Origin of the sequence: Calidifontibacillus erzurumensis (assembly GCF_013303125.1) — a bacterium.
GTDB lineage: Bacteria > Bacillota > Bacilli > Bacillales > Bacillaceae_J > Calidifontibacillus > Calidifontibacillus erzurumensis.
On sequence record NZ_JABTTE010000005.1, the window covers coordinates 57,672 to 115,342 of the forward strand.

Genomic DNA, 57,671 nt, shown 5'->3' on the forward strand with positions numbered 1-57,671 from the left:
GCGCAACAAGCGGTTTATTGCCTTCAGATCTTTGTAAACGAGCTGGTCTCGTCCAAACAGATCTTTTCATTGCTAAATATGCACCGAAAGAAGTAGATAATAGTCTTATTGAGGGAGCTTATCTCGCAAACGGAGATAAATATTTTAAAGTTCCTGATGATTTCGGTTCTGAATTTGTAATGAAAGGAATTATGCTAAATCCTGATTTTCTTAAAAATGAAGGCTTAGAAGGAATAAAAAATATAGAATATTTGCTGCCGAAAAATGGTAATTGGAAAAATATAATTATACCTGAACAAAATAATATATCTGATAACGGAAAGGCACCAAGTCCTCCGGAAAACGTCCAATTAAACGGAAATCAGCTAACATGGAACAGCACAACCGAACCAGATATAATCGGCTATAGAATTTATAAATTAGATAAACCAGAAGCACCACCTAAAAAAATAGCAAGTATTCCAAAATCATCACAACCGGCTTATCAAATTACATCAGACAGTGGTATTTACTATGTCACTGCAGTAGACATACGCGGCAACGAATCAAATAAATCAAAACAAATTACCATTCAACCTAAAGAAAATGAGGAAGACATCATTGATGATGACATTCTTCCAATCATTGACCCAACACAACATTAAAACAACTGATAAAAAACCTCCGGATCATCAATTATCCCCGGAGGTTTTTTACTATCAAATATGAAAAAGAGCTGTGCTGAAATCGATTTCCATCGACTTTACAGACAGCCCCTTCTTTATATTAGTCTTCCATTGTAGACAAGTCGCCAGTTGGTAAATCTAATTCCCAAGCTTTTAAAACTCGTCTCATGATTTTACCGCTTCGTGTTTTTGGTAACTTATCACGGAACTCAATTTCACGTGGCGCGGCATGAGCTGCTAAACCAGTTTTAACAAATTGACGGATTTCTTCTTTTAATTCTTCACTAGGTTGATAACCAGCTCGTAAAGCAATGAACGCTTTAATAATTTCACCACGAACAGGATCTGGTTTACCAATTACCCCCGCTTCGGCAACAGCTGGATGTTCAACAAGCTTACTTTCAACTTCAAATGGACCAACGCGCTCGCCTGATGTCATAATTACATCATCTACGCGGCCTTGGAACCAGAAGTATCCATCTTCATCCATATAAGCTGAGTCGCCAGATACATACCAATCACCAATGAAATAAGACTCATATTTTTCTGGGTTTCTCCAAATTTGTCTCATCATTGATGGCCAACCCTTTTTGATCGCCAAGTTACCCATACGAAGTGGTGGCAACTCATTACCTTGATCATCAACAATGGCTGCTTTAACCCCCGGTATTGGCTTACCCATGGAACCTGGTCTAATGTCCATGCAAGGGTAGTTAGAAATTAATTGTGCACCTGTTTCAGTCATCCACCAGTTATCGTGGATCCGCAATCCAAATACTTTATGGCCCCAACGAATAACTTCTGGATTTAACGGCTCTCCAACACTTAAAATATGGCGAAGTGATGATAAATCATATTTCTTAATAATTTCATCGCCGGCACCCATTAGCATACGGAATGCAGTTGGTGCGCTATACCAAACAGTTACTTTTAAATCTTGAATAGTTTGATACCAAGTTTCCGGTTTAAAACGGCCACCAACGATAACGTTCGTTACACCGTTCAACCATGGACCGAAAATTCCGTAAGAAGTTCCTGTTACCCAGCCTGGGTCTGCTGTGCACCAATAAATATCATCATCTTTTAAATCCAATACCCATTTTGCAGTTTGATATTGTTGAATCATTGCATTGTGTACATGAAGTACACCTTTAGGTTTACCAGTTGAGCCGGAAGTATAGTGTAATAAGCTGCCATCTTCACGGTCAACCCATTCTATGTCAAGCTCTGAGCTAGCTTCTGCCATTCGTTTTTTGAAATCAATAATTTGACCTTCTTCTTTTACGTTGTCCCCCACAACAATAACTGTTTCAAGAAGAGGTAGTTCTTTCACAGGAACGCGTTCAAGTAATTGTGGAGTAGTAACAATAACTTTAGCTCCACTATCTTCTAAACGATCGCGAACAGCACCTTCCATAAATGCTTCAAATAATGGCCCCACAATAGCACCTAATTTTAATGCGCCTAATACTACAAAATAAAGCTCAGGTGAACGCGGCATAAATACGAAGACGCGGTCCCCTTTGACTACATTTGCTGCATTTCGCAACACATTTCCAGCTTTGTTTGTGAACTCCATCATTTGCCGGAATGTATATGTTTCTTGACGGTCAGCATCGCGATAATAAAGTGCAATCTTGTCCGCTTTTCCGCCAAGCGCATGACGATCGATTGCTTCATAAGCAATATTAACTCGTCCAGTTTCATACCATGAAAATTCTTTTTCTACGTCCTTCCAATCAAAAGTAGCATAAGTTTCTTCATAATTTTTTAAATTATAGTCCCCTTTTACCGCAGAAAGCGTTTCCACTTTCATAAAATCTCCCCCTTTGATTCAATCATTATCTATAGAATGATTTCATTATAATATAAATTTTCTGACTGTTCAATTAGATAGATAAAATTTTTGAAAATGACTTACAATAAAATGTACAAAATCCGACTTTTTTTTCCAATAATCTTCTCTCAACACCTCCTAATTCATGTATAATAGTTCTTATAAGAAATTATTCAAAAATTTTTCTTTTTACAAAAATAGAATTGATGAATTTTTAAGAGGTGTCCCAATGGAGCATAAAAAAACATACCATTCTATGAAAATGGTTACAAAAAACGGTATCCTTATAATTGAAGGACCAGTAGAGGCTGATCTATTAGAAAATTATGAATTCCATCAGGATTTAACTGCTTTCCGCCAGCCGGAAGAGCAGCACAAAGCCATTGTTGAAATTGCTAGATTACCGGAAGGAAGAATAATTATAGCAAGACAGAATAATATGATAGTAGGTTATGTAACCTATGTTTACCCTGATCCTTTAGAACGATGGTCCGAAGGTAATATGGAAGATTTGATTGAACTTGGTGCAATTGAAGTGATCCCTGAATTTAGAGGCTTTGGGGTAGGGAAAAATTTACTTAGGGTTTCAATGATGGATGATGCAATGGAAGATTACATAATCATAACAACGGAATATTATTGGCATTGGGACTTAAAAGGAACTGGCCTAAATGTTTGGGAATATCGAAAAGTAATGGAAAAGATGATGAATGCTGGCGGCCTTGTTTGGTATGCAACCGACGATCCAGAAATTAGTTCTCATCCTGCCAACTGTTTAATGGCTAGAATTGGGGCTAGAGTCCCTAAAGAATCAATAGAAAAGTTCGACCAGCTTCGATTCATGAACCGCTTTATGTATTAATACTTGAAACGGCTAGCTCGCATACCTTTAAGGTTAATATATCATAAGGGGGCAAACATATGATTATCGAAGAAATTATGAATCGCAAAGTATTCACAATGAAGCCGCATGAAACAATTGAAAAAGCAATTGAACTCATGCATAAAAACCGCATTCGCCACATCCCGATTGTTGATGAAAATGATCATGTCATCGGAATTGTCACTGACCGAGACATTAGAGATGCAAGTCCATCAATTTTCCATTATGAAGAACATCTTGAAGATTTACAAAAACCAATTGCTTCAATTATGACAGAAAATGTAATTACTGGTCATCCACTAGATTTCGTTGAAGAAGTTTGTACGATGTTTTACGAACATAATATTGGCTGTCTTCCTATTACTAGTGAAGGAAAACTAGTTGGCATCGTCACAGAGACAGATATGCTGCATACTCTTGTAAAATTGATGGGAGCCGATCAGCCAAGCTCTTTAATTGAAGTAAGAGTAGATAATAAACTTGGACAGCTGTCTGAGGTCTCTAAAATTTTCAGTGAAAATAAAATTAATATTATTAGCGTTCTTGTTTACCCGGACAAAAATGATAATAGTAGTAAAATTTTGCTATTTAGAATCCAAACGATGAATCCTACGAAAGTTATCGGAAAACTTAAGGAACGCGGATATACTGTTTTATGGCCAAACTTGCCGGGTGTGACATCATGATGAAACGAATTTTCTATGTTTATTCAAATGAGTTTCAAAGCTACAAGTTTAATGAAAGTCATCCATTCAATCAACGTAGAGTGGAGCTTACAACAGATTTGTTGCGAATGTCTGGTGTATTAGACGATTCACATATTGTCCCACCAAGATTGGCATCTGATGAAGAAATTGCTTTAATCCATGATCCAAATTATATAGAAGCAGTTAAAAAAGCCGGCAAAGGCGAACTTTCTGCTGATGTTGCTGAAAACTACGGTTTAGGTACTGAAGACGTGCCAATTTTTTCAAATATGCACGAAGCAAGCGCTTTATTAGTAGGCGGAACGCTGACAGCTGTTGATTTAGTAATGGAAGGACAAGCAGAGCATGCGTTAAGTTTAGGCGGCGGATTGCACCATGGTTTCCGTGGAAAAGCTTCTGGATTTTGTATTTATAATGACAGTGCCATCGCCATCAAATATATGCAGCGGAAATATGGTGTTAGAATTTTGTATATTGATACGGACGCCCACCATGGAGATGGGGTTCAATGGGCTTTTTATGATGATCCAACCGTTTGCACTTACTCAATACATGAGACTGGCCGCTATCTTTTCCCAGGCACCGGCAATGTAAACGAAAAAGGACAAGGCGAAGGATACGGAACAGCATTTAATATTCCTATAGATGCTTTTACTGAAGATGAATCATTTTTAGAATGTTTTACAACTTCTATTCGGGAAGTAGCAGAATTTTTCAAGCCTGATGTGATTATAACCCAAAACGGTTGTGATTCCCATGTTTTAGATCCATTAACCCATTTATCTGTAACAATGAAAGTTTACAAAGAAATTCCTAAAATTGCCCATGAAATTGCCCATGAATATTGTGATGGGAGATGGATTGCAGTTGGCGGAGGAGGTTATGACCACTGGCGTGTTGTTCCACGGGCTTGGTCTCGTATTTGGCTAGAAATGCTTGAAATTCAAGATGAAATCGCGCAAGGCCCTCTGCCGCAAGAATGGGTTGATAAATGGCAGCCAAAAGCTCCTGTTAAATTAATTACAACATGGGATGATCCTGAAAATCTTTATCCACCGATACCAAGAAAACAAGAAATTACAGAAAAAAATAGACAAACATTACAAAAAGCACTGCAACACATACGAAACACAAAGAAAAAACAAAATTGCTTTTAGCAATTAAAGATGCCGAACAATATTTTACATATTATTGTTCGGCACCCTTATTTTTTCCGTATTTTACTTAGTAGATTGACGGAATTCAATGCGATGCGGAAGCACAACAATATGATCCTCTACTTTTTCTTTATTCATATATTTCGTTAGTAAACGCATCGCAACTGCTCCAATATCATAAGTTGGCTGGACAACTGTCGTTAATTGCGGACGAACCATAACAGCAAGCCTTGTATTATCAAAGCCAATAACCTCAATATCATCAGGAACAACTAATCCATTGTCTTGTGCACCATGAATGACTCCTAAAGCCATTTCATCAGTTGCTGCAAAAATAGCAGTCTGCTTTAAGCCTTTTTCTTTAAACTCTTGAATGGCCTCCAAACCTGAATCATATGTAAAATCTCCATAATAAATGTTATTTTCATCAAATACAATGTTTGCTTCTTCTAACGCTTTTTTATAGCCTGCTAATTTCAAATCTAGGTTTGAAGTTCCCTCTAGAGATGGCCCAGTTACAAAACCGATGTCACGATGCCCTTTTTCAATCAAGTAATGAACAGCATCATAGGCTGCTTGCTCATAATCAATATTAACAGATGGAATCTCGTTATTTTTCTCAACTGTAGCTGCTAGGACGATTGGAACAGGTGATTTTTTAAACTCCTCGACGTGCTCATCAGTAATAATTCCACCCATAAATACAATTCCATCTACTTGCTTTCCAAGCATCGTATTTAATAGATGCAATTCTTTTTCCTTATTTTGGTCAGAGTTACTTAGAATAATATTGTAGTTATACATTGTCGCAATATCTTCAATGCCTCGCGCTAATTCTGCAAAAAAGACGCTTGAAATATCAGGTATAATTACTCCAACTGTTGTTGTCTTTTTGCTGGCTAGCCCACGGGCAACAGCATTTGGTCGATAACCTAACCGTTCAATTGCTTCAGCAACTTTTTTCCTTGTAGAGGGTTTAACATTCGGATTTCCATTTACAACACGGGACACCGTTGCCATTGATACACCAGCTTCTCTAGCAACATCATATATCGTAATGTTATTCAATAGTAATACCTCCTAATCCGTTCTTAAAGACGCACTTTCTTATAAGTTTTCACTATTTTGATTGTATCTTAAACTATAATCTAGTACAAACGCAAAGCAATAATCAATAGCATGATTCACAAATTATTAAAAATTTGCTTCAAAAATTTGCTATATTATAAAACCTGTATCAAATAAATGACACAGGTTTCCTTCAACTATATTTTCACTTTCATATTGGCCGTGATTTCTTTCATAAAATGATCAAACATTGGAATATCCATTTGTTGAGCTGAATCAGATAGGGCAACAGCTGGATCTGGGTGTACTTCTGCCATAATGCCGTCAGCGCCAATTGCAATTGCCGCCTTCGCAGCTGGAAGAAGTAAGTCTCTGCGGCCAGTTGAATGAGTAACATCAACCATGACAGGCAGATGTGTTTCTTGTTTTAGAATTGGCACAGCTGTAATATCTAATGTGTTTCTAGTTGCTCTTTCATACGTACGAATACCACGTTCACATAAAATAATATTGCCGTTTCCTCGTGAGTAAATATATTCAGCAGCGTTTATAAATTCGGAAATCGTTGCTGATAGGCCGCGTTTTAAAAGAATCGGTTTGTTAATTTCACCTGCAGCTTTTAATAGCTCAAAGTTTTGCATATTGCGTGCCCCGATTTGGATCACATCAAGATATTCGACAGCTGTTTCTAAATCAGCAGGTGTTACAATCTCACTTATAACAGCTAAATCATATTCATCGGCAATACGCTTCAATATTTTTAATCCCTCAAGTCCAAGTCCTTGGAAATCATAAGGTGATGTTCTCGGCTTATATGCACCGCCGCGCAATAGTTTTAAGCCGTGTCTTTTAAGAGCCTCTGCAACAGCTGCTGTTTGCTCATAGGATTCAACAGAGCAAGGCCCCATGACGAAATGAACATTGCCATCGCCAATCTTCTCGCCTTTCACTTCAACGATCGTATCTTCTGGTTTTTTCTTGCGTGAAACAAGCAGAGCTTTGCGATGGTCATCCTCTTGCAATTCTAAAGCAGCTTTAAAAATTTCTTTAAAGATATGTTGGATCGTTGAGTTTTCAAACGGGCCGTTATTGTTGGCTAAAATTAAGTTCAACATCTCTCTTTCACGTACAGGGTCAAAGCGGTTTACACCTTGCCTTTCTTTTACTTTCCCTATTTCTTTAACAATTTCGCCGCGTTTATTAATCAACTCCAGAAGCTTTAGATTTACTTCATCTAATTGAGCTCGTAATGCCTCCAACTCGACATTGCTCATAAATAATCCCCCTTTTTAAATTGTTTATAAGATTAAAAATTTATGGTACATTTCTAATGATTAGAGTTTATTATAAACAATATATTTTTAATTGTCACGATATATTTCTTTAATACTTGAACGCTTTTAAGCTTTCAAGTATTAAAGTTCGTGAATAAAGACACTTTAGAGGGAGAAGGTGTTTCACACTTGAATGAACAATCTTCCATTTTTGCATTAGATATTGGAACGAGATCCGTTGTCGGTATTATTTTGAAAAAAAATGAAAATGGCTATGAGGTCATTGATATTGAAGCTAAAGAACATGAAAAACGTGCCATGCTAGATGGGCAAATTCACGATATTCCCTCTGTTTCTATGCTAATTCAAGAAATAAAGGCAATATTAGAAGATCGCCACGGCCCTTTAAAAAAAGTATTTGCCGCAGCTGCTGGCCGTGCATTAAAAACAAAACGAGCCACCGCGACCATTCAAATTTCCGGAAAACCGATCATCAATTATCAAGATATCTATCATCTTGAGCTAAGCGCTGTACAGGAAGCGCAAAAACAGCTAGCAAAAGAAAATTTGGGAAGTGAAAGTTTCCATTACTATTGTGTCGGCTATTCCGTGATGCGGTACTTTTTAGACAATGAAGAGATTGGTAGTTTGCTAGAACAACAGGGAGAAATAGCGTCTGTTGAAGTGATTGCTACATTTTTGCCAAAAGTTGTAGTTGAATCATTAATATCCGCCCTCCACCGTGCAGGACTTGAACTAGAAGCATTAACGCTAGAACCGATTGCTGCTATCAATGTACTTATTCCTCCATCAATGAGAAGATTAAACGTTGCTTTAGTTGATATAGGTGCCGGGACTTCAGATATTGCAATCACAAACGAAGGTACGGTTGTTGCTTATGGAATGGTACCAATTGCCGGTGATGAAATTACAGAAGCGATTAGCGATCAATATTTGCTAGATTTTCCACTGGCAGAGAAAGCAAAGCGGGATTTATTGAATAATTCTTCTATTAAAATAACTGATATTTTAGGGTTTGAAACAGAAGTCCCGAGAGAGGAAGTCATCAAAGCAATATGGAAAAGCTTGGACAAGCTGGCAACAGCAATTTGCGATGAAATATTAATGCTGAACAATCAAAAACCTCCAAAAGCTGTTATGCTTGTTGGCGGTGGAAGCCTGACACCTGAATTGCCAAAGCTCCTTGCAGAAAAATTAAATTTGCCTGAAAACCGTGTTGCTATTCGAGGAATTGAAGCGATTCAAAATCTTAAATTGTCTGAGCAATTTCAAACTGGGCCTGAATGGATAACACCAATAGGCATCGCAATTTCTGCCAAGCAACATCCGATTCAATATATTACTGTATATGTCAATGAACGACCTGTTCGCCTTTTCAATGTTAAAAAATTAACAATTGGGGATTGCCTGTTGGCTGCAGGCATTGAATTGAATAAATTATATGGAAAACCTGGAATGGCTATGATCGTTACATTGAATAATCGAGATATTACAATTCCCGGCAATCATGGGAATCCACCAACGATCTTGAAAAATGGACAACCAACAAACTTAGACGACACGATCATAGACGGAGATTCCATTATCGTTGAAAAAGGGGAAGATGGGAAAGCGGCAGAAATAAAAATAAAAGAGTTAGTTGAAGAAACAACTGCCATCCAAGTTTGGATAAATGAACAGCCTTACAAAGTCGAAATGGAAATTTTCATAAACGGACATAAGGTAGATGCTGAAGAATATTTGTGCGATCATGATAGGATCGAAACAAAATTCCCAAAAACAATTGGAGAATTGCTACATCATTTGAACATGACAACCTACACCGAATTGCTCGACCCTTTTTACGTATATTATAATCGCACGAAAGTGACCTTGCCGAAATTTGCTGCAAAAATTTTTAAAAACGGTATTGAGACAAAAGCAACAGCAAATATTTATGATCAAGATAAAATAATGATCAAACAGGAAGAGAATCCGAAACTAATAGATTTATTAAATGAAAAAGGTCTATCTTTATATTATCAAATACCCATTACTTTTAACGGTGAACCATTAGTATTAAGAAAAAGCTCTCTTGATGTATTTCGTAATGGCAAACTTCTAAAAGAAGACAGCGAAATCTATAAGGGAGATGAATTACAAGCGGTGCATAAACAATGTGACCCGTTTATTTTTCAAGATATCTTCCGCTATGTAAAAATTCAGTTTCCAAAAGTTCATTCCGGGAATTTTACGCTTCTTAAAAATGGACAAAATGCAACGTTTCATGATCAACTAGCACCGGGTGACGACCTTGCCATCCAGTGGCCTACCCAAACGAGCGAATTCATAATATTGAATCGAGATAAAAAATAAAAACAGCCCCAAAGGTAATGACCCCCAAAAGTTAGGTTTTTTACACTAACTTTTGGGGTGCCGTACCAAAAAAGGCTGTTTTTTTATTTTTCAACTGCTTCCTTCAAGCTAGCTTCTGTTATTTTCCAGTGAGAAGCATGCCATTTTACAGCTTGATTTTCAAATAATATTGCTTGCGGCGATTCATGTTTAACTCCAAAAGTTTCAGCAATATAGTTGGAAAGAGGACGATCATCCTGTACATATAAAAAATAAGTCGGCAAATCTGTTGATTCCGTAAATTTCTCATATTCATTAAATGCATTGCTGCTAATCGGACATGTTAAACTATGCTTGATTAGCAAAAATTTATCATTGTTTTTTAAAATCTCCGTAAATTCCTCGATCGTTGAAATTTTTTGTTTACCCATCTTATACACCTTACCTATTTATTGATTTATTTTATCATCTTCTATGCTAGCTTCTTCCTGTTCACTAGTGGCAGCTGTTTCATCTTGAACAACGTCACTTTGGAAATTGCCACCTTGTCCGTTTAAAGGAATATATTGGACTTCATTCTCAATATCTTCTATAATTTCATCCGTTTGAGGAAAACCCGCCTTTTTCACTTTATCAATTAAAACAATTGTTTTTTGTTTCGCACTTTCTGCCAGCTTTTCGCCTTTTTCTTTCGCTATTTGTGCTTGATCATTAATATTTGAACGTAGTTCTCTGCCTGATTTTGGCGCCCATAATAAAGCTGCTGCAGCTCCGACAAGTCCACCAATCATAACACCAATAAAAAACTCTTTCCCACCCGTCGTCTTTTGCTCATGGCGATTTTCCATTTACACTCCTCCTATTTTTTTAGATTTATTTTCTTTTATGCGCTTCCAAATATCGATGACTGCGGTGCTCCATTTAACCGTTTCAATCACTGCATCGTTTTTTTGTTTAGCGCATTTGTCAACTTGATCAACAATTTTACGGAATGAACCATTTAATCGGTTCACAGTTTCTCCTACTTCAACAAACGATTTAACGACGGTATTGATAGATTCTGATTTTTTTTGTAAGTCATCCATAAGTATATTCGTCTTATGTAATAGCTCTTCTGTTTCTGAAGCAACCCCTTGTAACTGTTTTTCAAGACCAGTTAATGTTTGAGATACACTGTCTAACGTTCGTTTTACAGAATTAAGCATTTTATTCACATATATTACTAAAAATGTAAATGCAACTGCGATTAACGCAACACTAAAATATAAAACTTCAATCATTACGGGTTCTCCTCCTCCATTTCAGCCTACCCTAACTCTCTATACAGTAAACATTCTCTTTTCAGGAAAACTTTCCTGCCATTAACAAAAAAATTCAAGAAAAAGAAAACAGGGCGTTCTCCTTGCTGCCCTGTTCTTATTTTACTGCTCTTGCAGTTGTTTCTCGTATGCTTCTTGAAACTTTTGAATATCACCAGCACCCATAAAAATTAACACACAATTGTCATACTTTTTTAACATGAACGTTGTTTCTTCTGTAAGCAGTTTTGCATTCTCAATTTTTTCTTGCAAATCCTTAATCGTTAACTGGCCATTGTTTTCACGTGCTGAGCCAAAAATATCGCATAGATATACATAATCTGCATCTTTCAAGCTTTCTGCAAATTCATTCAAAAAAGTTTGCGTTCGTGTAAATGTATGCGGTTGAAAAATCGCAACAATATGACGGTTAGGATATTTTTGCCGGGCAGCTGCAATTGTTGCTTTAATTTCTGTTGGATGATGGGCATAATCATCAATAAGCACTTGGTTCCCAAGTTTTTTTTCGCTAAACCTACGTTTAACTCCTTGGTAACTTTGAAGTTGATTTTTAATAATTTCAACATCGATGTCTTCATAATGGCATAATGCAATGACCGCTAATGCATTTAATACATTATGGTCACCGTAAGTAGGAATATTGAACGATGCATAAAACGTATTGCGGATAAATACATCAAAGGATGTACCTTCTGGTGTTTTATTCACATTTCTCGCCTGAAAATCATTTTCCTGATTAAATCCGTAAAATAAAACCGGGACATTGGCGTGGATTTTCTGAAGGTGTTCATCATCTCCACAAGCAATTATCCCCTTTTTTACTTGCAAAGCCATTTCTTGAAAAGCATCGAATACGTCATCAATATCAGAAAAATAATCAGGATGATCAAAATCGATATTCGTCATAATCGCATAATCAGGATGATACTCTAAAAAATGACGCCGGTATTCACAAGCTTCGAAAACGAAATATTTGCTGTTTTCCACACCTTCACCTGTTCCGTCGCCAATTAAATAAGAAGTTGGTTTGGCAGCTTTCAGAACATGGGCTAAAAGGCCGGTTGTCGTTGTTTTTCCATGGGCGCCACTTATAGCAATACTTACAAATTTTTCAATAAACTTTCCGAGGAAACGATGATAACGATAAACTGGCAATCCTTGTTTTACAGCTTCTTGTATTTCCTCATGGTCATCCGGAAAAGCATTACCGGCAATAATGATTTGATTACTTTTTATATTTTCCTTTGAAAACGGCAATATTTTTATATTTTTATCTTCCAATGCTTTCTCTGTAAAAAAACGTTTAGTAACATCGGAACCTTGCACTTCGTTTTTCATGCCATGGAGCACTTGTGCCAGTGCACTCATACCCGTCCCTTTAATTCCAACAAAGTGGTAAACTGTCATAAAATGAACCTCCACAATCTAAAACTAGCTGTTAAATTTAGTATATGATATTCGCCTGATCTCGAGCCTGTTTCTCTATTTGCTTGCGTTTATCTCTCTCTTTTACTGTGGATCATATCGCTTCATCATGGGATCAACTGTATCTTTTCAATATATGTTCCATTATACATATCTTTTGTCTTTAGTTGTAGTTTAAATCATAAATGTGGCAAAAATAGCAGGAAACGGACCATCTTTTGTAAGTGCCTTCTGCAGAGCTTATCTTTGATCGAATTGGTCTAATGAAATTAGAACTTCGCGTGGTTTCGATCCTTTTGCTTCGGAAACGAATCCCCTTGCTTCCATCATTTCTATTAATCTAGCAGCACGATTATAGCCAATTCTAAACCGCCGCTGCAAGCTTGATGCAGATGCTCCGCCTTGTTCAATGACAAATCGACACGCCTCATCAAATAGTCCGTCCTCATCATCAAACTCTTGAACTTGTTTGACTAAATCTTCCTGAACGAATAAATAATTTGGCTTCATTTGTTTTTTAACAAACTGAGTCACTCGTTCAATTTCTTCATCTTTAACAAAATTTCCTTGAATCCGCACTGGTTTATTAGACCCGTTTTCAACAAAAAGCATATCTCCTCTTCCAAGCAGTTTTTCAGCTCCTGCCATATCAATGATCGTTCGTGAATCTACTTGAGAAGAAACTGAAAACGCAATTCTAGTCGGAATATTTGACTTTATTAAACCTGTAATGACGTCGACAGAAGGACGTTGGGTTGCTAGTAATAGATGTATGCCACAAGCCCGTGCTTTTTGCGCAATTCGGCAAATTGCATCTTCAACATCACCTGGTGCAACCATCATCAAATCTGCTAACTCATCAATAATAATTACGATGTAAGGCATAATCTCTGCTTTGACATTCCCAGAACGAACTTTTTCATTAAAACGATTGATGTCACGAACACCTTCATGGGCAAACAATTCATATCGCCGATCCATTTCTTCAACTGCCCATTTTAGAGCAGCAGTTGCTGCTTTGACATCTGTTATGACAGGGCTGACTAGATGAGGAATGCCGTTATAAGGTGCAAGTTCAACCATTTTTGGATCAATAAGCATAAGCTTCACTTCATGCGGGGATGCTTTATACAATAAACTAATAATAATAGAATTTATACAAACACTTTTTCCTGATCCTGTTGCTCCTGCGATTAAGCCATGCGGCATTTTCCCAATATCTGTAACTATTGGCTGCCCAGCTATATCTAAGCCTAGTGCTACAACTAGTGGTGAAAGACTTTTTTGGAAGACGGGTGTTCGCAAGATTTCCCGAATAAGCACTGGACGGCACTTACGGTTTGGCACCTCAATACCTACAGTACTCTTACCTGGAATAGGCGCTTCAATGCGAATATCCTTGGCAGCAAGCGCCAATTTTAAGTCATCAGCTAAACTCGTAATTTTATTAACTCGAACACCTATGTCGGGCTGAATTTCAAATCGAGTGACAGATGGTCCTTTTAAAGCATTTACAACTTTTGCCCCAACGTGAAAGCTTTCAAAAGCTTGATCTAACAGACGACTTTGTTCTTGAAGCCATTCTTCGTCTTCTTCTACTTCAAGCGGTGGAACTTCAAGAAGGCTTAATGGCGGCTTCGTTATGGAGTGATCTCCCATATTTTGTTTTTCGGTCTTATTATTTAGCATTTGCCGATCTTGTTTTAACATTATGACATTGAATGGAAAACCACTTCGTTTACGTATTTGTTCCGTCGCTTGAATTTTCGTTTCTATTAAACTAGCATGTTGGTTAATACTTTTTGCACCTGCACCATTTGTATTATCAGTAATGTGCCCCGTTTCACTGATGCGATTCCCATCTTCTATTTTTTGTCTTTCTGATGCTGCAACTTGTCTATCTTCTATTATTTCGAAAGTTTCTTCACGATTGTGTACATAATCTCCTGTTTGTGCAGTTGTTTTAACATTTTGTACACAATATATTGATTCCACAGCTTCGTCGCCTTCTTGTGCATAATTTTTTCTTTGCACAATTGATTCACCGTTTTGTGGATATTCTGTTTGAACGACTGCATCGACATTATTGACATTATCCACTGGTTGTGCGACTTCTTGTCTATTTTGTACATAATTTATTTTTTCCACAGCTTCGTCGCTTTCATATCCATCATCCGTTCTTTGTACAAATGCTTCATCGTTGTGCGATAAATCAGTTTTAACGACCGAATCAGTATTTTGTTCATTACCCGCTGTTTGCACCGCTGCTCCTCTAATTTGTGCATAATCTATTGTTTCCATTGCTTCGTCGCTTTCATGTGCATAATTCTCTCTTTGCACAAATGCTTCACCGTTTTGTGGATATTCTGTTTGAACAACCGCATCAGTATCATCTGTTGTCTGTCTATCTGCTTCTCCATTTTGTGTATAATCTATTGGTTCCACAACTTCGATGCTTTTTTGTGCAAAATCCGTTCTTTCAAGAGAGTCTTCACTATTGTGTGGATAATTCACTTGTTGAGTAGAGAGTTCGGAGTCTTGTACATATTCTTCCGTTTGTACGAAAGCTTCCCCATCATTTTCATTTATTGTTAAGTGAGCAGCAGCAGTGTGATCTTGTGCATAATTTTCCAAACAGTTTAAGTTATCCACATGTTTTTCTTCTTCAGTAATGGATGATGCGGCAACCATCGGTTCCCTCTTTGAGGTAGCAGACGAAAATTCCACATTCTTATGAATTGTTTTTTCATCTTCATTTTGCATATTTTTTATTCCAGAAAGTTCTTTTCTTTCATTTGAAAGCGGAGTTGCACTTGGGCGTCGATGGAAGCCGTAAACCGGAGATGGAACTTCTGTCGGTTTAAATGGCTTCGACTTTTTCAAGGGCACAGTTTCTTGCCTATTCTTCTCAAAATGCCTCTCTTCCTCTAGTATCCTGATTCTTTCTTTTCGTTCATGTTCAAGTGAACTTCTAGTATTAGAAACTTTTTTCTCATCGGGAATTAACGGAAAGCGAAACTGACCTTTAGGATATTCATAAACGACTCTTGCATTTTGATTTTGTCCGTGATATATGTTTTGTCTACGGCGGTCTGCTTGTCTTATCCTTTGGTTCTCTCTTTTTTCTTCCTCTTCTTCATTTTCCAAACCAAATAACTTTTTAAACCAATTTGCCATTGTTCGATCACTCTTTCTAAACATTACTGCTTATTTTGGGCAAGCACGAAAATCGGCTCGAGTTGTTTGTTTTCATAAAGAAAAGGTAGAACCGTTATCGGCACACGCCCTTCCGTAAAGAAATGCATCATCATTTGTCCGAGAATTGCAAATCCATTTTCATTTCTAATATCACCAAAGATTAATACATCTTGGTGAGGTGTTGCTACTGTCATGGTCCCCTCTATCATAGACGCCATTTTTTCTAGTAATGAATCGTTTAATATTCTACTAGCATCATATCCATCATTTGTATTGATAAAATAAAAAATATTACCCGCTACTTCATCTTTTTTATAGTTTGCAGGGAGTGACCTAACATTAAAACGAGCGATTTCTTTAATTTGTTCTTCGCTCCATCCTTCCTTTTTTACAAGCGAAGAATCAATTAACTGGTAGGATGTACCTAAATCAAGGGCATAATAAATCCTCGTTTCCGCAGTATGATCATCAAAGATTAGTTTTTTTCCTTCTTTTGTTTCGGTAGGAAATGAAGTGGAACGGATAACTGGAAAGATTTGTTTTTCTTTTCCTGCCAATTCTTTCTTTTCAACCATCGCACTCATCGCTTCTTCAATATAATAAACAACTTCATCAATCGCTTTATCCTTTCGCTCTTCCCACTTAGAAATAAGTGGTGCAAGCGCCACCGTCATACCTTTCTTCGTTTCTCGATCTTCAATACGCAACTGTTCATTTTTATGATCGTATTCAATTTTCCAATTTTCCCGCTGCAATCGTCCTAGCAGTATGTTTTTCATTTTGATGCTCGTCATTTTCACTGACAAAACCACCTAATTATTGTTTTTTATCGGTTTGTTCTTTTTCTTCCTTCTGTTTTGCATCATACTCAACAGAATTAGCAATTTCCATCATCTTTTTCGTATCTCGAGCGATATCATCAACCGTTGATAAAGTCGTCATTTTAACACCGCCGATGCCAACAATTACTTCATAATTTTTGCCTTCAACTGGCGTAATAAGCAAATAGCCAAAACGACCTTTGCTCTTAAATGTTTCTTGTACTTCCTTTTTTGCTGCTTGTAATTCATTAAATAAAACTTCACTATCAAGCGCTTCATTTGGATTTACAAACAAAATATATTCTTGATTATCTTTCTTCAAAATAATATTGTGTTCCGATTTTTCTTTTACTTTATATTCTTTCGGTAAATAAAAGCTGAAAAGATCAGAAGACTCCGTCGGTTCCTGTTTTGTTTCATTAAACGTTGCTTCCGCTATTTGTATAGCTTCTGCAATCGCTTCGTCTTCTTTCCCATTACATCCTGTTAATAAACTAACCGTCAAAAGTGTGATTGCCAAAAATCGAATAAAATCTTTCAATTTCATTTTCCTCCTTCGCTTACTTTTTGCGAGGCAAATAAATATTGACCAACAAGTAATTTTACAATATGTGTAAACATTTCTTCGCGTTGAACAAGATTATTGGTAAAAACACCAATTGCTCCTTCTTTGGAACGAACATCATGTTTCGCAGTATATTCCTCCATCACTTCTGAGAGTTCAAACCCATTTCGCAATCCCCTTGCAACATCTTCTGGAAGCAAAATTCTAGCGCCGCTTGCAATGAATTCCGTTCCATCTTTTAGTTTAAGGGCACCCCAATTACAAAGGAGCATTCCTTCCTTTGTTTCCATTACTCCACCTTCGAGACCGATTCCGATATCACTATTTGTTTCAAATAACGCTCGATGAGCTCTGTTTTTAGCTCCAAGAAGCGTTTCCTCATCGGAAAATGGTTGGAGGGAAACACCTGATGGAACATCAACGGCAACGATCTCATTCGTTTCAGATGCTAATACATTGGCAACAGCACCAATTTTTGTTTTATTTTTTGAACCTACCGCAATTTTCATTATTATACCTCACCTGTAACCGTAGTTTCGAATCGTCTCAACTGTTGTCTTATCTGTTTTCTTCACAAGATTGATTAATAATTCTTTTGCAGCTTGATAATCATCTACATGAATGATCGATGCAGAAGTATGAATATATCTTGCACAAATTCCGATTACCGCAGACGGAACACCATATTTTGTCGTATGTACACGTCCAGCATCCGTGCCACCTTCCGAAACAAAATATTGATAAGGAATTTTTGCACTTTCTGCTGTATCAAGAATAAAGTCGCGAAGAGTTCGATGTGTGACCATTGTACGGTCAAGTATTCTTAATAACACTCCTTTTCCTAATTGTCCAAAAGCATCTTTCTTACCTGAAGCATCATTGGCTGGACTTGCATCCAACGCATAAAAAATATCCGGCTCAATTAAATTTGCCGCAGTTTGTGCCCCACGCAAGCCTACTTCTTCTTGAACTGTTGCCCCCGCATATAAATGATTCGGCAACTGTTCGTTTTTTGTTTCTTTCAAAAGCTCAATCGAAAGTCCACATCCGTAACGATTATCCCAAGCTTTGGCCATAATTTTCTTTTCATTCGCCATCGGCGTAAATGGACAAACTGGAACAATTGGCTGTCCTGGTTTAATACCTAAGCGAATCGCATCTTCTTTATCATCAGCACCAATATCAATTAACATATTTTTAATATCCATCGGTTTTTTCCTCGTTTGTTCATCAAGCAAATGAGGAGGAATGGAAGAAATAACACCAATTACATTGCCACGATCCGTTTCAATTTGAACTCGTTGAGCAAGAAGCACTTGGCTCCACCAACCACCTAGCGGTTGAAAACGGATCATGCCATTTTCCGTAATTTGAGTGACAATAAATCCGACTTCATCCATATGGCCGGCAACCATTACTTTAGGTCCATCTATTGGGCCTTTTCTTAATCCAAAAATGCTGCCTAAGTTATCTTGAATAATTTCATCGCTATATTTTTCAAGTTCCGTTCTCATAAACTTGCGCACATGATGTTCAAATCCTGAAGCACCAGGAAGTTCTGTTAATGTCTTAAAAAGTTTTAGTGTATCTTCATGCATAGAAAAAACTCCTTTCATAGTAGTAAGGAGGCGTCAGGAACTTATTTATCAGATCACTAAAAAACAGTGATCCAGAATGCCTCTTTTACCAAGATTTAACTTCCTTCTAAAGCAAATGATCAAAATTCTAACAAGTTAATTTTACACTATCTATGAAAAACATGGTATGTACTTGTATTTTACCCACTATTTTCTCTATATTAAAAATAAATGATTGTATAAACGGAGTGATTAAATGAAACTAGATAAACTTTTGCTAGGCTTTTGTACAGGTGTGATTGCCGGTGCAATTTTAAGCCAAAGCGCACAAAAAAAGACGATGCTTACATCGGAGTCTGCATTAGAGATTGCTAAAAAAGCTTTTAAAGAAAATGGACCAATTGATGGTTCTTGGATTTATGCGAAACCAGAACAAATAACAAAATATAACCTTCCATATAAAATTTATCGGGGCGGTATTACGAGAACGATCAATGATAAGGTTGAACAATACGAATTTTTAATAGATGCAAAAACCGGCAGCATACTTGAAGTAAAACAAATTTAAAATACGCTAGTTCAAGTTTTGCAATAAAAAAAGCCATTTATTGCGATGCCGTTTTTTAATGGTCATCGCAATACCGGCTTATTTCGCTTTTACCGAAACTGTGCTTCACAACGATAAATTCTGTTTCCTTGTTTTGAAAACTTCTCTTCATACTCTGTCATAACATTTTCTTTTATGTTGCTTCGATGAAGATCAAGGCTAATATTTTTAATTAACATCCCATATTTTGAAAAACTTTCTAAAGAATACTCAAACAATCCTTGATTATCTGTTTTAAAATGGATTTCTCCATCTTTGGCTAATACTTTTTCATACATGGCTAAAAATGATTCATAAGTTAATCGCCTTTTTTCATGTCTATTTTTTGGCCAAGGATCAGAAAAATTCAAGTAAATTCTTGAAAGCTCGCCCTCTGCAAAAATTTCAGATAAATTTCCCGCATCGATATTTAACAGTCTAACATTTGTTAATTGATTTTCCAGCGTTAACTCTAACGCACTAACAATGACACTCGTATATTTTTCAATTCCAATAAAATTGATCTCCGGATGGAGCTTTGCCATCCCATTAATAAATGCTCCTTTTCCCATTCCAATTTCCAAATGAATTGGATTTCCATTTTTAAATATTTCTTGCTGCCATCTTCCGTTATAATTTTGCGGTTCAGGAATTACAAGATCCGGATGTTCCTTAATTTTATCATAAGCCCATGGCTTATTTCTTAATCTCATCTTATTGATGCCTCCTTTAATTACAACTCTTAACATACCATGAATACGGCCATTTGAATAGGGGCTGTCCAAAAAAATGAAAAGCCCCTAAAATGCATTGAAAAGAAATTTTAACGATGTGATGAAATTGTATATTTTTCACGAAATACCTTTCCTCGACAAATCTTTCCCATAAGGAATAACCTTTTGTTATTTTGCTTACGCTAAAGGAAAGCAATGTCCTTTGTTTGGATGCTAATAAATAAAAAAGCGAGGGATATCGATGCCTCTAAATGAACATCATCAACTAACCATTATTCAAGATATATTAACAAATCATCAACTGGATTGCTGCGGAACAACAGCAGAATGTCAGCAAGTTGAACGACTCATCCAATCATTACTAGAAAAGCAAGTAGATGAAAATATTAAAAACACGTTGTTAGATGTTTATAATTATTGTCAACATGGACAATATACAAAAGATTTGAATGAACATATTCATCAAAATCAAGAGAACTTATCTTTATGGATTGATAATATTAACAAGTATAATAATTTGACATAAAACTACAATATTTCCAGGGAAATGATAACCGCCTTTATTTTTGATCCAAGTAATGAGAAATGGATCGAAAGACAAAGGCGGTTTTTCCAAATATTTCTATAATCTATTTCTTTTCTCTATGCTTAAATAAAATCACCGTTGAGAGCGGTGGAATCAGGACTTTTTGCGAAACCTGCCCCAATCCATTTTCATCAGCTTGGTCTCCTTGCACAGCAATATTCCATAATTCGTTACTAGGTAATTGCCACTCCTTTTCTTTGAGACCATTATTAAATATTACGATAATCTCTCTCCACGGATCAATTTCTTCCAAATCATAAAGAAAAAAGCCAGCTAGATTTGTCGGAAGCATCAACCATCGATAATGCCTTTCTATTTCTTCTCTTGTTTTTAACCGAAAAGCCGGGTGTGCCTTACGAATGGCGATCAATGTTTTAATATATGGAATAAAGTCTTCAAACATGTTTTTTCTTGCCCAATCTAGCTGATTAATATAGTCAGGCTTGTTATAGCTATTACCCTCACCATATTTTGTCCGAAAAAATTCAATGCCGCTATGGAGAAATGGAATACCTTGTGACAACAAAACGATGGCAATGGCTAAATATTGGCGTTTTTTTCTTATTTCCACTGATTCATCTGCATTAGAGACAGCGAGCTTATCCCATAGAGTATGGTTATCATGACATTCCACATAATTCACTGTTTGTGAAGGTGAAGGAAACATCCCTTTCATTTTTTTCGTTACAGAGATGCTTCCGGCAAAAAGCATTTTTAGTTTATGTTTATATTTTAAATTGCCCGAAATATATCCTCTCTCTAATAGATGAAAAGTACTTCCCTTGACAGTGTCGCGAAAAACATCATTAAAATGCGCGATACGAGGCATTTTCGCAGCATTCATAATGGTTGCTTTTTCTTCCTCAAGAAGAGGCGTATTTAGATTCCAACCTTCACCAATGATGATGATGGATGGGTCAATTTCATCAACCGCTTGGCGAATAGCGTTCATTGTAGTTATATCTAAAATCCCCATTAAATCAAAACGAAATCCATCAACATTATATTCCTTAATCCAATAGATGACAGAATCAATAATAAATTTTCGCACCATTAACCGTTCAGATGCAATATCATTTCCTACGCCAGTTCCATTTGATGGAAAACCGTATTCGGTATAACGAAAATAGTATCCTGGAACGATTTTTCTAAAATTAGATTGTTCCCGGATGTAAACGTGATTGTATACGACATCCATAATGACACGGATGCCTTTTCGATGAAGAGCTTCAATCATTTCTTTAGTTTCGCGAATACGGACATACGGATCATAAGGATCCGTTGCATAGCTTCCTTCAGGTACATTATAATGAAGCGGATTATAACCCCAATTATATTCACCGTTTTCTTTCGTTTCGTCAATCCCTCCGAAATCATTGAATGGCAGCAATTCGAGGTGAGTCACTCCTAAATCAACGATATAATCAAGACAAGTTTTACAATCGTTTGGACCTTTCGTATTTTCTTCGCAAAAGGCAATATATTTTCCTTTATTTTTTACACCGCTTTCGGGATGAACCGAAAAATCACGAATATGAGTCTCATAGATGATTGCATCTGTCGGTCCTAAAATCGGCGGCAAATGCTTAGACTGCTTTGGAACTTCTGTTTTCTTTAAATCGATGACAATCCCATATTCGCCATTTACAGAAACCGCTCTAGCATAAGGGTCGACCGCTTCACGCCACACATTATTGACACAAACATGATAACGGTAATAAAAACCTTCACAATCGCCAGATAGATCAAACGACCATACGCCTTTGTCCGAACGTACCATTTCATAAGTTTGTTTGATATTGCCACTTTGTTCATAAAAAATGAGCAAAACATCGCTTGCGGTTGGCGCCCATACTTTAAAAATTGTTTTTTCTTTCGTATAGGTCGCACCAAGATCATTGCCATCGTAAAAAAATTTTTTGTCAAATTTTTCAGTCCGAATGACAGATCCGATAAGCAAATCGGTTTCATTTCCGATTTGATCGCAAATCATATACTTTTTTGCCAAATCAATTTCAAATGGCGATTTGCAAGTATATTTTAGTTCCCCTATTAACTCTTGTTGGCTAATTATCGTTAATGGCTGTTTTACAGTTCCGTCACTAATATAAAACTGCCTCTCGTATATCGGTGGATTTGTTTTCGAAAGCAAAATCGTAACAACATCCATTTCATCCAAATAGGCCTCAAACCAGTTCATGTCTCACCCCAACTATACGTAGAACTATTTTGTAGACTTACAAATCTTCTTGCTCCCATTCATATCTGCGAACATAGGTGGACTGGGTATGTTTTAACAAAGCTTGTGCGCCTTTCAATTGAACATATTTTAATGGGGAAGAAAGATTCCGTAACTTTAAGTACCACTCCTCGTAGTTTCTTTTATCAACCAATAATGTTTGAATAGGTTCATAAGGTCCTTCAATAAAACCTGTTCTAGACAAAACAACTTTTTGAATCGGCATGTCTACTTGATAATGTTCATAATAACTTTGAATGAACCCCTGTGTTCGGTTTAAAGAAATCATCGGGTTTATTCTTCGAACTTCTTCCTGCCCTATTATTTCAATCCAATACCGTCCCTTATCTGTTTGGAAAACACTCATTTCCTCACTTTCTAAAACGGAGATGCAATACGTTTTCACTGGACTGATTAAAATAATATCTAAATCGATCGGTGCTTTCTTTACAAGAAATGTCGGTTTATATAAAACTAAATAAGTATCCGGAAAATGTTGCAAAAAATATTTTAATATTTTATCTTTATAAATGCTTTCATCTACGAACGAGTAATCTCTTATCGTTGAACTAGCCCAATGGATTTGAAAGCGAAACAATTCATCAAGAAATTCCCGTTTCATTTCTTCTTTCGTTTTTCGACGTTCAATTTGAAACTCTGCTTCATCTAAGAGCGATGTCTCCCATTCACTTTGATCAGCTTTCCTGCTTGTCAACCATCGTTTAATTGTTTGCAAAGCACCCTTTTTTTCTGGCTCAAGCCAGTTTTCTTTTAAATTTTCAAAACCGATAAAAAAAGGATTTTCATTTTTTACTTCTGAGAAGGGCTTTCTCGTATCTGCGCTTTCTTCTTCATAATAAGCATATGAAGCATTTAATTTTTCCCAACGCTCTTTCTTCAAACGTATATACTGACTTGGATAACGAAAAATATCCGTTTCATAGCGGGATATAAAATCCCGCAATTTAATTAGTTGCGCCACAACCGTTCTTCCTCCAATAATCTTAAGAACTTATAACAATAAATGAACAAGAAGCGGACTTAATATAGAGGCAAAAATGGTACTAAGTGTCATAGCAATTGAACTAATGGCACCTTCTTTTTGCCCTAATTCCAGTGCTTTCGATGTACCTATTCCATGAGCGGCTGTGCCGAAGCCGATACCTCTTCCGATAAAATGATCGATTCGAAACCATTTTAACAAATATGGACCTAAAACTGCACCGAAGATGCCAGCAACCATTACAAAAATGGCAGCCAAAGTTGGATTCCCGCCAATCATCGAAGCAATATCCATTGCAACCGGTGACGTGACTGATTTTGGAACAAGTGAATAAAGTGTCTTTAATTCAATATGAAAAAGTAGCGACAGCCAAATGCCGCTGACAATTCCTATAAACGTACCTACAAACACGCCGACCATAATCGGAACACTATACTTTTTGACTGTATCAATTTGTTTATATAAAGGAAAAGCCAACGCAACAACAGCCGGTCCTAACAAATGGACAATCCATTTTGCACCAGACATATATGTTTCATAAGGTATATCAAAATAAAGTAAAAAGCAAACGATCAAAACAGTTGCAGTTACGATAGGTACCATAAAAGGAGTATAAAACTTTATATAAACTTTTTTCATAGCATTATATGTTATTATTGTACCGGCAATCGCTAAAAAGGCAATGAATAAACTCATACTTCTCTACTCTCCCGTGATTGGATTTGAAGATATGAATTTTTTCTTACCACAATCCATTGGCTGACTGCTGAGGAGGCAACCATTACGATGATAGAGCTAATGATGACAACGATAATGGAGAAAAAACCCTCCCCTTTAAAAAGGTCAAGAAAATCAATGATGCCGACCGTCACGGGAATAAACAGTAACGGCAAATGGGATAACAAAAAACTTGCGCCTTGTTCAATCCATCCTTCTTTAAATTTTTTCGTCATAAGCAAAGCGAATAGTAAAAGCATGCCAATAATACTTCCCGGCATTAATAGATGAAACGTTTTTTGAATCCAGACCCCTGCATAATAAAACAAATAAAGAACCCCAATTTGAATAACAATACGAATAAGCATTTTAAAAATCCCCCTTAAAATTTTCCCCTGTCAAAAGAATGTAAAATATAGTATATTACGTAAGTCTACATGAATTTTCAAAAAATAAAAAGATTGATTATTGAAACAATTTTCAAAAATCAATCTTTTATACTTACTGTTCATTATTTTGTTCTACATTTTTACTTTGCCAATTCGTAAATGGCACGAGCATAAATAGCTGTCGCTTTTAATAAATCATCAATTTCAATATATTCATCTTTTTGATGGGCAACATCTTCGCGTCCCGGAAATAATGGACCAAAAGCAACCCCTGACTCAAGTGACCGTGCATAGGTGCCACCGCCAATGGCAAGTAAATTTGCTTTTTGGCCGGTCTCTTCTTCATAAACGTTTTGCAGCACTTTTATGAACGGATGAGCTCCATCAACATGATGTGGTTTTGAATCATCGAGCTCAATAAAACGAAATTCATTCTTACATGCGATATCTTTTAACTTCTCTTTCGTCACTTCTATATTATGGGTAACAGGATATCTTAAATTTAAACCAATTTTTCCGCCTTCCTCTTTTTTATACGAGAGGATGCCGTTATTAATTGTTAATTCCCCCGAAATTTCATCTTTATCCGCAATTCCAAGTGCAAGACCACGCGTATCTTTTCCAAAGTAATGATGAACAAATTCAATAAAAGTTCTTCCTTTTTTGTCGAGATTCATACATTCTTTTTCAAAAAAAGCATTCAACAATAAACCAGCGTTTTTTCCGTTATTTGGCTCCATTCCATGGGCAGAGATCCCATGTAAACGAAAATGAAGGGTTGAACTTACATCTATTTCCGCTTTTCCTTTCAGTCCGATTTCCTTTACATATTTGCTAAATCGATCTACAAGTTTTTGTGCGATTTCTTTTTGTTTACAAACAATTTGCGCTTCAGCCAAATCAGGCACCATATTTAAACGTCTGCCTGCTTGAAAAGACTCCAACTGAAGCTCCTCATCACCTGTTTGAGATCCTACATTGTTTTGTTCAAAGAAAAAATCAAATATACCTTTTTCAGCATTAATAATTGGAAAATCTGCATCCGGTACAAAGCCAAATGTCGGCATTTCTTCATGTTTAAAGTAATGTTTCACACAGCACCACTGACTTTCCTCGTCTGTACCTAAAATAATTCGCACCCGCTTTGACAATGGAAGTTGCAATTCTTTGACAATTTTCAATGCATAATAAGCTGCCATCGTCGGTCCTTTGTCATCTATAGCCCCTCTTGCAAAAATTTTTCCATCCCTAATCTCCGCACCAAAAGGATCGCTCGTCCAACCATCCCCTTCTGGGACAACGTCAACATGACATAAAACTCCAATCAATTGTTTTCCTTGTCCATACTCAATATGTCCAGCTAAATTATCAACATTTTTTACTGTAAAACCATCATTGGCCCCTTTATTTAACATGAAATGAAGCGCTTCTTTAATTCCTCTTCCCAAAGGAGCATCTTTTTCTCCATTGTCTTCATCTAAAACACTTTTAATTCTTAAAAATTCCTGAGTATCTTTTATGATTTGATTCTTTCGTTTATAAACTTCTTCCAACCAATTCATTTATAACACCACCGACTAATAGTAAAATTTTTGCATGTAAAATTAGTGTAAAAAAATTATAAACTTTTTATTTTTGTGGAAATTTTCAATACTTTTAGTGTAAAATATTATTAGAAGTGTTGATCTGGTAATTAGGTTTTGGTGCATTGCATAATATCTTGTTCAATGAAATTTGAACATTACATTAAGGAGTGGTTTTTTGAACCCGACTGCCCGCATGCTCAACCGTATTAAGTCCATTTACTTGTATATTCATGAAAAAGGTTCAGTCTCAACACAAGAACTTGTAGAAGAATTTGGCACAACACCACGGACAATACAAAGAGATTTAAATGTACTGACGTACAATAATTTAGTTTATAGTCCGAGCCGTGGAATTTGGACAACAACAGCGAGAAAAGTAAAAATCTCCTGACATTTGAAAAGGGCTGTCCAAAGTGCCAAATGTATCATTTGAAATTTCTATGCAGTACCATCTGCTTTGGTACAGCCTTTATGTTTGTTTCAATACAGAAATTTCCTCTTCACTTAATTCGCGATATTCTCCAGGTTTTAGCGATTCATCTAACATTAATGACCCCATTTTTATACGCATTAAAAATGTCACTTTTTTTCCTACAGCAGCAAACATCCGCTTTACTTGATGAAATTTTCCTTCTGTAATCGTTAATTCAATTTCAGATTTGTTTTCTGCCTCATTGATGGACAAGATGACAAGTTCCGCAGGTTTCGTTACATAACCATCATCAAGCGTTACACCACGTTTAAATGCTTCAATATCATCATTCGTAACAATTCCACTAATTTTCGCATAATACGTTTTCGGTACATGCTTTTTCGGGGATAAAAGCTGGTGAGCTAATTGACCATCATTCGTCAACAATAGGAGGCCGACTGTATCTTTATCAAGGCGTCCAACCGGAAACGGATTTAAAATCTTATCTTCCATTTCCAATAAATCAATGACCGTTTCATCATAATCGTCTTCCGTAGATGAAATAACTCCTTGAGGTTTGTTCATCATTAAATAAATAAATTCTTTATACTCTACAGTTTCCCCATGTACAGTAACTTGATCTCTTTCAGGATCGAGATGGGTTTGTGGATCTTTGACAGTTGTTCCATTAATTTTTACCGCTCCAGTTTTTAATAATTTTTTTACTTCTTTCCGACTGCCAAAACCGCTATTTGCCAATAATTTATCAATTCTCACTCATAAGACCTCCGTATTCCAAAATTCAAAGACTAACCTTTCCTAAATAGGCTAGAGTTTAGTCCACATTTGACTAATCCGCATAGATTAGTAGGGTAAATCATCATCAAGACAAATACACAAAGGAGCGAAGAACCATGAACTATAACTATTATTATGATTATGAGCGTCAATTTGGCTTTCCTAGCTTTCCTGGTGGTGGCGGGTTCCCAGGTGGATTTGGCCAACTTGAGCGCCGCTTAAATCAGATCGAAAACCAATTGCAGCGTCACACAGAACGGCTTAACCGATTAAACCGCCGCTTACAGCGCGTGGAAAGACAATTGGGCTTTCCGCTTGAACAATGGTAAGTTGAATTGAAAGGCGAACTAACCGTTCGCCTTTTGTTTTTGCCTTTGTAAAAATTTAAACCGATAGCCAAGAATGAACCCTGCCAAATTAGATTTAATGCTCAAATATAAATATACGCCCGCTCCCGCAGCAATTGAAATGATTAACACAACAATTGACTGGCCACGGCCATCTTCATACTGTATAAATATTGATAAAAGCCATAATACTAATTGGACAACAACTGCCATAACTAAAACAAAGATACTAATTAATAAACTGCGGCGAATCGTATACGAAAATCTGAATCTGGTATATTTTTTTATAACGAATAAATTGATTGCAATTGAAATAAAAAAGCCAATACCTGTTGCCCAAATAGCACCATAGGTTTCAAATGCTTGTATTAAAGGAATATTCAATAATGTTTTTATCAATAAACCACTAAACATGCTATAAACAGCAAAACGCTGCTGATTGATCCCTTGTAAAATTGCTGATGTCACGGTAAATAAAGCAAAAAACAACGCAATTGGGGCGTAATAGCGAATAATTCCTTCACCCATTTGAACAATATTAACGCTATACAAAGAGCCAATGGCAGGTCCTGATACCATTGCAAGCCCGACCACGGCTGGAAGCGTTAAGAAGACAACCACTTGCAACGCTTGAGAAATTTGCTTATGTAACTGCTTGAAATTGTTTTCTGTAAAAGATTCGGTAATGGTTGGAACTAATGTTAAACCAAAAGCAGTCGCAAGGGAAACCGGAATCATAATCAATTTATGCCCGTACATATTTAATATTGAAAATAATTCGTGGGCAACATCCCCGCCTTTTCCGATGCTTTCCATGGCACGGTGAAATGTAAATTCATCAACCAACTGGTACAGTGGTATTGCCAAAGAAACAAAAACAAATGGTCCAGCATAAGACAATAGTTCCAACAACATCTCTTTCGTTGTTAATTGACTCTCTTGCTTGCTATTTACAAGCAGTTCATTTAAATGATGCTTCCTTTTAAACCAATACCAAATTAAGATGCCCATGCCAAAAATGGCCCCAATCGTTGCCGCAAAAACAGATAAACCTACAGCGACATGTAGATCACCATCAAGTACTTTCATTACAATGTAGCTTGAGAAAAGCAAGAAAATAATGCGGGCAATTTGCTCGACAACTTGGGAAACAGCCGTTGGCCCCATCGATTGATAACCTTGAAAAAAACCTCGAATAATACTCATCATTGGCACGATAATGAGAGCTGTACTAACCATCCGTATGACATAAACAACTTCCTTATGTTGAATCCCATACTCATTTTCGCCAATAATTTTCGGAGCTAACCATGGAGCGATGCTATACAAAATAATAAAGAAAAAGATGCCGCTTCCAAACATCAGTAGAAGTCCCGTTTTAAAGAGTCGTCTGCCCGTATAATAATCGCCAAGCGCATTATATTTTGAAACAAATTTGGAAACCGCTAAAGGAACTCCCATTGTTGCCATACTTAAAAGAATCGTATAAGGGATATATGCATAGGAATACAAAGCACCGCCAATATTCCCAACAATTGAATAAAAAGGAAAGACATAAATCATTCCTAATATTTTCGAGATAAGCGTTGCACCTGTTAAAATCATCGTACCTTTAATTAACTTTGAACCGGACATAAGGCCCTCCAACAGAATATATTGAAACGAAACATACATCATTTGACAACTCATTGCAACTTCTGTATTTTAACATACAGTATAAAACTAGAAAAGTAAGTATCATTTGTTACATATTTGCGAATCAAGGAAGATGGTGGCTACATTGAATACATATGATGTAATTGTCATTGGGGGCGGGCCTTCTGGATTAATGGCTGCAATAGCTGCCGGTGAACAAAAATGCAAAGTGCTATTAATTGAGAAAAAAGAAAAACTTGGAAGAAAATTGTTAATATCCGGAGGCGGTCGATGCAATGTGACAAACCGTCTGCCAATCGATGAAATCATCAAACATATTCCGGGAAATGGACGTTTTTTATATAGCGCTTTTGCTGAATTTAACAACTACGATATAATTCGCTTTTTTGAAAATTTAGGTGTGAAATTAAAAGAAGAGGACCATGGGCGCATGTTCCCAATCTCAAATAATGCGAAATCAGTCGTTGACGCACTGATTGGCCAGCTAAAAAAATTTGGTGTAGAGATTAAAACAAATACACCTGTTAAAGATGTATTATTTGAGCAAGACCAAGTTGTTGGTGTCATGTTAAATGATGGCAAAGATATCAAAGCAAAAACAGTAGTCATCGCTGTTGGCGGAAAATCGGTTCCACAAACTGGTTCAACCGGCGACGGTTATGCTTGGGCAAAAAAAGCGGGACATACCGTTACAGACCTTTACCCACTGAAGTTCCGCTAACATCGAACGAACCTTTCATTCAAAATAAAACGTTGCAAGGGTTATCATTAAGAAATGTCGCTGTTTCCGTTTTAAATCCAAAAGGAAAGCCAATTATAACACATCGAATGGATATGATATTCACCCACTTTGGATTATCGGGTCCAGCCATTCTCCGCTCAAGTCAATTTGTCGTCAAAGCATTGCAAAAATCGGGTGTGAATAAAGTAGTTGTTTCCATCGATAGTTTCCCAGATAAAAAAGAAGAAGCACTTTTTGAGCATGTAAAGGAAATGGTAAGGTCGGCAAATAAAAAAGCGGTAAAAAATGTTCTAAAAGGCCTTGTACCGGAAAGATATTTACTATTTTTATTGCAAAAGAATAATATTGATGAGGATCTTCCAAGTGCTAATCTTTCCCATGATAAATTGCGCAGCTTTGTGAAAGATTTAAAAAGATTTGAAGTAAGAGTGAATGGTACATTGCCGATTGAAAAAGCATTTGTGACCGGCGGGGGCGTTTCTGTAAAAGAAATTCATCCGAAAGAAATGTCTTCAAAAATAGTGAAAGGTCTATATTTTTGCGGTGAAATTTTAGATATTCACGGCTATACCGGCGGCTTTAACATTACCGCTGCTTTAGTGACCGGTAGGCTTGCTGGACTAAATGCTGGAAAAGAAAGTAAACGAAATGAAGAATAGCAGGATTTCTAATAAACGTAAAGTTTGTTTAGTTGTTATTAAACAGTATATTCCATCAAGCCAGTGAGATAAAAGCAAACTAAACAATACCTATAAAGCAAAACAAAACCCCTAGAATGCTTAAATTGTAAACATTCTAAGGGTTTTGTTTTTGTTTACGTTTTTAATTTGCAACTATATTAACGAGCTTTCCAGGAACAGCGATAACTTTACGTACCGTTTTCCCTTCTAGGTCTGCAACGATTTTCTCATCCTTCATTGCAATTTCTTCCATTGCTTCTTTAGAAGCATCTTTAGGAATGAGAAGTTTTGTACGAACTTTTCCATTTAGTTGTACAACGATTTCGATTTCATCCTCAACAAGTTTTGTTTCATCATATGTAGGCCAAGATTCGTAGCTAATTGTGCCAGTGTGGCCTAATTTTTCCCAAAGTTCTTCTGCTATATGCGGAGCAACTGGTGATAATAATTTCACAAATCCTTCCATATATTCCATTGGCAAACTTTGAGCTTTATAAGCTTCGTTTATAAATACCATCATTTGAGAAATAGCAACATTAAAGCGGAGGTTCTCATAATCTTCAGTTACTTTTTTCACAGTTTGATGGTAAATACGTTCCAATGGTTTCGTATCTGCATCTTTTGAAATTTTTGAATTAAGTTCACCAGAATCTGTTACAAATAAACGCCAAATCCGGTCTAAGAAACGACGTGCACCATCAAGGCCGTTTGTTGACCAAGCGATTGAAGCATCAAGCGGCCCCATGAACATTTCATAAAGGCGAAGCGTGTCAGCACCATGGCTTTCAATAATATCATCAGGATTGACGACGTTACCTTTAGATTTGCTCATTTTTTCATTGTTTTCGCCAAGAATCATTCCTTGGTTAAATAGTTTTTGGAATGGTTCTTTTGTTGGAACGATGCCTAAATCATAAAGAACTTTATGCCAGAAGCGGGCATACAACAAGTGCAGGACAGCATGTTCAGCCCCTCCGATATAAATATCAACCGGCAGCCATCGTTTCAATTTTTCCGGATCAGCTAATTTTTCGCTATTGTGCGGATCAATATAGCGCAAGTAATACCAGCAGCTACCTGCCCATTGTGGCATCGTATTCGTTTCGCGGCGTCCTTTTTTGCCAGTTGCCGGATCAACTACATTCACCCACTCTTCAATATTAGCAAGCGGTGATTCTCCTGTGCCGGATGGCTTAATATTATCAGTTTTCGGTAGTGTTAAAGGCAATTCTTCTTCCGGTACAGTCGTCATCGTCCCATCTTCCCAATGGATAATTGGAATCGGTTCACCCCAATAACGTTGACGACTAAACAACCAATCGCGTAAACGGTATGATACTTTTTTCTCACCTTTGCCGTTTTCCTCAAGCCACTCAATTGCTTTTTGAATCGCTTCTTCTTTATTTAAACCATCTAAAAATCCAGAATTAATATGGATGCCGTCACCAGTGTATGCTTCTTTCGAAATATCTCCACCAGCAACAACTTCTTTTATTGGCAGATCAAATTTTACAGCAAATTCATAGTCGCGCTCATCATGAGCAGGCACCGCCATAATTGCACCAGAGCCGTACCCCATTAATACATAATCAGCAATCCAGATCGGCATTTTTTCTTGGTTTACAGGATTAATGGCATATGCACCTGTAAATACGCCAGTTTTTTCCTTTGCTAAATCTGTTCTTTCTAGATCGCTTTTAGATTTAATTTGATCAAGATAATCGTCAACAGCTTGTCTTTGTTCAGGCGATGTAATTTCCGCAACGAGCGGATGTTCAGGTGCAAGAACAGCATAAGTTGCTCCAAAGATCGTATCTGGTCTTGTTGTAAAAACTTTAAAGCTTTTATCGGTACCATCGATTTCAAACGTAATTTCTGCACCTTCTGAACGACCAATCCAGTTACGCTGCATTTCTTTAATGCTTTCTGGCCAATCCAACTCTTCTAAATCTTCAAGAAGCCGGTCAGCGTATGCAGTAATTTTTAATATCCATTGACGCATTGGCTTTCGAATAACCGGGTGGCCGCCGCGTTCACTTTTACCATCAATAACTTCTTCATTGGCCAAAACTGTCCCTAAAGCAGGACACCAGTTTACAGGTACTTCATCAACATAAGCCAATCCTTTTTCATAAAGCTTTAAGAAAATCCATTGTGTCCATTTATAATAATTTGGATCTGTCGTATTAATTTCACGATCCCAGTCATAAGAAAATCCTAGTGATTTAATTTGTCTTTTAAATGTTTGAATATTTTTTGCAGTAAATTCTGCTGGGTCATTCCCAGTATCAAGTGCGTATTGTTCAGCAGGAAGCCCAAAAGCATCCCATCCCATTGGATGTAAGACGTTATAACCTTGCATCCGTTTCATTCTTGAAAGAATATCAGTGGCTGTATAACCTTCCGGATGCCCTACATGAAGACCTGCCCCCGATGGATATGGGAACATATCAAGCGCATAAAACTTTGGTTTACTATCATCTTCTTTTGTTTTAAACGTTTTATTTTCTTCCCAATAAGCTTGCCATTTCTTTTCAATCGCTTTATGGTCAAATGCCATTCCAACCAAAACCTCCTGACTTAAATCTATTCATCTTTTCTTTGTTATTGATAAAGATTAAATTTGTTAAGTAGATGGGTAGTTGGGCAGGGGTTAACAGTTATGTATTTGGGCTTAAAAAAGACTCGGATGACTTAAGAACTAACCGCCAATCCAACTAACCACCTAACCATCAAAAAACCTCCCGCCCCAGTTCATAATCTTCCAGGGACGAGAGGTTGTGCTAACTTCCCGCGGTACCACCCACATTAGCCAATCTTTGCATGATAAGGCAAAGATATTGACTCACTTTCATTCCTTAACGCGGATCATACGGCAAATATTACTTAAATTTCACATTTGCAACTTAGAGGCGAGTTCATGATGATAAGCTATTGACTTGCACCAACCGTCAATTCTCTAAAAAGACTTACCAATCACTACTATTCCTCATCATCGTTGTTACATTATTATAGTCTGTATTTTAAGAATTTGTCCGAATATTGTCAAGCATTCGATAAAATTTGCCTTACATTATTAAGTTTTGCTGATCTAAGATCATATCGTTTTGAATTCTGTTAATTTTTAGCTGCATCCGATATAATCGTTCTTTTTGCTGCTTATCCGCACTTTCCATTAGTTTCTGTATATCGTTGTAAACCTCATTTAACTGCTGTTGGGCATTGATATACTCTGACGTATTGTAATGTTCCTGCTGATTGGCAATTTCCAATTGCTCAAGCGCATATTTACATGCTTCCTCAGCTCTTTGAATAAATTGGTCAACTGATGCACGCGTTGCCATTCATTTTCCTCCTTAATTCATATTGGAGTTAGTGGAACATTCATATTTTGCACAGAATCATACTCTGTTATGTGGGTGGAGGTTTAGTTAGGTATATAGAGCTGACTTGGAATTGCAATTTTTTCATTTGGATAAGCAAAATAATCATGCTAAAATGGCAAATGTATATTTCAAAAAGACATATAGAAGGAGGGAATACAATGACGAATCCATTCCCTTATGCATCAGACGATAAACGTTACCATACTTGGAACTATCATTTACGGCAAACGTTTGGTCATAAAGTTTTCAAAGTATCTCTTGATGGAGGTTTTGACTGTCCAAACCGCGACGGGAAAGTAGCCTATGGAGGCTGTACATTTTGCAGTGCGGCCGGCTCAGGAGATTTCGCTGGCAATCGTGCCGACGACCTTGTTAAACAATTCAATGATATAAAAGAAAAAATGCATAAAAAATGGAAGGATGGCAAATATCTTGGTTATTTCCAAGCCTTTTCAAATACGTATGCACCTGTTGAAGAATTGCGTGAAAAGTATGAAATCATTCTCAAACAGCCCGATGTTGTCGGTTTATCAATTGCAACGAGACCAGACTGTCTCCCTGATGACGTTGTTGAATATTTGGCTGAATTAAATGAACGGACATACCTTTGGGTTGAACTGGGTCTTCAAACCGTGCATGAATCAACGGCTAATTTAATCAATCGTGCTCATGACTATGAGTGTTATAAAGAAGGAGTTGCCAAGCTTCGCAAACATGGGATTCGCGTTTGCACCCATATTATTAACGGATTGCCTCTAGAGACGACAGAAATGATGCTTGAAACAGCGAAAGAAGTAGCCAAGCTCGATATTCAAGGAATTAAAATCCACCTATTGCATTTACTAAAAGACACACCGATGATTAAGCAATACGAGAAAGGTCTTTTAAAATTTTTATCATTTGAAGAATACGTTCATTTAGTTTGTGACCAATTAGAAATCTTACCCCCTGAAATAATAGTCCACCGCATTACTGGCGACGGTCCCGTTGATTTAATGGTTGGACCGATGTGGAGCCTTAGAAAGTGGGAAGTTTTAAATGCGATTGATGCGGAACTAAAGCGGCGTAATAGCTGGCAAGGAAAATTTGCCGCATCGACCACATAAGTTTCTAAAGGAAGTGGTTTTATGATTTTAAAACGCGTGTTGCAATTTGCCCATTCATTACTGGAAGCCGCGGTTAAAGAGGGGGATTTTGCCATCGATGCTACTGTAGGAAATGGGCATGATACGGTACTTCTTGCCAGTCTCGTCGGAGATCGCGGGAAAGTATTTGGCTTTGACATTCAACAAATAGCTATTGAAACCACGAAAAAACGTTTGAAAGAAAGCAATCTTGAGCAAAGGGCAGAGCTATTTTTGATTGGCCATGAACAAATACATGAAGTAATTTCTACTGATGAATTCGCTAAAGTTAAGGCAGCCATCTTTAATTTAGGGTATTTACCTGGCGGAGATAAGTCCATTGTCACAACGCCTACTTCAACTATTCAAGCTGTGGAAACACTTTTAAAAATGATGCCGACAGGAGGAATAATTGTCCTCGTTGTTTACCATGGCCATCCTGAAGGGCAAGTAGAACGCGATCACCTTTTGCAATTTGTAAAAACAATTGACCAAAAGCGAGCCCATGTGTTGCAATATCAATTTTTGAATCAAATTAACAATGCTCCATTTGTCATTGCCATTGAAAAACAATAAAATGAAGCCGGCTAAACGTTCATAGAAGAAAGGCAGCCGGCTTTTTTTAAGTAATTTTTAACTTCCGGTATGAAAGCCCATTGACATAAAAAAACAACGATAAAAATCCTCCGCTTTTTAATAGATTGCGCATTAATCGGCGCACTTCCCTCTGTTTTTTTACTTTAGAATCGGAAAGATATAATCCGATTAGACCATGATTAATAAGTTTATGAAAAAGCTCATCTGGCAGTCCTTTTATATGGTTATTAGCCTGTTCAAAAAAATGATTTAAACGGCTCATTAACATTTTGGTGTTAGGATAATAAAAACAAAAGTTCAAGTCACCGCCATCTTTATCTTCTTGTTGGTCAATAAAATAATCCAATAATATATGTAGTCCTTGAACATATGGAAATAGCGCATGCCTTATTTTCTTCACATGCTCATTTGTAAAATTCGAATTAAAAGCATAGGCGACTAAGCAAAAAATACCTAACGTAGATCCTGCGCATGCAGAAAATTCGTACCATGTCATTGGCGGCAATTGATCTTCATATTTTTCAAACCATGCTTTAAGTAGCGGAACCCGTTCATCCTCTTTAATATGTTTATATACTTGCAAGTCACAGTAATAAGATGCCAGTTCATGCAAAAATGGAGCTATTTTATCATAGTGTTCAAGTTTTTGAAGCGTGTTTTGGCAAGTTTTAACGAGTTCCCATAAATAACCTCCATCGTCTTGTTCTTTGCGAAAACGATAATAATTTTTTAAACTCTCTCCTGGGGTCAAAGCATGTAACATCGATTCATGAAGACTGCGAAAATCGACGGGATCCAAAGAAGTGCTTCTGTCGCATAAATTATCTAAATAATCGCTAATCGTTTGGTAGGCGACAATAAATTTGATGCATTCATCTGTTGCTCCTTTGGCTAAAAGCGCATAAACCCCGCCGCCTTCACAATGAAATGTTTTTGTTTCAATGCTCGCCAATGCTTGTTTTCTTAACTCGTCATCCGGGATTTGCTTTGCTTTTTCTTTCCATTTGTTTAATTCGAAATGGACTTTCGGCAAAATTTTTTTATAAAATTTATTCATAAACGTAAATGTATACAATGGTACTTTCAATGTTTTTCACCCCAATGATTTTTGCAGTTGCAGCTCAATAAATCCTTTGGCATATTTAAATACTTCTTCCCGTTCAGGTTCATTAAAAATTTCATGGTACAAATTTGTCCATTCCTTATAAAGTTTTTCTTTAATTTTTAATTTATCAAACCACTCCTTAACAACAACTTTATCTACAATTTTGTCAGCACCTGCCTGCATCAGAAGCATTGGGATATCCGGAAGTTTTTCTATATTGCGCATTGCAAGCTGCATCGCCTTAACAAGCTCCCGATACCAACGAACTGAAACTTTTGTGACATAAAGGGAATCATTTTCGTCAAGTTCCATGATTTCTTTATTACGGGTAGCAACATTTGGTTCTAGATTCGTTGGAACCCTGAGCGTTGGCATAAATAAATTTAAAGCTCTAGAGGCCCATTCCAACCCTTTCGGCGGCCCTTCTACAAGTCCTAAACACGGTGACGAGAGAATGACGGCTTGGACCGGCAAATTTTTTTCTTGTAAAGCCCGAATAACTGCAAGTCCTCCCATGCTATGGCCTAGCAAAAAGATTGGCAAATGATAGTTCTCTGCTTCTTGAACCCATTGTGTTATTGTATCGATATAAACATCGAAAGATTCAATATGTCCCCTTCGTCTCGTCGAAATGCCTTGTCCAGGCAAATCACCAATGACCACGTTCATACCATGTGCTTTCCACATTTCTGTAAGCCACTTATATCTGCCTTGATGTTCGAACGCTCCATGAACAATAACAATTGCAGCCCTTGGATTTTCAACTTCCAACATCCACATGAAAAAATCCCCTTTATTGTTATATTTCCGAAATTTCCATGTTACAATCATTTTATGGTGGGAAAAGTTTTGATTCAAGCATTTAATCTATACAATTTCATGAAAGGGAATGGTACTTTTATGATTTATGAATTCAAAGGAAAATATCCTAAAATCGCAGAAACCGCTTTTATTGCAGATTACGTTGCCATCACAGGCGATGTAACAATTGGCGAATATACAAATATATGGTTTAATACTTCAATCCGGGGGGATGTCGCACCAACAATGATCGGCGACCGCGTAAGCATCCAGGACAATTCCGTACTACACCAAAGCCCAAACAACCCTTTGATTATTGAAGATGATGCAGTTATCGGACATATGGTTATTTTACATAGCTGCATCATTCGGAAAAACGCTTTAATTGGCATGGGTTCAACGATTTTAGATGGGGCGGAAATTGGTGAAGGAGCATTTATCGGAGCGGGAAGCTTAGTTCCGCAAGGCAAAAAAATCCCGCCAAACACATTAGCTTTTGGAAGGCCGGCCAAAGTCATCCGCGAATTAAATGAAGAAGATCTTAAAGACATGGCTAGAATTAGAAGAGAATATGTAGAAAAAGGGCAAATTTATAAACAATTGCAAATGCAAAAAAGAGAAGAAAAATAAAGTTGGAGTTGGAAATTTTAAATAGAAGGAAGTGGAGAAAAAAGAAAAAGTTTCCTATCACTTCCTTTTTTTTATAATCTTCTAAAATTTCGTTAATTTTTCATGCGTATTGAGTTGCTGGATATAGACTTTTGTAAAACGAACACCAAAAATCAAACAGATTTTAACTTTAAGTGATTTTAGTTGGAAAACGAGTGGAATCATTTATCATCATTTTTTCGAAATCAAACGAGATTGGGGACGAAGATTTTTTCAGCAATTATTTAAACTTAAGAGGGATTGGTATGAAAATCTTAGTCCTCCCTTCTTAATCAATTGAGAGCTTTTGGGACAGGATTATTCTGGTCGTAAGAATTGGAATGGGTAGTCTTTTTTCGGAGTTCTAGTACTAACATGTACAATGGATGAAATTAGAATAATGATGCAATAGTAAGCGATGAGCGGATTCTATAGTGGAGTTCTTTTTGAAAAAAGATTACGTAGGAATTGACGCGATGGATAGTGGTCAAACACGGAACCCTCATTATCAGTCCAAAATCCAGAGGAGATTAGAGTGAGATGAAACTTTTTGATGCTTTCAGTCCGAAGTCAATTCTGATTCGGACTGAGACAACTCTTTTTTCGGCGATTTCATTCCGAAGAAAGACAATTCGAATTTAATCGATCTTTATTTTAAACTCACCATTTAAAATTCCATTGAATATAATTAGGAATATTTTCTCGTAGGATTGTCAATCACTTGCAGCATTTTTGTGCTTGGAGTCATTTCGCTCTTGCAAAGTGGACAATTAGGCTCATCACTGCTTTTGAAGTTGTCACGAATCCAACAATTGCACTCATCTGATGTACAAATCCAAACTTTTGTTTCTTCCATTACAACTTCCTCTGCATTTTTTCTACCAAACGCCATTCGTATCCACACCTTTCATTTACTCTTTGCTCTATGGCAACAAAACATACCTCTAACATCATATACCTAATCAAAACATTTTATACCAATTTTTAGGGATACAAAAGAAAAAGGCTGCCTTTTCGTTAAAACCTAACGAAAAGACAACCTTTATATGTTAAATTTTATTGGATTAAGCTAAAGCTTCTTGTTTTAGAATTTCTGCTTTATCTGTTCTTTCCCAAGGAAGATCAAGATCTGTGCGTCCAAAGTGCCCATAAGCTGCTGTTTTCTTATAGATTGGGCGGCGTAAATCTAACATTTTAATAATTCCTGCTGGACGAAGGTCAAAGTTTTTACGAACTACTTCTACCAATTTTTCTTCTGATACCTTGCCTGTGCCAAAAGTATCGATTGAAATTGATACTGGCTGAGCAACACCGATTGCGTATGCAAGCTGAACTTCGCATTTTTCAGCTAAACCTGCAGCAACAATATTTTTTGCGACATATCTTGCAGCATATGCAGCTGAACGGTCAACTTTTGTAGGGTCTTTTCCAGAGAAAGCGCCACCGCCGTGACGAGCATAGCCACCGTATGTGTCTACAATAATTTTACGGCCTGTTAAGCCTGCATCACCTTGTGGTCCGCCAATAACGAAACGACCAGTTGGGTTAATAAAATATTTTGTTTGGTCATCAATTAGTTCTTCAGGAACAACTGGTTTAATAACATATTCTTTAATATCACGAACGATTTGTTCCAAAGTTACTTCAGGGTTGTGCTGTGTTGAAACAACGATTGTATCAATTCGAACTGGTTTACCATTTTCATCATATTCAACAGTTACTTGTGTTTTTCCATCCGGACGCAAATATGGTAATGTCTCGTTTTTACGAACTTCTGATAAGCGGCGAGAAAGCTGATGTGCTAAAGAAATTGGCAACGGCATAAGCTCAGGTGTTTCATTGCAAGCAAATCCAAACATTAATCCTTGGTCTCCGGCACCGATCGCTTCAATTTCTTCATCAGACATTTGTCCTTCACGAGCTTCCAATGCTTTATCTACACCCATTGCGATATCAGGTGATTGTTCATCGATAGATGTAATTACAGCGCAAGTTTCAGCATCAAAACCAAATTTTGCACGGGTATAACCAATTTCATTCACTGTTTCACGGACGATTTTTGGAATATCTACGTATGTAGATGTAGTAATTTCACCTGCAACTAAAACCAATCCAGTTGTTACTGCTGTTTCTGCAGCTACACGAGCATTTGGATCTTTTTCTAAGATCGCATCCAAAATTGCATCTGAAATTTGGTCGCAAATTTTATCTGGATGCCCTTCTGTTACTGATTCTGATGTAAATAAGCGACGGTTTGTATTTGTCATAAAGCTACCTCCTCCTTAAGATTAAAATAAAAAAATTTACGGTACTCATTTCCCTTTACACGTTGGTTCAACTTTTTACTACTTTTTAAAATATCCATTTTCAATGAAAAACAGCCAAATTCGACATAAAAGCAAAAAAACCTCTCCTACACACTGAGGAAAGGTTTATCATATTTAGCCTTTCACTCTTATCGCTCAAGACATTTTCATGTCTTGCAACAGGTTAGCACCTTGTCACTATTATTATTAATAGCAAAATAAGCTTTATTTTTTTGATTATTTTGGAATTATAATAATAGTGTCGGTTGCCGGGTTTCTTTGGGCCTGTCCCCTCCACCAACTCGGGATAAGAGAGTATCCGTTCCGACATATGATATCTTAGGAGATCGAATTTTGTCAATCCATTTTTATAATCGAAAGAAAGATTTTTCAAATAGTATAGACTATTAATCTAAATATGTTATACTAATTAACATATTATAAAACAATGATTATTTAATTTTTAAATAAATTTATTGAAAAGGAAGGTTTTGTTCATGAACACTGTAGGCAATCCTATCGATTTGAAGGATGTGATTAACGGAGCAAATGTCCATCATAACTTATCAGTTCCGCAATTAGTTGAAAAAACATTAGCAAGAAAAGAAGCGATTTTGTCATCAACTGGTGCGATTCGTGCAACAACTGGAAAATATACAGGTCGTTCTCCTAAGGATAAATATATTGTAGAAGAACCTTCTACTAAAGATAAAATTGATTGGGGTTCCGTAAACCAACCAATTTCTGCTGAAGTATTTAATTCATTATATAACAAAGTACTTAACTACTTAGCGTCAAAAGATGAAATCTTCCGTTTCCAAGGTTTTGCAGGAGCTGATCCAAAATATCGTTTGCCAATTCAAGTTATTAATGAATATGCGTGGCATAATTTATTCGTGCACCAACTCTTTATTCGTCCAACTGCTGAAGAATTAAAAACACATGAACCAGAATTTACAGTTATTTGCGCACCAAACTTCAAAGCAGATCCTGCAGTTGACGGCACGAAATCAGAAACTTTTATCATTATTTCTTTCGAGCGGAAAACAGTATTAATCGGTGGAACTGAGTATGCCGGTGAAATGAAAAAATCAATTTTCTCTGTAATGAACTACTTATTACCAGAAAAGAACGTATTACCAATGCACTGCTCTGCTAACATCGGCCAAGAGGGAGATGTTGCATTGTTCTTTGGTTTATCCGGTACCGGTAAAACAACATTATCAGCAGATCCAAATCGCCGTTTAATTGGTGATGATGAACACGGTTGGTCTAATAACGGTGTCTTTAATATTGAAGGCGGCTGCTATGCAAAATGCATTAACTTATCTAGAGAAAAAGAGCCGCAAATCTGGGATGCCATCCGCTTTGGTTCAGTACTAGAAAACGTTATTCTTGACGAAAATTCAAGGGTTGCAGATTATGATGACGCATCTTTAACTGAAAATACTCGTGCCGCTTATCCAATTGATGCTATTGACAATATTGTCACACCAAGCATTGGCGGCCATCCAAATACAATCATTTTCTTGACAGCTGATGCATCTGGTGTATTACCACCAGTAAGCCTTCTTACAAAAGAACAGGCAATGTACCATTTCATCAGCGGTTATACAAGTAAAGTAGCGGGTACTGAACGTGGAATTACTGAACCACAACCTGCATTCTCTACATGCTTTGGCTCTCCGTTCTTGCCAAGACCGGCTTCTGTATATGCAGAAATGCTTGGCGAAAAAATTGATCAATACAATGCACGTGTATTCCTAGTGAATACTGGTTGGACAGGCGGGGAATACGGTGTCGGCCAACGTATGAAACTTTCTTATACAAGAGCAATGGTACGCGCTGCCCTTGAAGGAGATTTAGATAATGTAGAAACTGTAACAGATCCAATTTTCGGCTTACGTATTCCATTACATTGCCCAGGGGTACCTGATGAAGTATTACAACCGAAGAAAACATGGGCTGACCCAGAAGCATACGAAAGAAAAGCCCTTGAATTAGCAAGAGCATTCAATGAAAACTTCAAGCAATTTAAAGATGTTTCAGATGAAATTAGAAACGCTGGTCCATTAGTAAAATAATCCATAATTCATACAAAAAAGTGCGGACGTCTTTTTTCTGACTCCGCACTTTTTTTGTTTAAAATAAACGCCCCCCATTTTTCATCCAAAGGGTTAAATTTTGAACGACTTTTCGATTTTCTATTGGTGGAAAATAGTGAGTGTAATCGTTAAAAATCCAAATTGTGTACGTCTTGTTTTGCTCTTTTAATTTTTGTTCCAACAAATAGGCATGTTTGACCGAAACATTTTGATCCTTTGCTCCGTGAATAATTAACACTGGGGCATTAATTTTCTCGATATGTTCCAACGGTGTTCTCCATTTATATTGTTCTGGCACTTTATTAGGCGTGCCCCCAATCACCCGCTTCATCATTCTACGCAAATCAACTCTTTCTTCATAGGTCAATGTCATGTCAGATACACCGCCCCAAGTAACAACGGTTTTCACTGCCGGCTTTTCAATTGCCGTAATTAAAGCCATAGCCCCACCGCGGGAAAAGCCAAATACATGAATATGCTCTTCATCAACAAGTGGATGGCTGCGTAGTATTTCAAATGCTTCCAAAGCATCGGTCCGGTCCTCTCCAGCAAAATCTTCATACCCTTCGCCACCGTAGTTTCCACGATAAAAAGGAGCCATTACAACAAAACCTTCTGCTGCAAATTGGATGATTCTAGCGATCCGCACCATCCCGACACTTTTAATGCCACCACGTAAATATAAAAATCCCGGAAATTTCCCATTCTTGGTAATGGGAGACCACCGTGGAATAGCTAAGAAACCTTTAACTTTATATTTATCACTAAGGTATGTAACAAGATAAACATCAATTTGCGGATGCGGAGATGGAAATCTCTGCATGTCTAAAAGTTTACCAGCAATATTCATCTACTCACCTCATTTACTAGGGTTGGGTGCAAGCCCCTTCTGTGGCACCATCTACAGTACGGTGCCTGACCCCTCTCCTGTACCGTCTCCGGCACCATCTGCGGTACCACCTGCGGTACGGTGCCTGACCCCTCTCCGGCACCGTGCCTGACCCCATAAAAAATAGGCATACACACATTTTACCATTTCTTCATAGTCTATGTTAGATTCGATCTTTAGGAGGTCCTGAATAATGAAATTTCGCCAGCTTCTCATTTTAATGATTTCATTGATTGTCGTTATGGGACTTGCAGCATGCTCCCAAAATAGCTCACAAAAAATTAAGCTCGCTGAGGTTACACGTTCTATTTTTTACGCTCCACAATATGTAGCTCTTGAAAAAGGGTTCTTTGCCGAGGAAGGGCTTGAAGTTGAGCTGACAACAACTTGGGGCGGAGATAAAACGATGACTGCTCTTTTAACCGGCGGTGCAGATATTGCCCTTGTCGGTTCTGAAACGTCCATTTACGTTCACGCCCAAGGTGCAACAGATCCTGTCATAAATTTTGCCCAGCTTACACAAACCGATGGAACATTCCTAGTTGCACGTGAAAAAGTAGAAAACTTTTCTTGGGAACAATTAAAAGGCAGTACGTTCCTAGGGCAGCGCAAAGGCGGAATGCCACAAATGGTAGGAGAATTTGTACTTAAAAAGCATGGAATTGATCCGCACAAAGACACGAATCTTATTCAAAATGTTGACTTTGCAAATATCCCGAATGCCTTTGCCTCCGGAACCGGAGATTACGTACAGCTATTTGAACCAACAGCAAGCATTTTCGAAAAAGAAGGCAAAGGTTATATTGTTGCTTCTTTCGGAACCGAATCAGGGCATGTTCCATATACAACCTTCATGGCTAAAAAGAGTTTTATAAACGAAAATCAAGAAGTCATTGAAAAATTTACAAGAGCCATTTATAAAGCACAAATATGGGTAGAGGAACAAAGTGCTAGTGAAATTGCTAAAGTTATTGCACCATATTTCGAAGACACAGATCTTTCCATTATTGAAACAGTTATTGATCGATACAAGAGCCAAGGTTCATTTGCTACAAATCCAATTTTGGACGAAGAAGAATGGAACAACTTGCAAGATATTATGGACGAAGCCGGAGAATTACCAGCGCGAATTGATTATCAAACACTTGTAAATACACAAATCGCCAAAAAAGTAATGAGTGAATAAGAGAGGGAGTGGTTTCCTCAATGGCAATTTTAGAAATCGACCAAGTGTATCACACTTATTTTTCCCCAAAAACAGCAACAACCGCCCTTGAAAATATTTCTATTTCAATTGAGGAAGGAGAATTTATCTCTTTCCTCGGCCCTAGCGGCTGTGGAAAAACAACGCTGCTTTCAATAATAGCGGGTTTAATAGAGCCTACATCAGGAACAATTAAAATCGATGGTATTCAAGTAAAAAATCGAAAAGGATTAATTGGCTATATGCTGCAGCAAGATTATCTTTTTCCGTGGAAAACGATCGAAGAAAATATTTTGCTTGGTTTAAAAATTATGAAAAAAGATAGTGAGGAAAATCGGCAAAGAGCGCTCCATTTACTTAATGAAATGAATCTTGGTAACGTCGAAAAACAATATCCTCGCGAATTATCAGGTGGAATGCGCCAGCGTGTTGCTTTAGTGCGAACATTATCAACAAATCCAAAAATTCTCCTTTTGGATGAACCTTTTTCTGCTTTAGATTACCAAACAAAGCTGAAACTTGAAAATTTAGTATTCCGAACGTTAAAAGAGTACAACAAAACAGCACTTTTAGTAACACATGATATCGGTGAGGCTATTGCCATGAGTGACCGTATTTTTTTACTTAAAGCAAAACCTGGTGAAATTGTCCAATCATTTATCGTTCCCCCAGAACTTAAAGCCATTGAACCATTTGAAGCGAGACAACATCCTAAATTCTCGGAACTATTCCAACAAATATGGGAGGAGTTGAACAAACTTGAGTCAAAAACAACTACAACTTGACATTGAACTATTGCATAAAAACTTTTTACTAAATATCAAAAAAGAAAAACGATGGACTTTCGTTTGGCAACTTCTCATTTTTATAACATTTTTTGGAATATGGGAAATTGCGAGCAGAAAGCAATGGATCGATCCATTAATTTTTAGTTCACCGACAAAAGTTTGGCATTTATTTTTAGAAAAAGTAAATGATGGGACATTACTAACTAATCTCCAAGTTACATTGTTTGAGACAGTGGCAGGATTTATATTGGGGACACTTATAGGAACGGTTTTTGCCGCTATACTATGGTGGTCTGAAAGATTATCAAAAATTCTCGACCCATATCTCGTCATTTTAAATGCGATGCCAAAGGTTGCTTTAGGGCCGATTTTAATCGTTGCCTTAGGGCCAGGCTATATATCAATTATTGCTATGGGGGCCATTATTTCAGTCATCATTACAACAATAGTTGTTTACACATCATTTAAAGAAGTAGATGGAAATTATATAAAAGTGATGCATACATTTGGGGCATCAAAGATGCAAATTTTCCACCATACTGTTCTTCCAGCATCATTCCCAACGATTATATCAACACTTAAAGTAAACGTTGGCCTTTCTTGGGTTGGAGTAATTGTCGGGGAATTTCTCGTCTCAGCTAAAGGCCTTGGCTATTTAATTATATACGGATTCCAAGTTTTCAATTTTACATTGGTGCTTATGAGCTTGCTAATCATCGCAATTCTTGCCACCGTTATGTATCAATTCGTCGCTTGGCTTGAAAATAAATTATTAAAAAACAGAATTTAAGGTGTCAGGAAGAACCTGACACCTTCTTTTATTTCTTCTTCAATTGGACTCTCACTCCGGCATACCGTTTACTGCAGCTTCTACACCTACATTGTTTCAAGCTTTTCAATTTGTTTTAGGCTTTCTTGCAAGACTAAATCTTTCATAATAAAGCTAAATCTATCGTCCTCGTTTATGCGATCAGGAAGTTTTTCTAATAAGATGGGGCCTTCTGTTTCATAAAAGCTTTTTTGAGAGGTAAACGATTCAATTTGAGCATAATAAATATTTTTTATTATTATTTCTGTCATTGTTGTAACCTCATATTGACCAAGATAAATTAAACTGGCAATAGTAGCACCTGTTTCTTCCATCACTTCCCGGTGAGCTGCTTCTTCAGGAGTTTCTCCTAATTCTACTTTCCCACCTGGAAATTCAATTCCTCTTTCTTTATGGACGGTTAATACCCACTTGTCTTTATATTTGCAGATGACCCATACATGTTTCGGTGTTTTCGAAAATGGCAAAAATGAAAACGAAAGTTGTACTTGATTCCCAAAGTAATCTTTAAACTTCATCATATAAAACCCCATCATTTTCCATCGTATAATAAAAACAAATTAGCCACATACATAGATAAGCTATAGATAATCATAACATGGAATTTCCCTATAACCAACAATGAAAAAGAATCAATTGTTTAATCACCTTTTTTCTTAGTAAAAAGGACTTGTCCTTCAGGCCCAAAAATACTGCAAAAGCTTACCTTAACTTCTTTACTTCCCAAATTACAATTTGCTAAAACATCCTCAAATCTACTCCTCCCGACATCAATTAGATATATTGAAAGATGTAACATCTATTTTTATTATCTAGGACAAGCGCTGTTTCATAATCAAAGAAACATTAATAATCTGTTATAGGATAAATAATTTTGAAAGGAGGAGTAAAATTTGTCTAATGAGGGAAAAGGATTTCTGAAAGAGTTAGAAAAAGAAATTAGAAAAATATTTAAGAAAATAGAAAAAACACCATTTGCTATATCTTTAGGACCAATTTTAAGAAATCCGAATACAGAAGAAGTTATCGTTTCAATTTTCAATGGAGACAAACATACTCAGAAGATAACAGTATCCGTTGCTGATACAACGAATTGCATACCAGTCGAATTTCAAAAAGAAGCTTATCTTTGTGGAAAGTTAATTACACCTCCGCTGCCTCCTTTTACTATTCAAAACACTAAACCTCAATTTAATTTACAACAAAATTCAGAAAATACCCCACTTACAGTTGGGATCCCTCCTTCACAATTACTAATTGTTCACGCAAGGGCAACTCCACCCCCTCCTATGGTAACAAATGCAACATATAATGTGTTGGTATTCACTCCTACAAGGAATATTACGATTTCTTCAGCGGGGGTTAACCAACAGGGAGAGCCTCAGGAAGGGAATACAGTTACAATGAATCAAACTGAAATCGCTAGAACAATATTATTAGATAGCTTTATAGGAGAAATCGAGTTTTAGGAGAAAGTGTAAGCTCCCGTCCTCTCACACCAAGTACGTACGTTTCCGTATATGACGGCTGTTCAATTAAAATGAATGTTGCAAGGTTTATTACGAGCTTCCAGATTTTTCAACCCTTCGCTATATATTACCCATTCTTTTGCGTAATCTGTTTTCCGGCAACTAGAAATTTTTCATATGATACTCCTCTAAATGTAGACAAGATTAATAATTTTAATCTGACTACGTTAAGAGGAGTAGTTTTTTAGGGTAAAAATTCTAATCAACATCTTAAAAATCTCCAATGCCTCTCATGAGTGATACCCCACAAAAATATCATTTCAATTTGGATGGAGTTGGTCAGTGTAGGAATAAAGCGGTCATGAAATAAAATCGCTTCTATTACAGCAGAGGAAAAAAACATTTTTATTGTACATAATGGGCATAAAAAAACTTAACGGCCTTAACCATAAACAGTATGGGCTAAAGCCGTATGAATGATCATTATTATTTTTCCCGTTCATATTTAACAGCGGATGTTTACATGGTTGTATGGCCATCTTCATAAAAGCCATCCAAAATCCCCATTGATTCTATATGTCGTTTTGTTTCAGGTGTTCCTAGTTCGTAAAGCATTTGGTACACATTCATAAGATCGCGATCAATTGCATCATTCTCTCGGTCATAATGGTATTGCACATATGGGACATGGGATCGAATGAAACCTGACCATTCCGCCGTATACATATCATTAAAAATGTCCCGCAATTTTTGTATTTCTTCATCAGTTGCCTTAATTTCCAATTCATACGGTGATGCGGTTTTAATTTGTGAAATTTCTTTTGCTCCGACAGAAATATAATACGTTTTTCTATCCATACATGCTCGCCCTTCCCTTCGTGCGCTTCATCAAATTTATTGCTATATTCAAACGGTACCTTTTTATACTTTTTCCATTTCTATATAATAAATATTCATAACACTTTTTTTATTGCTATTTTTCACGAAGGAGACTCACTGCTTTTTTCAAAAATTCAGGAATCGGAATGCCAAGCCTTCCTGCGTTTTCAATGACGGAAAGGATTTCGTTAACCATATAAAAGATAATGGTTGCATCCCTAACTAATTGGTTAATTCCTAACAACTGATCAATAAAGTGGGCAATCGCAATTAGTGCGAAAATCATAATTTTTTTCGCAATACCTTTAAACCCTATCTTACTGGAAAGCTTTCCTTCTATTCCTGAAGCAATTAACCCTGTAACATAATCGATTGAAACAATCGCAATGAAAATGTACAGCAGGCTGTCAAAACCTCCAAAAAGAAAAGAAACAAGAGATCCAATGATAGCAATTGCCATTTTAAAGTAGATTCCTATATTTTCTATATCGGTCACCTCCTTGTCCGTTTCTACATCTTATTAAGAAAAAAATTTTTTGCTTATACTAAATGCCCGGTGGAATATTAATAATTTCAACAAAATATGCATCATTTTAGGAAGAAAGCGGAAAAATAATTTTATAGGAGATGCACAGGAGTGATTTTTCATGAAATTAATCGATGACTTATATAATTTGTATAAACATATGTTAACTGGCGACGAAGAGGATGCAGATATCATCGTTTTTTCAGTATTGGAAGCAATGGATCGGAAGGATTTGCTCGAATTAATTGCGGAAATGAATGATGAAGAACTTTATAGCATGGTCGGTATGTATATGATTGAAAAGTTTAAAAGCAAAATGGCTCAAGATGGAATTGAACAAAATGAAATTCGCTCAGTACCCGAGCTTAAAAATTTGCATTAATCATCCAATACATACCATATTACAGCAATCCTTTGTACAATTTTGGAGGAATTCATAAATATTTGCCACAATTATTGCAAATCTATTTCATTTATTGTTTATTTATTGTATACTTTGGATATATTGGTTGTATAATTAGTAAATCTTATTATTACATGATATTTTCTCCCTATGTTTTGCGCATGTGATAACATGCGCTTTTTATTTTTCTTTTCTTAACTCAGTTGAAGCAAAACCTTCAAATGGAATCATTTCTACTGTAAACATATGACTTTTCCAATTTTTCTGTCTCCCCGTATGAAACTTCAGACATCGTTAAATGTAATCATCCATAGGTGCCTCAAACCGATTGGCAAAATTGAGCAACTTCTAAATCAAAAAATGACTTGGCGTTAATTAATTAACGGATTCGTAGATTTTTTCACATACAAGTTATTTGCCAGAAAGAGTTATAAATGCTGCCAACGATCGTGGCACCTATTTTTTTCTAGAAAGTTTCCAAAGAACTTAAAACTCAGTATCAACATTTAAAACGTACCTGTCATTCATAATTGGGAACATTTCTTTCTTCCCAACTTCTCTCTAGTCCCCCACAAGTCCTAGATTTTCCTATTTTTCCATCCGATTCATTTGAATCCATACTTCCGAATAGCTTTGCCAATTTAATCTCGTTTATCTTTGATACCGTTTGGCTCTAGCTTTTGAATTTCCTGAATCCATTTTTCACCATACCGTTCTCCATATTCTTCATACAACGGTTGAAAAAAATCAATCCATTGTTGGCGTTCCTCATCAGTTAGTTCATAAATTTGAATATCTGATGATGATTTGATCAATTCAAGCTGTTGTTGATTGATAGCTATTGATTCAGAAAATAGCCAATCGGTTGTTTCATCCATTGCTTCTTGAATTTTCTGTTGAAGATCTTCAGGAAGGGAGTCCCAAAACTCTTGATTCATCATCACGGCATAACCAAGATAACCGTGGTTGCTAATCGTCATGTATTTTTGCACTTTATAAAAACCTTTGGAATATATATTGGAAATTGTATTTTCTTGCCCATCTAAAAAACGGTTCTCAAGATTTGGATAAACTTGATTAAAAGGCATTGCATTGGTTCTTACACCCAACATTCGAAACTGATCTTCGAGCGCTTTACTTGGCATAATCCGAAACCTTTGACCAAGAAAATCAGACGGTTTGCGCAGAGGATTTCGGTTTGACGTCATTTGTTTAAAACCATTGCTCCAAAAAGCAACCCCTTTAATATTATGCTTTTGCAATTTTTCTAAAAGCGCTTTCCCAACTTCGCCATTTAAAACGGCTTCCACATGTTCGTAATCTTTAAAAATATACGGCAAATCTAAAATAAGCCATTCAGGAATGAGTTCAGACATATTTGAGTATGCTGGTGCAATCATTTGCACTTCTCCGCGAATTAAAGCATCCACTTCTTCACCTTCTGCATACAAAACACCATTTGGGAAAACCGCAACTTTTACTTTGCCATTTGTTTTTCGCTCTGTAAGTTTTGCAAATTTTTGTGCCGCCAAACCTTTCGGAGTATTTTCTGCAACGACATGGCTGAAATTAATAACAATTTGGTTAGACAAATCTTCTTGTTCATAATCATATGTGAGCGAATTGTTTTCATTATTTAATTCAAAACCAACAAAAATAAATATAAAACAAATAATAATTACGATAGATGTTGCTATGAATACTTTCATAATATTCCCCATAATATTAATATTTTTAAGATAATTTTATCATATGTACAGAAGCATGGTAAAATGAATCTATAAATAAGATGATTCCAAACTTGAGGTATTGCAAAAATGTATCAAAAAATTCCTTTACGTTGGAAAATAACTGGATTAGCATTGGCGATTATGGGATTTGCTATAATCATGGTTGGGATTGCCCTAATCGGCAATTTAGTTAAAGTAAAAGAAGAAGAATTAAAGGAACGTGCACTCATTACAGCAAGAACTGTTGCTGAATTTTCCGGCATACGGTCAAACATCAACGGTGGGCCTGAAGAACGGAAAGCTATTAATCCGCTTGTGGAAAGAGTAAGAATTATTAACGGTGCAACATATATTGTTGTCCTCGATATGAATCGCGTTCGCTTATCCCATCCGGTCGACTCTTTAATTGGCAAAGTTTCTGAAGGAGCAGATGAAGGACCTGCTTTTGCTGAACATACGTATACAACAAAAGCTAAAGGAGAGGCAGGTACTAGCGTCAGGGCTTTTGTACCAATTATGAATGAACAGCATGAACAAATTGGCGTCGTCCTCGTCGGCTATTTACTCCCGACCATTCCCGAAATTATTTTTAGTTTAAAATTTGAAATTATTACGACCATTATTGTATCTATCATCTTTGGCGGCTGGGGATCTTGGATTCTTGCCAATCATATTAAACGGCAAATTTTTCAGCTTGAACCACATGAGATTGCAGCTATGCTTGTTGAACGGACAGAAACGTTTAATGCTATGCATGAAGGAATTGTTGCCATTGACAACAACGAAACGATCACCATTTTTAATGATAAAGCAAAAGAGCTGTTAGGAATATCTGGTGATGTCATTGGAAAGAAAATTCGAGAAGTCATTCCAGACACGTATTTGCCAGAAATATTAAAACTTAAACAGCCAATTTATAATAAAGAATTAAATGTCCGTAATAAGATCGTTCTTAGCAACCGGATTCCTATTAAAGTCAACAATAAAACAATAGGAGCCGTTGCGGTGTTCCAAGATCAAACCGAAGTAAAAAAATTAGCAGAAGAACTTACAGGCGTCAAAGCGTTTGTCAATGCCCTCAGAGTCCAAAATCATGAATATTTGAATAAACTGCATACGATTGCCGGTTTAATTCAAATGAACCACAAAGAAAAAGCACTTGATTATGTATTTCAAATAACCGAAGAACATCAAGAGCTGACCCAATTTTTAGGTAAAAGTATTCATGATGAAAGTTTGGCTGGCCTTTTGCTAAGCAAAGTAACTCGCGGCAAAGAATTAGGAATCCAAGTGATTATTGACCGAAACAGCAAATTGAGACGATTTCCACCACCGCTTGATCATCACGATTTTGTAGTGATCATAGGGAATTTAATTGAAAATGCTTTTGAATCATTTAAAGAGGTAAACCAACAAGATAAACAAATATTTATTAGCATTGAACAAGATGATGAAGTAACATCGATTCTCGTCGAGGATAACGGCTGTGGTATTGATGAAGACATTAAGGACAAGCTTTTTCTGCAAGGTTTTACAACAAAAGGGGAAGCAGGACACGGTATTGGGCTATATTTAGTAAACGAAATTGTAAAGAAGGCAAATGGCGAAATTGTTGTTGAATCACAAAAAGGACATGGAACTTCGATGATCATTACATTTTATGAAAATTCTGCTAAAAGGAGGGTTGAAGATGGCGCAGCAAATCATTAAAGTCGTATTAATCGAAGATGATCCAATGGTGCAAGAGGTGAACCGACAGTTTATTGAAAAAGTCGATGGTTTTAAAATTGTCGGAATTGCAAGCAACGGGAAAGAAGGTTTGGATTTGATAAAAAAACATAAACCGGAGCTTGTATTCGTTGATATTTATATGCCCGCCTTTGATGGCCTCTCCTTAATTCATCAAATTCGCAAAGAGGGACTATCTGTTGATATAATCGCCATTACTGCAGCCTCTGATATGGAAACGATTCGTGACGTACTACAAAACGGTGCTTTTGATTATATTATGAAACCTTTTAAATTTGAACGAATAAAAAAAGCATTGGAAAACTACCGGTCTTTCCGCAAACAACTTGAAAGCAAAAAAACTTTGACGCAAAAAGATTTAGATCAAATTCGTTTTGAAAAAGAAGTCTATGAATCCTCAAATCTTGACTTGCCAAAAGGTTTAAACGAAGTAACGTTTAAGAAAATTATTACCTACTTAAATGATCAGACCGAACCGCTATCAGCCGAAGAAGTTGCCGAACAAGTAGGTTTAGCTCGGGTTACAGCTAGACGATATTTAGACTACATGGTTAAAAGCGGCCATATTGATATGAAAATTCAATACGGAAGCATTGGCAGACCGATTAACCGTTATATAACAAAAGGGAAATAATTAAGTTTTTTAACTAGCTAGGCATGGGAAACAAAAGGCCCCATGCCTTTTATTTTCTGTATTTAGAGCGATTTACAACTATTGTTAACGCTTTCAGACCAAAAAGACCAAAAGAGACAATATGACCAAATTATTAACATATGAGTACAACTTCTGTACTATAATAGATGAATTCATAATAGACGAAATAACCAGAAGATTTAAAAGTCTTTATGAATTAAAAAATTAGAGGGGGTTTTTTCATGAAAAAGTGGCTTATGATGATGCTAGCAGCCGCTCTTATGATCGGAATTTTAGCAGGCTGTGGCGCAAGATCACAACAAAACAACGCTTCTAATGAAAGTGGAGAAAACGGCGGTGCCAGCGACGAAAAAATTATCATTAAATTCTCACACGTAGTTGCTGAAAATACGCCAAAAGGTCAAGCAGCGGAAATGTTTAAAGAATTAGCAGAAGAGTATACAAACGGAAAAGTAGAAGTTCAAGTATTCCCGAACTCACAGCTTTACAAAGATGAAGACGTACTTGCTGCTATTCAGCAAAATAACGTTCAATTAGCAGCACCTTCAACTTCAGTTGTTACAAAACTTTATCCACAATGGACACTATTTGACTTGCCATTTATTTTTAAAGACGAAGAAAACGTACAAAAAGCAATGGAAAGCCCGGAAATCGGTGGCAAGCTTTTCACAATGCTTGAAGAACAAAATTTACTTGGTCTAGCAATGTGGGATAACGGTTTCAAACAAATGCATTCAAATAAAGCAATTAAAACACCTGCTGATTTCAAAGGTCAAAAATTGCGCGTAATGTCTTCAAAAGTACTTGAAGCACAATTTAAAGCGGTTGGTGCTAACCCAACTCCAATGGCATTCGGTGAAGTATATAGCGCATTAGAACAAGGTGTTATTGACGGCGGTGAAAACACATTATCAAACGTCTACTCTCAAAAAATGCATGAAGTTCAAAAATATTTAACAATGTCTAACCATGGCTACCTAGGATATGCAGTTATTACAAATGCTGATTTCTGGAATGGTCTTCCTGAAGATGTACGCCAAGGTTTAGAAAAAGCATTGGCTGAAACAACTGATTGGGTTCGTGAAAACAGTAAACGTTTGAACGAAGAACAATTAGAGCTTATTAAACAAGCTGGAACAACAGAAATTATCGAGTTGACTGAAGAAGAAAGACAAGCTTGGGTAGATGCAATGACTGTGATCTACTCTGAATTTGAAAACGAAATCGGTAAAGACTTAATTGATGCTGCAAAAGCACTTTGGTAATAAAATAAGGGGCTTAGAATGCCCCTTATTTTTTAAAAATTAATATATTATTCTCTGAATCTATCGTTCAAGTAAGTATATGGGGATGTGAAAACATGAATGTTTTAGATAAAGTTGTGTCTAGACTGGAAGAAATCCTCTGCGGTCTCGCTCTTTCACTTGCAACAACTTTTGCTTTTATTGAAGTTATATTGCGCAGAGGATTTGGCTCAAGTCTAGGCTTTACACAAGAAGCAGTTAATTACCTCTTAATTTTTGTTGGTCTTATTGGAGCCTCTATAGGTGTACGGGAAAAAGTCCACCTTGGCGTAGATTTATTAATCAAACAATTTTCACCAAAAACTCAAAAAGTAATGATCCTTGTCATTTATACTCTAAACGTCTTATTCTGTATCATTGTAGCTATCATCGGCTATCAACATGTTGCAATTTTAGCGAACTTTGGTTTAGTTTCCCCAGAGATGGAAATCCCTATGTATATTCCAAAAGGTATCGTTGCCGTTGCATTTACTTTAATGACATTCCGTTATTTGCAAGAATTAGTTAAGGCTATTAAAACTCCTACAGAGCAACTTTTAGCTGAACAACAGGAAGGCGGTGCCCATTAATATGAATGCAGTTCCTAATAATCAATCTTTTGAACAACCGATGTTGCCTAAATCAGGAACACCGTTAAAAAAATTGTCATCACTATTTTTTATCTTACTATCTTTAGTCGGTGTTATTTATTCAATGATGATTAACAGTGCAGCATTGGCTGTGTTCTCTTTGTTATTCTTCTTTTTATTTATCGGTTTGCCAATTGCTATTTCATTAGGCTTTGCTTCTTTTGCAGTTATTTATTATTTTACGACAGATCCACTACCTGATTTAGCAGGAAAAGTATTTTCAGGTTTAGATAACTTCCCGTTAATGGCTATTCCGTTTTTCGTATTAGCAGGGAATATTTTTACAACAGGCGGCGTTGCTAAACGTCTTATTAATCTAGCAAATGCCTTCATCGGCCATTTGCCAGGTGGATTATCCATTGCAGCGATTTTCTCTTGTGCATTGTTTGCTGCAATTTCCGGTTCTTCTCCAGCGACTGTTGCCGCGATTGGGGGCATCATGATCCCGGCAATGGTTAAGTTTGGATATCCAAAAAGCTATGGCGTCGGTTCAATTGCGACTGCTGGATCACTAGGAATTCTAATCCCACCAAGCGTTCCAATGATTGTATACTGCGTAACAGTTGAACAATCAGTAGGAAAAATGTTTTTAGCAGGAATCGTACCAGGACTTTTGCTTGCTGTTTTGCTAGCTTCAGTAAGTTATATTGTTGCAAAAAAGAATAACTATCCGCTTAGCCCTAAAGCTTCTTTCAGCGAAAGAATGAAAGCATTGCGCGAATCTATTTGGAGCTTGTCGCTTCCAATCTTAGTTATCGGCGGTATTTATTCCGGACTATTTACACCAACAGAATCAGCAGCTGTTGCTTGCTTCTTTGGTTTAATTGTAGGATTTTTCATTCATAAAGATTTAAAAATTAAAGACATTCCAGGCATTTTAGTTGAATCAACAAAAACAACAGCTATGTTGTTCTTTATCATTGCAATGGCGATGGTATTCGCACACATCTTAACGTTAGAGCGAATTCCACATGAACTTGTTTCAATCATTAATGATATGAATATGGGACCAATTGCATTCCTATTAATTGTTAACTTAATCTTATTTATTGCTGGTCAATTTATGGAACCGACTGCAATTATTACAATTTTAGGTCCAATTCTTTTTCCTGTTGCTGTTGCATTAGGAATCGATCCAATTCACTTTGGTATCATCATGATAGTCAACATGGAAATTGGTATGATTACACCTCCGGTTGGTTTGAATTTATACGTTGCA

Annotated in this window: 54 protein-coding genes, 1 pseudogene, 1 riboswitch and 1 other annotated feature (2 of these 57 cut by a window edge); of the genes and pseudogenes, 24 read left to right on the forward strand and 31 right to left on the reverse strand. The window is 36.7% G+C overall.

Annotated features, from left to right (window positions below):
- Positions 1-644 carry the end of a transglycosylase domain-containing protein gene (locus HR057_RS05955; RefSeq protein ID WP_173730521.1) on the forward strand. It extends 2,137 nt beyond the left edge of the window, so 644 of the gene's 2,781 nt are visible here — the last part of the coding sequence; its start codon lies beyond the left edge, outside the window; it ends in the stop codon at positions 642-644.
- 121 nt (positions 645-765) lie between these two features.
- On the opposite strand, the gene acsA is transcribed toward HR057_RS05955, so the two are convergent.
- Positions 766-2,481: an acetate--CoA ligase gene (gene acsA / locus HR057_RS05960; RefSeq protein WP_173730522.1), complete on the reverse strand. Its 1,716-nt coding sequence runs from the start codon at positions 2,479-2,481 to the stop codon at positions 766-768.
- Positions 2,482-2,731: 250 nt separating this feature from the next.
- Between acsA and HR057_RS05965 the strand changes: the two genes are divergently transcribed.
- Genes HR057_RS05965 through HR057_RS05975 form a run of 3 tightly spaced genes read left to right on the forward strand, consistent with a single transcriptional unit; the run spans position 2,732 to position 5,249 of the window.
- Entirely contained in the window at positions 2,732-3,364 is a 633-nt protein-coding gene (locus HR057_RS05965) for a GNAT family N-acetyltransferase (protein WP_173730523.1), read from the forward strand.
- A 59-nt stretch (positions 3,365-3,423) separates the two neighbouring features.
- Positions 3,424-4,071, forward strand: coding sequence for an acetoin utilization AcuB family protein (locus tag HR057_RS05970; RefSeq protein WP_173730524.1), 648 nt, complete (start codon positions 3,424-3,426; stop codon positions 4,069-4,071).
- Positions 4,068-5,249, forward strand: a complete 1,182-nt coding sequence (locus HR057_RS05975; protein ID WP_329955847.1) for an acetoin utilization protein AcuC — start codon at positions 4,068-4,070, stop codon at positions 5,247-5,249. The genes HR057_RS05970 and HR057_RS05975 overlap by 4 nt, the downstream gene beginning before the upstream one ends.
- Before the next feature lie 63 nt (positions 5,250-5,312).
- Here the strand turns inward: HR057_RS05975 and ccpA are convergent, their stop codons facing one another.
- Positions 5,313-6,317: a catabolite control protein A gene (gene ccpA / locus HR057_RS05980; protein ID WP_173730525.1), complete on the reverse strand. Its 1,005-nt coding sequence runs from the start codon at positions 6,315-6,317 to the stop codon at positions 5,313-5,315.
- Positions 6,318-6,514: 197 nt separating this feature from the next.
- Positions 6,515-7,591, reverse strand: a complete 1,077-nt coding sequence (locus HR057_RS05985; protein ID WP_173730526.1) for a bifunctional 3-deoxy-7-phosphoheptulonate synthase/chorismate mutase — start codon at positions 7,589-7,591, stop codon at positions 6,515-6,517.
- 189 nt (positions 7,592-7,780) lie between these two features.
- On the opposite strand from HR057_RS05985, the gene HR057_RS05990 reads away from it, so the two are divergent.
- Positions 7,781-9,967: a cell division protein FtsA gene (locus tag HR057_RS05990; protein ID WP_173730527.1), complete on the forward strand. Its 2,187-nt coding sequence runs from the start codon at positions 7,781-7,783 to the stop codon at positions 9,965-9,967.
- Between the two features lie 83 nt (positions 9,968-10,050).
- Here the strand turns inward: HR057_RS05990 and ytxJ are convergent, their stop codons facing one another.
- The 9 genes from ytxJ to HR057_RS06035 all read right to left on the reverse strand — a co-directional run bounded on the left by ytxJ (position 10,051) and on the right by HR057_RS06035 (position 18,872).
- Positions 10,051-10,377: a bacillithiol system redox-active protein YtxJ gene (ytxJ, locus tag HR057_RS05995; protein ID WP_173730528.1), complete on the reverse strand. Its 327-nt coding sequence runs from the start codon at positions 10,375-10,377 to the stop codon at positions 10,051-10,053.
- 18 nt (positions 10,378-10,395) lie between these two features.
- Entirely contained in the window at positions 10,396-10,794 is a 399-nt protein-coding gene (locus HR057_RS06000; protein WP_173730529.1) for a YtxH domain-containing protein, read from the reverse strand.
- Positions 10,795-11,226, reverse strand: coding sequence for a DUF948 domain-containing protein (locus tag HR057_RS06005; protein ID WP_173730530.1), 432 nt, complete (start codon positions 11,224-11,226; stop codon positions 10,795-10,797).
- A gap of 141 nt (positions 11,227-11,367) precedes the next feature.
- Positions 11,368-12,672, reverse strand: coding sequence for a UDP-N-acetylmuramate--L-alanine ligase (gene murC, locus HR057_RS06010; protein WP_173730531.1), 1,305 nt, complete (start codon positions 12,670-12,672; stop codon positions 11,368-11,370).
- A 258-nt stretch (positions 12,673-12,930) separates the two neighbouring features.
- The gene (locus HR057_RS06015; protein ID WP_173730532.1) at positions 12,931-15,867 is read right to left on the reverse strand and encodes a DNA translocase FtsK; all 2,937 of its coding nucleotides are present in this window, start codon (positions 15,865-15,867) and stop codon (positions 12,931-12,933) included.
- A gap of 23 nt (positions 15,868-15,890) precedes the next feature.
- A complete protein-coding gene (locus HR057_RS06020) occupies positions 15,891-16,682 on the reverse strand; it encodes a DUF1444 domain-containing protein (RefSeq protein WP_173730592.1) in 792 nt (263 codons plus the stop codon).
- 22 nt (positions 16,683-16,704) lie between these two features.
- Positions 16,705-17,250: a hypothetical protein gene (locus tag HR057_RS06025; RefSeq protein ID WP_407926116.1), complete on the reverse strand. Its 546-nt coding sequence runs from the start codon at positions 17,248-17,250 to the stop codon at positions 16,705-16,707.
- A gap of 2 nt (positions 17,251-17,252) precedes the next feature.
- On the reverse strand, positions 17,253-17,783 hold the full coding sequence (locus HR057_RS06030) for a DUF84 family protein (protein ID WP_173730534.1): 531 nt from the start codon (positions 17,781-17,783) through the stop codon (positions 17,253-17,255).
- Between the two features lie 9 nt (positions 17,784-17,792).
- Entirely contained in the window at positions 17,793-18,872 is a 1,080-nt protein-coding gene (locus HR057_RS06035; RefSeq protein WP_173730535.1) for a M42 family metallopeptidase, read from the reverse strand.
- A gap of 235 nt (positions 18,873-19,107) precedes the next feature.
- Here HR057_RS06035 and HR057_RS06040 point away from each other — a divergent pair, with 235 nt between their 5' ends.
- Positions 19,108-19,419: a PepSY domain-containing protein gene (locus HR057_RS06040; protein WP_173730536.1), complete on the forward strand. Its 312-nt coding sequence runs from the start codon at positions 19,108-19,110 to the stop codon at positions 19,417-19,419.
- 89 nt (positions 19,420-19,508) lie between these two features.
- On the opposite strand, the gene trmB is transcribed toward HR057_RS06040, so the two are convergent.
- Positions 19,509-20,150, reverse strand: a complete 642-nt coding sequence (gene trmB / locus HR057_RS06045) for a tRNA (guanosine(46)-N7)-methyltransferase TrmB (protein WP_173730537.1) — start codon at positions 20,148-20,150, stop codon at positions 19,509-19,511.
- Positions 20,151-20,412: 262 nt separating this feature from the next.
- On the opposite strand from trmB, the gene HR057_RS06050 reads away from it, so the two are divergent.
- Entirely contained in the window at positions 20,413-20,697 is a 285-nt protein-coding gene (locus tag HR057_RS06050; RefSeq protein ID WP_173730538.1) for a YtzH-like family protein, read from the forward strand.
- 103 nt (positions 20,698-20,800) lie between these two features.
- Here the strand turns inward: HR057_RS06050 and pulA are convergent, their stop codons facing one another.
- The 5 genes from pulA to pepV form a co-directional block, all read right to left on the reverse strand.
- Complete coding sequence (gene pulA / locus HR057_RS06055) at positions 20,801-22,957, reverse strand: type I pullulanase (protein ID WP_173730539.1); 2,157 nt, start codon at positions 22,955-22,957, stop codon at positions 20,801-20,803.
- A gap of 37 nt (positions 22,958-22,994) precedes the next feature.
- Complete coding sequence (locus tag HR057_RS06060; protein WP_173730540.1) at positions 22,995-23,978, reverse strand: NERD domain-containing protein; 984 nt, start codon at positions 23,976-23,978, stop codon at positions 22,995-22,997.
- Positions 23,979-24,008: 30 nt separating this feature from the next.
- Positions 24,009-24,695 (reverse strand): LrgB family protein, encoded by a 687-nt coding sequence (locus HR057_RS06065; RefSeq protein ID WP_173730541.1) that lies wholly within the window; start codon positions 24,693-24,695, stop codon positions 24,009-24,011.
- Positions 24,692-25,084, reverse strand: a complete 393-nt coding sequence (locus tag HR057_RS06070) for a CidA/LrgA family protein (protein ID WP_173730542.1) — start codon at positions 25,082-25,084, stop codon at positions 24,692-24,694. Before HR057_RS06070 ends, HR057_RS06065 begins: the two co-directional genes overlap by 4 nt.
- A 161-nt stretch (positions 25,085-25,245) precedes the next feature.
- Positions 25,246-26,667 (reverse strand): dipeptidase PepV, encoded by a 1,422-nt coding sequence (gene pepV / locus HR057_RS06075; protein WP_173730543.1) that lies wholly within the window; start codon positions 26,665-26,667, stop codon positions 25,246-25,248.
- A gap of 217 nt (positions 26,668-26,884) precedes the next feature.
- Between pepV and HR057_RS06080 the strand changes: the two genes are divergently transcribed.
- Positions 26,885-27,082: a DeoR family transcriptional regulator gene (locus HR057_RS06080; RefSeq protein ID WP_374724506.1), complete on the forward strand. Its 198-nt coding sequence runs from the start codon at positions 26,885-26,887 to the stop codon at positions 27,080-27,082.
- Positions 27,083-27,160: 78 nt separating this feature from the next.
- On the opposite strand, the gene HR057_RS06085 is transcribed toward HR057_RS06080, so the two are convergent.
- On the reverse strand, positions 27,161-27,880 hold the full coding sequence (locus tag HR057_RS06085) for a pseudouridine synthase (protein WP_173730545.1): 720 nt from the start codon (positions 27,878-27,880) through the stop codon (positions 27,161-27,163).
- A 137-nt stretch (positions 27,881-28,017) separates the two neighbouring features.
- Here HR057_RS06085 and HR057_RS06090 point away from each other — a divergent pair, with 137 nt between their 5' ends.
- Positions 28,018-28,230, forward strand: a complete 213-nt coding sequence (locus HR057_RS06090; protein ID WP_173730546.1) for a hypothetical protein — start codon at positions 28,018-28,020, stop codon at positions 28,228-28,230.
- An 18-nt stretch (positions 28,231-28,248) separates the two neighbouring features.
- Here the strand turns inward: HR057_RS06090 and HR057_RS06095 are convergent, their stop codons facing one another.
- On the reverse strand, positions 28,249-29,883 hold the full coding sequence (locus HR057_RS06095) for a putative polysaccharide biosynthesis protein (RefSeq protein ID WP_173730547.1): 1,635 nt from the start codon (positions 29,881-29,883) through the stop codon (positions 28,249-28,251).
- Positions 29,884-30,072: 189 nt separating this feature from the next.
- Here HR057_RS06095 and HR057_RS06100 point away from each other — a divergent pair.
- A pseudogene (locus HR057_RS06100) lies at positions 30,073-31,302 on the forward strand (aminoacetone oxidase family FAD-binding enzyme); the annotation flags it as partial.
- Positions 31,303-31,468: 166 nt separating this feature from the next.
- Here the strand turns inward: HR057_RS06100 and leuS are convergent.
- The gene (leuS, locus tag HR057_RS06105) at positions 31,469-33,886 is read right to left on the reverse strand and encodes a leucine--tRNA ligase (protein WP_173730548.1); all 2,418 of its coding nucleotides are present in this window, start codon (positions 33,884-33,886) and stop codon (positions 31,469-31,471) included.
- A gap of 203 nt (positions 33,887-34,089) precedes the next feature.
- Positions 34,090-34,331, reverse strand: a binding site (T-box leader).
- 63 nt (positions 34,332-34,394) lie between these two features.
- Complete coding sequence (locus tag HR057_RS06110) at positions 34,395-34,670, reverse strand: DUF2524 family protein (protein WP_173730549.1); 276 nt, start codon at positions 34,668-34,670, stop codon at positions 34,395-34,397.
- Between the two features lie 200 nt (positions 34,671-34,870).
- On the opposite strand from HR057_RS06110, the gene HR057_RS06115 reads away from it, so the two are divergent.
- Both HR057_RS06115 and HR057_RS06120 read left to right on the forward strand, forming a co-directional pair.
- A complete protein-coding gene (locus HR057_RS06115) occupies positions 34,871-35,818 on the forward strand; it encodes a TIGR01212 family radical SAM protein (protein WP_173730550.1) in 948 nt (315 codons plus the stop codon).
- A gap of 21 nt (positions 35,819-35,839) precedes the next feature.
- Positions 35,840-36,412 (forward strand): class I SAM-dependent methyltransferase, encoded by a 573-nt coding sequence (locus tag HR057_RS06120; protein ID WP_173730551.1) that lies wholly within the window; start codon positions 35,840-35,842, stop codon positions 36,410-36,412.
- A 46-nt stretch (positions 36,413-36,458) separates the two neighbouring features.
- Here the strand turns inward: HR057_RS06120 and HR057_RS06125 are convergent, their stop codons facing one another.
- Both HR057_RS06125 and HR057_RS06130 read right to left on the reverse strand, forming a co-directional pair.
- The gene (locus HR057_RS06125) at positions 36,459-37,520 is read right to left on the reverse strand and encodes a tetraprenyl-beta-curcumene synthase family protein (protein WP_173730552.1); all 1,062 of its coding nucleotides are present in this window, start codon (positions 37,518-37,520) and stop codon (positions 36,459-36,461) included.
- Positions 37,521-37,526: 6 nt separating this feature from the next.
- On the reverse strand, positions 37,527-38,318 hold the full coding sequence (locus tag HR057_RS06130; RefSeq protein WP_173730553.1) for an alpha/beta hydrolase: 792 nt from the start codon (positions 38,316-38,318) through the stop codon (positions 37,527-37,529).
- 120 nt (positions 38,319-38,438) lie between these two features.
- Between HR057_RS06130 and HR057_RS06135 the strand changes: the two genes are divergently transcribed.
- On the forward strand, positions 38,439-38,969 hold the full coding sequence (locus HR057_RS06135; RefSeq protein ID WP_173730593.1) for a gamma carbonic anhydrase: 531 nt from the start codon (positions 38,439-38,441) through the stop codon (positions 38,967-38,969).
- A gap of 706 nt (positions 38,970-39,675) precedes the next feature.
- Here HR057_RS06135 and HR057_RS06140 read toward each other — a convergent pair.
- Positions 39,676-39,879 carry a cold-shock protein gene (locus HR057_RS06140; RefSeq protein WP_173730554.1) on the reverse strand — a complete coding sequence of 68 codons (204 nt, stop codon included), beginning with the start codon at positions 39,877-39,879 and terminating at the stop codon, positions 39,676-39,678.
- Between the two features lie 172 nt (positions 39,880-40,051).
- Positions 40,052-41,254: a methionine adenosyltransferase gene (metK, locus tag HR057_RS06145; protein ID WP_173730555.1), complete on the reverse strand. Its 1,203-nt coding sequence runs from the start codon at positions 41,252-41,254 to the stop codon at positions 40,052-40,054.
- A gap of 185 nt (positions 41,255-41,439) precedes the next feature.
- Positions 41,440-41,607, reverse strand: a riboswitch (SAM riboswitch).
- A gap of 183 nt (positions 41,608-41,790) precedes the next feature.
- Between metK and pckA the strand changes: the two genes are divergently transcribed.
- Positions 41,791-43,377 carry a phosphoenolpyruvate carboxykinase (ATP) gene (gene pckA, locus HR057_RS06150; protein WP_173730556.1) on the forward strand — a complete coding sequence of 529 codons (1,587 nt, stop codon included), beginning with the start codon at positions 41,791-41,793 and terminating at the stop codon, positions 43,375-43,377.
- Positions 43,378-43,435: 58 nt separating this feature from the next.
- On the opposite strand, the gene HR057_RS06155 is transcribed toward pckA, so the two are convergent.
- A complete protein-coding gene (locus tag HR057_RS06155) occupies positions 43,436-44,248 on the reverse strand; it encodes an alpha/beta hydrolase family protein (protein ID WP_173730557.1) in 813 nt (270 codons plus the stop codon).
- A 232-nt stretch (positions 44,249-44,480) separates the two neighbouring features.
- Here HR057_RS06155 and HR057_RS06160 point away from each other — a divergent pair, with 232 nt between their 5' ends.
- From HR057_RS06160 to HR057_RS06170, 3 genes are read left to right on the forward strand one after another with little or no spacing between them, the layout of a single operon-like run.
- A complete protein-coding gene (locus HR057_RS06160; protein WP_173730558.1) occupies positions 44,481-45,473 on the forward strand; it encodes an ABC transporter substrate-binding protein in 993 nt (330 codons plus the stop codon).
- 20 nt (positions 45,474-45,493) lie between these two features.
- Positions 45,494-46,276 carry an ABC transporter ATP-binding protein gene (locus tag HR057_RS06165; protein ID WP_173730559.1) on the forward strand — a complete coding sequence of 261 codons (783 nt, stop codon included), beginning with the start codon at positions 45,494-45,496 and terminating at the stop codon, positions 46,274-46,276.
- Complete coding sequence (locus tag HR057_RS06170; protein ID WP_173730560.1) at positions 46,251-47,069, forward strand: ABC transporter permease; 819 nt, start codon at positions 46,251-46,253, stop codon at positions 47,067-47,069. Before HR057_RS06165 ends, HR057_RS06170 begins: the two co-directional genes overlap by 26 nt.
- Before the next feature lie 86 nt (positions 47,070-47,155).
- Here HR057_RS06170 and ytkD read toward each other — a convergent pair whose 3' ends face one another.
- The gene (ytkD, locus tag HR057_RS06175) at positions 47,156-47,629 is read right to left on the reverse strand and encodes an RNA deprotection pyrophosphohydrolase (protein ID WP_173730561.1); all 474 of its coding nucleotides are present in this window, start codon (positions 47,627-47,629) and stop codon (positions 47,156-47,158) included.
- 372 nt (positions 47,630-48,001) lie between these two features.
- Between ytkD and HR057_RS06180 the strand changes: the two genes are divergently transcribed.
- Positions 48,002-48,577, forward strand: a complete 576-nt coding sequence (locus HR057_RS06180) for a hypothetical protein (protein ID WP_173730562.1) — start codon at positions 48,002-48,004, stop codon at positions 48,575-48,577.
- 519 nt (positions 48,578-49,096) lie between these two features.
- On the opposite strand, the gene HR057_RS06185 is transcribed toward HR057_RS06180, so the two are convergent.
- Together HR057_RS06185 and HR057_RS06190 are read right to left on the reverse strand one after the other, a co-directional pair.
- On the reverse strand, positions 49,097-49,435 hold the full coding sequence (locus tag HR057_RS06185) for a hydrolase (RefSeq protein WP_173730563.1): 339 nt from the start codon (positions 49,433-49,435) through the stop codon (positions 49,097-49,099).
- Between the two features lie 115 nt (positions 49,436-49,550).
- Positions 49,551-49,916: a phage holin family protein gene (locus tag HR057_RS06190; protein ID WP_173730564.1), complete on the reverse strand. Its 366-nt coding sequence runs from the start codon at positions 49,914-49,916 to the stop codon at positions 49,551-49,553.
- A gap of 187 nt (positions 49,917-50,103) precedes the next feature.
- Here HR057_RS06190 and HR057_RS06195 point away from each other — a divergent pair, with 187 nt between their 5' ends.
- The gene (locus HR057_RS06195) at positions 50,104-50,364 is read left to right on the forward strand and encodes a DUF6154 family protein (protein WP_173730565.1); all 261 of its coding nucleotides are present in this window, start codon (positions 50,104-50,106) and stop codon (positions 50,362-50,364) included.
- 662 nt (positions 50,365-51,026) lie between these two features.
- Here HR057_RS06195 and HR057_RS06200 read toward each other — a convergent pair.
- A complete protein-coding gene (locus tag HR057_RS06200) occupies positions 51,027-52,094 on the reverse strand; it encodes a TRAP transporter substrate-binding protein (protein ID WP_173730566.1) in 1,068 nt (355 codons plus the stop codon).
- Between the two features lie 108 nt (positions 52,095-52,202).
- Here HR057_RS06200 and HR057_RS06205 point away from each other — a divergent pair, with 108 nt between their 5' ends.
- The 5 genes from HR057_RS06205 to HR057_RS06225 all read left to right on the forward strand — a co-directional run.
- Positions 52,203-53,825 carry an ATP-binding protein gene (locus tag HR057_RS06205; RefSeq protein WP_173730567.1) on the forward strand — a complete coding sequence of 541 codons (1,623 nt, stop codon included), beginning with the start codon at positions 52,203-52,205 and terminating at the stop codon, positions 53,823-53,825.
- Positions 53,818-54,498: a response regulator gene (locus tag HR057_RS06210; RefSeq protein ID WP_329955848.1), complete on the forward strand. Its 681-nt coding sequence runs from the start codon at positions 53,818-53,820 to the stop codon at positions 54,496-54,498. Before HR057_RS06205 ends, HR057_RS06210 begins: the two co-directional genes overlap by 8 nt.
- A 242-nt stretch (positions 54,499-54,740) precedes the next feature.
- Entirely contained in the window at positions 54,741-55,784 is a 1,044-nt protein-coding gene (locus HR057_RS06215) for a TRAP transporter substrate-binding protein (protein ID WP_173730569.1), read from the forward strand.
- A gap of 95 nt (positions 55,785-55,879) precedes the next feature.
- Positions 55,880-56,392: a TRAP transporter small permease gene (locus tag HR057_RS06220; RefSeq protein ID WP_173730570.1), complete on the forward strand. Its 513-nt coding sequence runs from the start codon at positions 55,880-55,882 to the stop codon at positions 56,390-56,392.
- A gap of 1 nt (position 56,393) precedes the next feature.
- Positions 56,394-57,671, forward strand: partial view of a TRAP transporter large permease gene (locus HR057_RS06225; RefSeq protein ID WP_230474366.1) — the 5' portion only. 147 nt of this gene lie beyond the right edge of the window; the window shows 1,278 of its 1,425 coding nt (coding positions 1-1,278); the start codon lies at positions 56,394-56,396; the stop codon falls past the right edge of the window.

Excerpts from the sequence above, each read along its gene's own strand:
- HR057_RS06070 (WP_173730542.1), bottom strand. The coding sequence starts at position 25,084 with ATGCTTATTCGTATTGTTATTCAAATTGGGGTTCTTTATTTGTTTTAT.
- HR057_RS06155 (WP_173730557.1), bottom strand. The coding sequence starts at position 44,248 with ATGAATATTGCTGGTAAACTTTTAGACATGCAGAGATTTCCATCTCCG.
- HR057_RS06190 (WP_173730564.1), bottom strand. The coding sequence starts at position 49,916 with ATGGCAATTGCTATCATTGGATCTCTTGTTTCTTTTCTTTTTGGAGGT.
- HR057_RS05975 (WP_329955847.1), top strand. The coding sequence starts at position 4,068 with ATGATGAAACGAATTTTCTATGTTTATTCAAATGAGTTTCAAAGCTAC.
- acsA (WP_173730522.1), bottom strand. The coding sequence starts at position 2,481 with ATGAAAGTGGAAACGCTTTCTGCGGTAAAAGGGGACTATAATTTAAAA.
- ytkD (WP_173730561.1), bottom strand. The coding sequence starts at position 47,629 with ATGATGAAGTTTAAAGATTACTTTGGGAATCAAGTACAACTTTCGTTT.
- HR057_RS06140 (WP_173730554.1), bottom strand. The coding sequence starts at position 39,879 with ATGGCGTTTGGTAGAAAAAATGCAGAGGAAGTTGTAATGGAAGAAACA.
- HR057_RS05970 (WP_173730524.1), top strand. The coding sequence starts at position 3,424 with ATGATTATCGAAGAAATTATGAATCGCAAAGTATTCACAATGAAGCCG.
- pulA (WP_173730539.1), bottom strand. The coding sequence starts at position 22,957 with ATGAACTGGTTTGAGGCCTATTTGGATGAAATGGATGTTGTTACGATT.
- HR057_RS06195 (WP_173730565.1), top strand. The coding sequence starts at position 50,104 with ATGAAATTAATCGATGACTTATATAATTTGTATAAACATATGTTAACT.
- HR057_RS06020 (WP_173730592.1), bottom strand. The coding sequence starts at position 16,682 with ATGACGAGCATCAAAATGAAAAACATACTGCTAGGACGATTGCAGCGG.
- HR057_RS06035 (WP_173730535.1), bottom strand. The coding sequence starts at position 18,872 with ATGCATGAAGATACACTAAAACTTTTTAAGACATTAACAGAACTTCCT.
- HR057_RS06090 (WP_173730546.1), top strand. The coding sequence starts at position 28,018 with ATGAACTATAACTATTATTATGATTATGAGCGTCAATTTGGCTTTCCT.
- HR057_RS06050 (WP_173730538.1), top strand. The coding sequence starts at position 20,413 with ATGCCTCTAAATGAACATCATCAACTAACCATTATTCAAGATATATTA.
- HR057_RS06095 (WP_173730547.1), bottom strand. The coding sequence starts at position 29,883 with ATGTCCGGTTCAAAGTTAATTAAAGGTACGATGATTTTAACAGGTGCA.
- HR057_RS06005 (WP_173730530.1), bottom strand. The coding sequence starts at position 11,226 with ATGATTGAAGTTTTATATTTTAGTGTTGCGTTAATCGCAGTTGCATTT.
- HR057_RS06205 (WP_173730567.1), top strand. The coding sequence starts at position 52,203 with ATGTATCAAAAAATTCCTTTACGTTGGAAAATAACTGGATTAGCATTG.
- HR057_RS06000 (WP_173730529.1), bottom strand. The coding sequence starts at position 10,794 with ATGGAAAATCGCCATGAGCAAAAGACGACGGGTGGGAAAGAGTTTTTT.
- HR057_RS06120 (WP_173730551.1), top strand. The coding sequence starts at position 35,840 with ATGATTTTAAAACGCGTGTTGCAATTTGCCCATTCATTACTGGAAGCC.
- ytxJ (WP_173730528.1), bottom strand. The coding sequence starts at position 10,377 with ATGGGTAAACAAAAAATTTCAACGATCGAGGAATTTACGGAGATTTTA.
- HR057_RS05965 (WP_173730523.1), top strand. The coding sequence starts at position 2,732 with ATGGAGCATAAAAAAACATACCATTCTATGAAAATGGTTACAAAAAAC.
- metK (WP_173730555.1), bottom strand. The coding sequence starts at position 41,254 with ATGACAAATACAAACCGTCGCTTATTTACATCAGAATCAGTAACAGAA.
- trmB (WP_173730537.1), bottom strand. The coding sequence starts at position 20,150 with ATGAGATTAAGAAATAAGCCATGGGCTTATGATAAAATTAAGGAACAT.
- pckA (WP_173730556.1), top strand. The coding sequence starts at position 41,791 with ATGAACACTGTAGGCAATCCTATCGATTTGAAGGATGTGATTAACGGA.
- HR057_RS06160 (WP_173730558.1), top strand. The coding sequence starts at position 44,481 with ATGAAATTTCGCCAGCTTCTCATTTTAATGATTTCATTGATTGTCGTT.
- pepV (WP_173730543.1), bottom strand. The coding sequence starts at position 26,667 with ATGAATTGGTTGGAAGAAGTTTATAAACGAAAGAATCAAATCATAAAA.
- HR057_RS06080 (WP_374724506.1), top strand. The coding sequence starts at position 26,885 with ATGCTCAACCGTATTAAGTCCATTTACTTGTATATTCATGAAAAAGGT.
- HR057_RS06115 (WP_173730550.1), top strand. The coding sequence starts at position 34,871 with ATGACGAATCCATTCCCTTATGCATCAGACGATAAACGTTACCATACT.
- leuS (WP_173730548.1), bottom strand. The coding sequence starts at position 33,886 with ATGGCATTTGACCATAAAGCGATTGAAAAGAAATGGCAAGCTTATTGG.
- HR057_RS06015 (WP_173730532.1), bottom strand. The coding sequence starts at position 15,867 with ATGGCAAATTGGTTTAAAAAGTTATTTGGTTTGGAAAATGAAGAAGAG.
- HR057_RS06135 (WP_173730593.1), top strand. The coding sequence starts at position 38,439 with ATGATTTATGAATTCAAAGGAAAATATCCTAAAATCGCAGAAACCGCT.
- HR057_RS06040 (WP_173730536.1), top strand. The coding sequence starts at position 19,108 with ATGAAACTAGATAAACTTTTGCTAGGCTTTTGTACAGGTGTGATTGCC.
- HR057_RS06185 (WP_173730563.1), bottom strand. The coding sequence starts at position 49,435 with ATGGATAGAAAAACGTATTATATTTCTGTCGGAGCAAAAGAAATTTCA.
- HR057_RS06215 (WP_173730569.1), top strand. The coding sequence starts at position 54,741 with ATGAAAAAGTGGCTTATGATGATGCTAGCAGCCGCTCTTATGATCGGA.
- HR057_RS06165 (WP_173730559.1), top strand. The coding sequence starts at position 45,494 with ATGGCAATTTTAGAAATCGACCAAGTGTATCACACTTATTTTTCCCCA.
- HR057_RS06130 (WP_173730553.1), bottom strand. The coding sequence starts at position 38,318 with ATGTGGATGTTGGAAGTTGAAAATCCAAGGGCTGCAATTGTTATTGTT.
- HR057_RS06220 (WP_173730570.1), top strand. The coding sequence starts at position 55,880 with ATGAATGTTTTAGATAAAGTTGTGTCTAGACTGGAAGAAATCCTCTGC.
- HR057_RS06200 (WP_173730566.1), bottom strand. The coding sequence starts at position 52,094 with ATGAAAGTATTCATAGCAACATCTATCGTAATTATTATTTGTTTTATA.
- HR057_RS06030 (WP_173730534.1), bottom strand. The coding sequence starts at position 17,783 with ATGAAAATTGCGGTAGGTTCAAAAAATAAAACAAAAATTGGTGCTGTT.
- murC (WP_173730531.1), bottom strand. The coding sequence starts at position 12,672 with ATGACAGTTTACCACTTTGTTGGAATTAAAGGGACGGGTATGAGTGCA.
- HR057_RS06110 (WP_173730549.1), bottom strand. The coding sequence starts at position 34,670 with ATGGCAACGCGTGCATCAGTTGACCAATTTATTCAAAGAGCTGAGGAA.
- HR057_RS05985 (WP_173730526.1), bottom strand. The coding sequence starts at position 7,591 with ATGAGCAATGTCGAGTTGGAGGCATTACGAGCTCAATTAGATGAAGTA.
- HR057_RS06065 (WP_173730541.1), bottom strand. The coding sequence starts at position 24,695 with ATGAGTTTATTCATTGCCTTTTTAGCGATTGCCGGTACAATAATAACA.